Genomic DNA, 55,873 nt, shown 5'->3' with positions numbered 1-55,873 from the left:
GCTTCACCGCCGCCTCCAGCGGCAGGGTGGCCCTTTCCATCATGGCATTGAAGAGCGCGCCCTTGTCCATGAAGTGCCAATAAATTGCGCCGCGCGTCACCCCGGCCTTAGTTGCGATATGCTGCAATGTCGTTCTGGACACACCCTGTTCAGCAAACAATATCTCTGCTGCATCAAGAATACTGTCGCGGGTCGCGGCCGCTTCTTCCTTCGTCCTGCGCATTTTTTGAAGCCTACTCCTGAAAATGAGGGGTCTAAAACATTTTACATACAGTCGTGATAGTATATAAAACTATTTGCAAAAGCCAGAGTTGATCCCGTGCCAAGGAGAGGTGTTGTTTTCCTGCGCATGGGTCAATCTGTTTACTCTAGAAGGAAGCACACGTAATGCGCTCTGCCACCTCCTCCTCCTTGTCCCTGACCCGGATCGCCGCCGGCACCCTGGCTGCCCTGGTGCTGCTGTCCGCCTGCGGCAAAAAGGATGATGCTGCACCGGCCGCCGCCGGCGGCAAGATGCCCGCCCCGGAAGTCGGCGTCATCACCACCAGATTCGAACCGGTCGCCCTCGAGACCGAACTGCCGGCGCGCGCCGAGCCGGTCCGCACCGCCCAGGTCCGCGCCCGCGTCAATGGCGTCGTGCTCAAGCGCGTGTTCACCGAAGGCAGCGAGGTCAAGCAGGGCCAGTCGCTGTTCCAGATCGATCCCGACACCTACCAGGCGCAGCTTAACAGCGCCCAGGCCGAGCTGGCGCGCGCCCAGGCCAACCTGACCCAGGCCGCGGCCCAGGCCGAGCGCTACAAGCCGCTGGTCGAGGCCAACGCCATCAGCAAGCAGGAATACACGAACGCCGTCGCCGCCCAGAAACAGGGCGAGGCGGCCGTCGCCGCGGCCAGGGCCCAGCTGCGCGTGTCCCAGATCAACGTCGGCTACACCAGCGTCAACGCCCCGATCGCGGGCCGCATCGGCCGCGCCCTGGTCACCGAAGGCGCCCTGGTCTCGGCCACCGAAGCCACCCAGATGGCGCTGATCCAGCAGACCAACCCGATGTACCTGAACATCACCCAGTCGGCCGTCGAGCTGCAGCGCCTGCGCAAGCAGGCCGGCGCCAGCCGCGTCGCCGGCGGCCTGCCGGTCACGGTGCTGCTGGAAGACGGCTCCGAGCTGGGCGTGCGCGGCAAGCTGCTGTTCTCCGACGTGACGGTCGATCCGAGCAGCGGCCAGGTCACCCTGCGCGCCACCGTGCCGAACCCGGACAACGCCCTGCTGCCGGGCCAGTACGTGCGCGTGCGCCTGGCGCAGGCCGAGCTGCCGAACGGCATCGTGGTGCCGCAGCAGGCCGTCACCCGCGGCGGCGCCCAGGGCGATACCCTGATGGTGGTCGGCCCGGACAACAAGCCGGCCCAGCGCACCGTCAAGATCGGTTCGCAGCAAGGCCAGAACTGGATCGTCACCGACGGCCTGAAGGAAGGCGAGCGCGTGATGGTCGACGGCTTCCAGAAGGTGCAGATGATGCCGCCGGGCACCCCGGTCAAGCCGGTGCCGTGGAAACCGGCCACCGGCACCGCTCCAGGCGCCACGACCGCCGCCGCTCCGGCGCCGGCCAGCCGCTAAGCGCCGCAGCACAGAAACAGGACTACTCCAATGGCACGTTATTTTATTGACCGCCCTATTTTCGCCTGGGTGATCGCGCTGTTCATCATGGTGATCGGCGGCGTCTCCATCACCCAGCTGCCGATCGCGCAGTACCCGAACGTGGCGCCGCCCGCGATCGTGATCAACGCCGCCTACCCGGGCGCGTCGGCCCAGACCCTGGAAGACTCGGTCATCTCCGTCATCGAACGCGAGATGAACGGCTCGCCGGGCCTGATCTACATGGAATCGAGCAGCTCCGCCAACGGCAGCGGCTCGATCACCCTGACCTTCGAGTCCGGCACCAACCCGGACCTGGCCCAGGTGGACGTGCAGAACCGCCTGTCGCGCGCCACCCCGCGCCTGCCGCAGGCGGTGAACCAGCAGGGCGTGCGCGTCGACAAGGTGCGCGCCAACTTCCTGCTGTTCACCATCCTGTCGTCGGACGATCCGAAGTGGGACCCGATCGCGCTGGGCGACTACGCCTCGCGCACCGTGCTGCCTGAAATCCAGCGCATCAAGGGCGTCGGCACCGCGCAGCTGTTCGGCACCGAGCGCGCGATGCGCATCTGGATCGACCCGGCCAAGCTGGTGGGCTACCGCCTGTCGCCGGCCGACGTCAACAATGCGATCCGCACCCAGAACGCCCAGGTGGCCTCGGGCACCATCGGCGAACAGCCGCTCGCGGCCGGCCAGGAAATCTCGGCCACCGTGGTGGTCACCGGCCAGCTCAGCACCGTCGAACAGTTCGGCAACATCGCACTGCGCGCGAATCCGGACGGCTCGACCGTCCGCCTGAAGGACGTGGCCCGCATCGAGATCGGCGGCCAGGCCTACGCGACCTCGGCGCGCCTGAACGGCAAGCCCTCGACCGGTATCGGCGTGCAGCTGTCGCCGTCCGGTAACGCCCTCGAAACCGCGAAGCTGGTGCGCGCGCGCATGGAAGAACTGTCGAAGTACTTCCCGCCCGGCATGAAGTGGTCGATCCCGTTCGACAGCTCGAAGTTCATCCAGATCTCGATCGAACAGGTGGTGCATACCCTGGTCGAGGCGATCGTGCTGGTGTTCCTGGTGATGTACCTGTTCCTGCAGAACATCCGCTACACCCTGATCCCGACCATCGTGGTGCCGGTTGCACTGCTGGGCTCGCTCGGCACCCTGCTGGCGCTGGGCTTCTCGATCAACGTGCTGACCATGTTCGGCATGGTGCTGGTGATCGGTATCGTGGTCGACGACGCCATCATCGTGGTCGAGAACGTCGAGCGCATCATGAGCGAGGAAGGCCTGCCGCCGCTGCAGGCGACCCGCAAGGCGATGAGCCAGATCTCGGGCGCGATCATCGGCGTGACCGTGGTCCTGATGTCGGTGTTCGTGCCGCTGGCCTTCTTCGCCGGCGCGGTCGGCAACATCTACCGCCAGTTCGCGGCGGTGATGGTGTCCTCGATCGCCTTCTCGGCCTTCCTGGCGCTGACCCTGACCCCGGCGCTGTGCGCCCACCTGCTCAAGCCGGTGCAGGCCGGCCACCACCACGAGAAGCGCGGCTTCTTCGGCTGGTTCAACCGCCGCTTCACCAAGACCGCGGCCCGCTACGAAGGCTGGGTCGCGCGCCTGCTGCGCGGCTCGGGCCGGACGATGGTGGTGTTCGCGGTGGTCGTCGGCGCGGTCGCGCTGCTGTTCACCCGCATGCCGAATTCGTTCCTGCCGAACGAGGACCAGGGCTACGTGATCGCCAACTTCCAGCTGCCGCCGGGCGCCACGCTCGAGCGCACCAACCAGGTGATGCGCACGGCCGAAGAGTACATCATGAAGCAGCCGGAAGTGCAGGACATGGTCAGCGTGATGGGCTTCTCGTTCTCCGGTTCGGGCCAGAACATGGCGCTGGCCTTCATCCCGCTCAAGAGCTGGGACGAGCGCAAGGGCGAAGGCTCGAGCGCGCAGGGTCTGGCGGGCCGCATCACCGGCCACCTGGGCGGCATCCGCGACGCCTTCGTGTTCGCACTGAGCCCGCCGCCGATCCCGGAACTGGGCCGCGGCACCGGCTTCACCTTCCGCCTGCAGGACCGCGGCGGCAACGGCCACGATGCGCTGCTGGCGGCGCGCAACCAGCTGCTGGGCATGGCCGCGCAAAGCCCGATCCTGGCCGGCGTCCGTCCGGAAGGCCTGGAAGACGCGCCGCAGGTGAAGCTCGACATCGACCGCGACAAGGCGCAGGCGCTGGGCGTCACCTTCGACGCGATCAACACCGCGCTGTCGACCGCGCTCGGCTCGTCCTACGTGAACGACTTCCCGAACGCCGGCCGCCTGCAGCGCGTCGTGGTGCAGGCCGAGGCCAGCGCCCGCATGCAGCCGGACGACCTGCTGCGCCTCAACGCCCTGAATACCCAGGGCCAGCCGGTGCCGCTGTCCTCGTTCGCGACCACGCGCTGGGTCACCGGCCCGATGCAGACCATCCGCTACAACGGCTACCCGGCGATGAGCATCGCCGGCGACACCAAGCCGGGCTACTCGACCGGCGACGCGCTGGCCGAGATGGAGCGCCTGGCGGGCCAGCTGCCGCCCGGCTTCGCCTTCGAATGGACCGGCCAGTCGCGCGAGGAACTGCTGTCCGGTTCGACCATGGGCGTCCTGGTGATGTTCTCGATGCTGGCGATCTTCCTGGCGCTGGCGGCGCTGTATGAAAGCTGGTCGATCCCGGTATCGGTCCTGCTGGTGGTGCCGCTCGGCGTCCTGGGCGCCGTGCTGGCGGCCATGATGCGCGGCTACCCGAACGACGTGTACTTCAAGATCGGCCTGGTGACCATCATCGGCCTGGCGGCGAAGAACGCGGTGCTGATCATCGAGTTCGCGAAGGACCTGCAGGCGCAGGGCATGTCGCCGGTCGAGGCGGCGATCAAGGCGGCGCACCTGCGCTTCCGCCCGATCATCATGACCTCGCTGGCCTTCATCCTCGGCGTGCTGCCGCTGGTGATCGCGGGCGGCGCCGGCTCGGCGTCGCAGCGCGCCATCGGTACCGGCGTGATGGGCGGCATGATCACGGCGACCCTGCTGGGCGTGCTGTTCGTGCCGGTGTTCTTCGTCTTCATCCGCAAGCTGTTCAAGGGCAGCGAGCGCCAGCGCAAGAAGTACGCACACCAGGAAGAACCGGTCGTCGAGGACAAGAAAATATGATCGAATCAAACAACATGATCAAGCAACTCACACGCATCGCCACCCCGCTCGCGCTGTCGATGGCGCTGGCCGGCTGCATGTCGCTGGCGCCGAAGTACGAGCGTCCGCAGGCGCCGGTCGCCGGCAGCTTCCCCGAGCTGCCGCGCGCGGCCAGCGCACCAGGCGCCCCGGCGGCCAATGAAGCGCCGGCGAATATCGAATGGCAGCGCTTCTTCGCCGACGCGCGCCTGCGCCAGCTGATCGAGCTGTCGCTGGCCAACAACCGCGACCTGCGCATCGCCATCGCCAGCATCGAGCAGGCCCGCGCGCAGTACCGCGTGGCGCGCGCCGACCGCCTGCCGACCGTGTCGGCGGCCGTGACCGGCAACCGCCAGACCACCGGCGAGGACGAGCCGATCAACAGCGTCTACCAGGCCGGCCTGGCCGTGTCGGCGTTCGAGCTCGACCTGTTCGGCCGCGTGCGCAACCTGTCGCAGGCGGCGCTGGCGCAGTACCTGGCCACCGAGGAAGCGCGCAAGACCACCCAGATCAGCCTGATCGCCTCGGTCGCCAACGCCTACCTGCAGCTGCTGGCCGACGAGGAACTCCTGAAGATCACCCAGGACACCCTCAAGACCCGCGAGGAATCGGACAAGCTGGTCAAGCTGCGCTTCGACAATGGCGTGGCCTCGCGCCTGGAAGTGCAGCAGTCGGTCTCGCTGGTGGAAACCGCGCGCACCACGCTCGCCCAGCAGCAGCGCCTGCGCGCGCAGGACATCAACCTGCTGACCCTGCTGGTCGGCCAGCCGATCCCCGCCACGCTGGCGCCCGGCGCCACCCTGGCCACGACCGAGCTGCCCGAGCTGCCGGCCGGACTGCCGTCCGACCTGCTGGCCACCCGCCCGGACATCCGGTCGGCCGAGCAGCAGCTGATCGCGGCCAACGCCAACATCGGCGCGGCGCGCGCGAACTTCTTCCCGCGCATCACGCTGACCGGCAGCGCGGGCAGCGCCAGCACCGAGCTGTCCGGCCTGTTCGACAGCGGCTCCTTCGGCTGGACCTTCGCGCCGCAGGCGATCCTGCCGATCTTCGACTATGGCCGCAACACGGCGATCCTGGGCAGCGCCCGGGCGCAGCGCGACATCTCGGTGGCGCAGTACGAGCGCGCGATCCAGACCGCGTTCCGCGAAGTGGCGGATGCGCTGGCGGGCCAGGCGACCTTCAGCGAGCAGCTGCGCGCCCAGCGCGCGGTGGCGGAAGCCGAAGCCGACCGCTTCAACCTGTCCGACCTGCGCTACCGCAGCGGCGCGGCCAGCTACCTAGACCTGCTCGACGCCCAGCGTTCGCTGTTCCAGGCCCAGCAGGCCGCCGTCCAGGCCAACCTGCTGCGCCTGCAGAACCAGGTCACCCTGTACCGGGTGCTGGGCGGCGGCTGGACCGAGCCGACGCCGCCCGTCGCGGCGCGCTGACCGCCCTCCCCCGCCAGCAAAGCCGGGCTGTTCGCAGCCCGGCTTTTGTTGGTTCTGCACGGATGAGCGCATTCAGGGTCAGGTCTGTCATTCGGACACCGATCGAGCACCTTTGCTCTATCTCGAAATGCTGGTTTGTTTATCCCGAACTCGTCAATGCTCGGCTCGCATTGGTTACCGAAACCCGCGCATCACGGACCATGTCGGAACGAGGAAAAAAGTCGCGGCATACTTAAAACCGTTGTGAGATTTCGCAAGGGTTGCGCGTCCATGTCCGAATGACAGACCTGACCCTGAATGCCGCATTTCTTTGCTGCCGGCGCTTCCATCCTTGCCTGGCGCGCCGAGGTGGGCGATGCGGACAGGCGTGTGGTGGGCGATGGCGGCCTGTGTGATCATGCTGTTCTGGCGGTGATGCGCTGGCAAGCGGAAAACAGGGAGGCGACATGAAACTGCTGATCGTGGGTGCGACCGGACTGGTGGGCAGTCATCTCCTGCGGCTGGCCCTGGCCGACGGCCGCGTCGGGCACGTGGCGGCGCCGGCGCGCCGGCCTTTGGCGACCCATCCGAAACTGCAGGCGCCGCAGGTGGACTTCGACAGGCTTCCCCAGGATGCGCCCTGGTGGCAGGCCGACGCGACGATCTGCACGCTCGGCACCACCATCAAGGCGGCAGGCTCGCAGGAAGCGTTCAGGCGCGTCGACCACGACTATCCGCTGGCGGCGGCGCAACTGGCCAGGCGCCACGGCACGCCGGCCTTCGTACTGAATTCCGCCATCGGCGCCGACCCGGCGTCGCGCATCTTCTACAACCGCGTGAAGGGCGAACTGGAACGGGACCTGGCCGCGGTCGGCTTCGCCTCGCTCACCCATGTGCGGCCGGGCTTCATCGGCGGGCAGCGCCAGGAATCGCGTCCCGGCGAGCAGGCCATGGTGCTGGCGCTGCGGGTGCTCGGGCCGGTCCTGCCGCGGCGCTGGCGCATCAATCCGGCGCCCCGGATCGCCCAGGCGCTGCTCGAGGCCGCGATCCAGGCGCGGCCGGGCGTGCATGTCGTGGCGTCCGACGCACTGGCCTGAGCGGCGCGCCGGGGCCGGCATCCGGTCCCTCCTGCGGCCGGATGACACATGATCGCCTTCGCATCATGTCGTGTTAGCTCGGTGAATCGGGCTTCATCGCGCGGCAATTCAGCGCGTGCATATGCCAATTTTTCGACGAATATGCATGCAATTCGTTACAGTTACTTACCAAATGCGCATTGTTGGCAGGGTTGCCAATGCTATCTTCCGCTCCATCGCGACTCACTGATGAGCCGCGATACAGTCAAAACACGAAAAAGGAAGAGACGCATGAACAAGACGATGTTTGCACTGATCGCCGGACTTGCCGCTGCAGGCGCGGCCCAGGCCCAAGGCGGCGCCGCCCCGCAGGCCTATATCGGGATCGGCGCCTCGCAGGTCGATTACCTGGCCGAAGGCTCCAGGACCAACCCCAGGCTGTTCGCCGGCTACGAGTTCGACCGGAACTGGGGCGTCGAAGCCGGCTACACCTACCTGGACCGCCGCACCTGGCAGCGTTCGGACGCGACCCGCAGCATCCGCGGCTCCACCAAGGGCCATGACAGCTACGTGGCCGCCAGGTACAACGTGCCGCTGACCGAGCGCTTCTCGGCCTATGGCAAGCTGGGCCTGTCCCACAGCGGGCGCCAGTACGACAACGACACCGGCGCCTACCACAACGATACCGACACCGGGGCCTACGCTTCCGTGGGCGTGCAGTACAGGCTGACGCAGAACCTGGCGCTGAACGCCGAGTACGAGCGTTATGGCCGCGACAAGCCGAGCGGCGCCAAGGCCGACGCCTGGAGCGCGGGCGTGCGCATCGGTTTCTGAGCTCGGCGGCATACCCCGTGCAAAGGACCTCCGGGTCCTTTGTGCCTTGCAGGGGCAAGGTCGGTGTTGGCGCGCGGAATTGCTTGCCTTCCGAACGCGGTCTGTTCCCGGCTTGCTACACTGGGTGCATCGACAGCTTGCCGACCCAGCGCCGGCGTCGCCGACTGCCATGCGCAACTTCTTTCAATCACACTGGAAAGTCATTGTCGCGATCATCCTGGCGATCGTGCTGGCACTGACGACCGTGGAGACCGATTCCGCCCGTGCGGCCCCGCCGCTGACGGCGCGCCTGCACGCCCATGTCGCGGCGATCGCCGCCGAGCGGCACGACACGGCCATGCCGCGCGAGCCGGAGCAGGCTGCGCGCCATATCGAGGGCGCACTCGACGGATTCGGCTACACGGTGCGGCGCCAGGAATACGAGGCCGGCGGCCGCAGGGTGCGCAACGTCGAGGCCTCGCTCGCCAACCTGGCGCCGGGCGCGCGCCCCGAGCGCATCTTCATCATCGGTGCCCACTTCGATGCCACGCCGGGCGCGGGCGAGAACGGCAGCGGCGCCGCGGCCGTGCTCGAACTGGCGCGCCTGCTCAGGGACATGCGGCCGGGCCAGGGCACCGAGGTCAAGTTCGTCTTCTTCGTCAACGAGGAAGCGCCCTGGTTCCTGGGCGAGGACATGGGCGGCCTGCTGCCCGGGCGCACGGGGCAGCCGCCGCCGGAGCTGGAAGCGCGGTATCCGGACGCCGGCGACTTCATCGCCTTCGTGGGCACGCTGGAATCGTCCGCCCTGGTGCGCCAGGCCCTGGCCGCCTTCAAGGCCGGCGCGGACTTCCCGGCGCAGGGACTGGCGGCCCAGGCCCATGTGATGGGCGTGACCCTGTCCGGCCATGGCCCCGACGAGCGCCAGGGCTACCCTGCCCTGATGATCACGGACACGGCCTTCCTGCGCTACCCCTACCACCACACGGCCGGCGGCGCGCCGGAAAAGCCCGACTTCGACGGCATGTCGCGCGTGGTCCGGGGCCTGGCGCGCACCATCGCGGCGCTCGCGAGCCCGGTGCGCAGCTAGGGCCCCTCCTACAGGTCCAGCACGAGGACCGGCGTCTTCGACCTCGAACAGCAGGGCGTGAACTGGTCGTTGGCCGCCTGTTCCTCCTCGGTCAGGTACAGGTCGCGGTGATCCGGCGTCCCTTCCAGCACCCGCGTCAGGCAGGTCCCGCACACGCCTTCCTCGCACGAGTACGGAATGTCGATGCCCTGCTCGGCCAGCACCCCGAGCACCGTCTTGCCGGCGGGGACAGTCACCACCCTGCCGCTCGAGGCCAGCCTGACGTCGAAGGGCCGGTCGCCGCTGGTGTCCACCGCCGCGGCGCCGAAATACTCGACGTGCAGCCGCGCCGCCGGCCATCCTCGTGCTTTCGCGCTGTCCAGCACGTGTCCGATGAAGCCCTGCGGACCGCAGACATACAGGTGGGTCTCGAGGCCGGCGCCGGCGAGCAGCGCCGGCAGGTCGAGCTGCTGTCCGGCGTCGCCGCTGTCGTAGTGGAAGCGCACCTGGCCGGCGAAGCTTGACGCCCGGATGCGCTCCCTGAAGGCCGCGCGCTCCGGCGCGCGCGCGCTGTAGTGCATCTCGAAGTCCGCGCCCTTCGCCGCCAGGGCTTCGGCCATCGCCAGGATCGGCGTGACGCCGATGCCGCCGGCCAGCAGCAGCGTGCGCTTCGCCTCGACCAGCGGGAAGTGGTTCTTCGGCGCGCTGATGCGCAGGAACGAGCCGGTCTCGATGTGGTCGTGCATCGCCTGCGAACCGCCGCGCGAACCGGGGTCGCGCAGCACGCCGATCTGGTAACGGTGGGTTTCGCCGGGCGCATTGCAGAGCGAATACTGGCGCACGAGCTCGCCCCCGAGATGCACGTCGATGTGCGCGCCGGCCTCGAAGGGCGGCAGCGGCGCGCCGTCCAGGCGCACCAGTTCGTAGCTGCAGATGCCGTCGGCCTCGCAGGTCTTGCTCGCCACGCGGACGTCGATGCCGTTCATGCCGCCACCTCGCCGGCCTGCTCGCGCGCCAGCCACCCGTCGATGATGCGCCGCGACTGCACGCCGCCGGCATCGATGTTGAGCATCAGGAGCTTGCGTTCGGGGTGGCGCAGGATGTTCTGCTGCTGCAGTTCGAGCATCTCGCGGTCTTCGCTGAAGATGCGGCCCTGGCCTTCGCGGATCGCGCGCGTGAGTTCCTGGTCCTGCGGCTTGAAGTTGCGCGCCATGCCCCAGAAATACCAGTGCGAGGTCTCGGTCTCCGGGGTGATGAAGTCGACCACGATGCTCGACACCTTGACCTTCGGATCGGCATGGTAGCCGCCCTTGCCGGCGTGCGCGACGCCGACCTCGATCATCACGTGGCTGGGCGCGTTGAAACGGCAGATCTGCCAGCGGTCGACCGGGACGTCGTCGGCCAGGTCGTTGCCGCGCAGGGCGGCGCGCCAGAACGGCGGCGCGCCGATGTTTTCCATGAAGCGGCTGGTCACCACCTGCTCGCCCTCCACCCTGGTCGTGACCGGCGCCTCGTCGATCTCCTTCTGGCCGATGCTCGACGCATGCACATAGGTCTCGTGGGTCAGGTCCATCAGGTTGTCGACCATCAGGCGGTAATCGCAGTTGATGTGGTACAGGCCGCCGCCATAGGCCCACTCCGGATTGTCGGCCCATTCGAGGTGGTGGATGGCGGCCGGATCGGCCAGTTCCCTGTCGCCGGTCCAGACCCAGATGAAGCCGTAGCGCTCCTCGACCGGATAGCTGCGGATGCAGGGAAAGCCGCGCACGCGCTGTCCCGGCATGCCGATGGTCTTTCCTTCGCAGCCCATTTCCAGGCCGTGATAGCCGCACACCAGCTTGCCGTCGCGGACGAAGCCGAGCGAGAGCGGCGCGCCGCGGTGCGGACAGAAATCCTCGACCGCCGCGACCTTGCCCTCCTGGCCGCGGTAGAACACGATCTTCTCGCCGCAGATCTGGCGGCCCAGCGGCTTGCCCGCGATTTCGTCCGGGGTGCAGGCCACGTACCAGGCATTCTTGGGGAACATACACGTCTCCTTGGTTATAATTTTAAGATTCAGTACACTGAATGTGTGGAAAAGTATCACGCGTTTACCGGACGAAGTAAACTACGAGCCACGATTATTGTTGGTGCGCCGCACCAAAAGCGACAGGAAAGATGCCGACAAGAACCTTAGAAATGCGCGCACACGAGAGCCAGGGCGCGATGCTCGACCTGGTCCAGCACCCGGGCCACCTGCTGCGGCGCGCCCAGCAGATCTCGGTCTCGATGTTCTACGATGAAATGGGGAACGAGCTGACGCCGGTGCAGTACGCGATGCTGAGCCAGCTGGCCGGGCATCCGGGCATCGACCAGGTGTCGCTGGCCGGGCTGGCGGCGATCGATACCTCGACCGGGGCGACGGTGTGCGTCCGGCTGGAGGAAAAGGGTTTATTGGAGCGCAAGGTGATTCCGCACAACCGGCGCCAGCGCGCGCTGAGCATCACGGCCGAGGGGGAACGGCTGCTGCGTGACATGGAGCCGGGGGCGCAGCGGATACGCCAGCGGCTGCTGGCGCCGCTGAGCGAGGAGGAACAGGCGCTGTTCATGGGCTTGCTGTCCAGGCTGGTGCAGGAGAACAACGAGCAGAGCCGGGCGCCGCTGGCATTGCCGGGGGCGTCCGAGGCGAAACCTCAAGGGCTGTCTTGAACGCGTGGGCGGGAACCCGCCCGCCCACGGTTCCACCCGCCGGCCTCACTCGGCCAGGAACATCTCCTGCAAATCGTTCAGGAAACGCTGCCCCATCTCGGTCGGGCGGATCAGCTTGTGATCCCGGACCAGCAGGCCCCTGGCTTCGGCTTCGTTCAGCGCCCTGGTGATGGTGCTGATGCTCATGCCGGTGCGCTCGCCGAACAGGTTCGGGTCGAAGCCGCCGGTCAGGCGCAGCGCATTGAGCATGAACTCGAAACCCATGTCGGCGCGGCCGATCTCGTGCTCTTCCTGCACCGCGTTGCCGCGCCGCGCGGCCTCGATGAAGGAGCCCGGCTGCTTGTAGCGCGCCTGGCGCAGGATCCGGTGCGGGAACGAGATCTTCGAATGCGCGCCCGCGCCGATGCCGAGGTAGTCGCCGAACTGCCAGTAATTCAGGTTATGGCGCGCGCGGTGGCCCGCCCTGGCGTAGGCCGACACTTCGTAGTGCCCGTAGCCGGCGGCGGCGGTGGCCTGCGCGATCATGTCCTGCATGTCGGCGCTCAGGTCGTCGTCCGGCAGCTGCGCGGGCGGGTACTTGGCGAACACCGTGTTCGGTTCCATCGTCAGGTGGTACAGCGACAGGTGCGGCGGCGCGAACGACAGCGCGGTCTCGAGGTCGAGCCGCGCCTGTTCCAGGGTCTGCCCCGGCAGCGCGTACATCAGGTCGAGGTTGAAGTTGTCGAAGGTGGACTGCGCGATCTCGACCGCGCGCCGTGCCTCGTCGCCGTCATGGATGCGGCCGAGCGCCTCCAGGTGGGCCGGGTTGAAGCTCTGGATGCCGATCGACAGGCGGTTCACGCCGCTGTCGCGGTAGGACTTGAAGCGTTCGGCCTCGAAGGTGCCGGGGTTGGCTTCCATCGTGATCTCGGCGTCGAGGTCGAGCGGCAGCAGGGTGCGCACGTCCGACAGCAGGCGGTCCAGTCCCGCGGCCGACATCAGGCTGGGAGTGCCGCCGCCGATGAAGACGGTGTGGATCTTGCGGCCCCAGATCAGCGGCAGCGACTGTTCCAGGTCGAGGCGCACCGCGTCCAGGTATTCCTGCTCGGGCGCCTCGCCCTTCGCTTCGTGCGAATTGAAGTCGCAATACGGGCACTTGCGCACGCACCACGGCCAGTGGATGTAGAGCGACAGCGGCGGCAGCGCGGCCAGGTTCAGGGCGCCCGGCTGCAGGTATTGCAGCGCGGCGCTGGCGGGCGAACGCGGCTCGCTGGGCGCGGGGCCGGCGACTTTAATCGGGATCATGTGAGTTTTTCGACCAGTGCGCGCAAGGCCTGGCCACGGTGCGACAACGCATTCTTTTGCTGCGGGTCGAGTTCGGCCGTGGTCTTGCCGAGCGAGGGAATGAGGAAATGCGGATCGTAGCCGAAGCCGTTGGCGCCGCGCGGTTCCGCGATGATCTCGCCGTTCCAGCGGCCGTCGGCGATGACCGGCTGCGGATCGTCGGCGTGGCGCACGTAGACCAGCACGCAATAATAGTAGGACGACTTGTCGGCGTGGCCGGCCAGGTCCGCGACCAGCTTTTCATTGTTGCGGGCATCCGACTTCGGCTCGCCGGCATAGCGCGCCGAGTAGACGCCGGGGGCGCCGCCGAGCGCATTGACGCACACGCCCGAATCGTCGGCCAGGGCCGGCAAGCCGGTCAGGCGCGAGGCGTGGCGGGCCTTGGCCAGGGCGTTCTCGACGAAGGTTCCGAACGGTTCTTCCGCTTCCGGCACGTTGAACTCGCCCTGCGGGTGCAGTTCGAAACCGATGGGTTCGAGCAGCTGGGCGAATTCCTTCAGTTTGCCGGCGTTGTTGGAGGCAAGGATCAGGCGTTGGGTCATGGTGTGGGGGTGTGGGTGGTGCGGAGGCGGTATTTTACCGGTTTGGGCGGCGCTGCGCCCGGAAGCGGCGCGTGGCTGGCGCTGCCGGTTTGCAGGCAAACCGGCAGCGCCGACGCTCGCCTCAGGCGCTGGCGAGACCCAGGGCCTGCTTCTGCAGGCGCACCAGGTCCGCAATGCCCAGCTGCGCCAGGTCCAGCAGGCGGTTCATCCCTTCCCGGTCGAAGGCCGCCCCTTCCGCCGTGCCCTGCACTTCGATGAAGTGCCCCTGCTCGGTCATCACCACGTTCATGTCGGTATCGCAATCCGAATCCTCGACATAGTCCAGGTCCAGCACCGGCATGCCCCGGTACACGCCCACCGAGACCGCCGCCACGAAGTGCCGTACCGGCAGCGCGGCCACCAGGCCCCGCCCCACCAGCGCGCTGAAGGCGTCATGGGCCGCCACCATCGCCCCGGTGATCGAGGCCGTGCGCGTGCCGCCGTCGGCCTGGATCACGTCGCAGTCCAGGTGCAGGGTGCGCTCGCCGAACGCCTCCAGGTCGAAGGCCGCGCGCAGCGAGCGGCCGATCAGGCGCTGGATTTCCTGGGTGCGGCCGGTCTGCTTGCCGCGCGCCGCCTCGCGGTCCATGCGCGTATGCGTCGAACGCGGCAGCATGCCGTATTCGGCGGTCAGCCAGCCCTGCCCCTTCCCCTTCAGGAAAGGCGGCACCTTCTCTTCGATGCTGGCGGTGCAGATCACCTTGGTGTCGCCGAACTCGATCAGGACCGAGCCCTCGGCATGCCGGGTGTACTGGCGGGTGATGCGGACCGGACGCAACTGGTCGACCGCGCGCCCGCTCGGGCGGTGTTCAAATGTCATGAGGTTTTCTCGCTTCTTTCTTATTTGAGTAACTGGGATGATTTCTCGATCGCTTCGCGGATCTCGGCGATCGCCTTTTCGATCTCGTCTTCGTCGAACGCATCGGTCGCCGAAGGGACCGGCTGCCCGGCCGTGATGGTCGAGCTGACCTCGTCCTCCGGCAGCGCCTGGGTCGAGATCACGTTGTCCATGCCTGCGCCGCCAGGCGCATCCGCGCCCTGCCAGGCAATCGCCAGCGCCGTCGTGTTGTCGGCGCGCGCGCCGCCGATCGCGGCCGCCATCTGCACCATGTCGGGCACCGCCTGCACCACGGTGGCGGTCGAGAGCCGGTGCACGATCTCGGTCTCGGGCAGCATGGTCCACAAACCGTCCGAACACAGCATCAGCACGTCGCCCGGTTCCAGGCTGGCCTGGCGCGACAGCTCGACCTTCGGCTCGCTCGAGGCGCCCAGGCAGTTGTACAGCTTGTTGCGGTCCGGATGGGTGTTGCGTTCCGACGGATCGGCGCGCCCCTTCTCGATCAGGTATTCGATGTGCGAATGGTCGCGCGTGCGCGCCAGGACCTGGTTGCGCCGCACCCAGTACAGGCGCGAATCGCCCACGTGCGCCCACATCGCGCAGTTATGCTGGACCAGGCAGGCCACGATCGTGGTGCGCGGCGCCTCGGGCAGCTTGTGCGTTGCGGCATAGGCGACGATGTCCCAGTGCGCCTGCTGCAGCGCTTCCTCGAGGAAGCGCTCGGGCTTCTTGACATAGGGACGCGCCTGCATGCGGAACATCATCGAGATGGTCTGCAGCGCGATGGTGGCGGCCAGCTCGCCGCGCGCGTGGCCGCCCATGCCGTCGGCCAGCACCAGCAGCAGCGCGTCGCGCGTGAAGCTGTAGCCCATCCGGTCCTGGTTGACCTTGCGCCCGCCGATATGGCTTTGCTGGTAGACGGAGAACTGCATGGCTCAGGTCCGCGCCTTCGGAAGCCCAAGCCCCTTGACGCGGCCGACCAGGCCGCGCCAGCCGGACGGCTTGCCCGCTTCGGCCAGCGGCGGCGCCGGCGCAGCCGGGACGGCCTGCAGCACCTTCTGCAGCGCGAACACGCTCTGCGGACGCGCCAGCGGATCGGGCTCCAGGCAGGCGCGCACCATCTCGACCAGTTCGCGCGAATAGCGTCCGTCGAGCGCAGCCAGCTGGGCCGCCACCTTGTCCTCGAGGCGGCGCGCGTCGGCCGGCTGCGGCGTCGAGCAGGTCATGCAGGCGAACATCGCGGCGCCGATGCTGTAGATGTCGGTCCACGGCCCCAGCGCCATGCCCTTGGCATACAGCTCGGGCGCGGCGAAGCCGGGCGTGTACATCGGCGCCAGCATCGGCGCATCGCTGTTGATCGTCTGCCGCGCCGCGCCGAAATCGAGCAGCAGCGGCGAGCCGTCGGTGCGCAGGTAGATGTTGGCGGGCTTGAGGTCGAGGTGCAGCAGCTTGTTCGCATGGACTTCGCGCAGGCCGCTGCAGACGCCGTTGAACACCTGGCGCACGAAGTTCTCGCCCGGGCGGCCATCCCTGGCGGCCGCGCGCGCGATGTGCTCCTGCAGCGTATGGCCCGATTCATAGGCCATCACCATATAGACCGTCTCATGGGCGCGGAAGAAGTTCACCACCCGCACCACGTTCGGATGGACGATGCGCGCCAGCGCCCTGCCCTCTTCGAAGAAGCACTTCAGGCCGATACGGAACACCGGCAGGTTGGGCCGCGAGACCACCGGCACCAGCTCGCCGGGCGGGCGCAGGGCCAGTGCGCTGGGCAGGTATTCCTTGATGGCGACCGCATTCCCGTCGCTGTCATATGCCAGATAAACAATACTGAACCCACCGGACGCAATTTTCTTTACAATGCGGTATCCGGCAATTTCCAGCCCTTCGGGCAGGGGAGCGTTATTCTGTGCGGCCATCCAAGTGGTTTCCCTTGCTTAACAGGGCGATTGTGTGGATAAATGTCGGCTTTGTAAAGAATAAAAACCGGGGATCCCATTGAGCATTTCAAGCATGACTGGTTATGCGGTCGCCACCAGCGAAGGCGCTGCCGGCACCCTCACGATCGAGATCAAGAGCGTCAACTCGCGCTTCCTCGACCTTCAGTTCCGCATCAATGACGACCTGCGCGCCCTAGAACCCGAGCTGCGTTCGGCCATCATGGCCGCGATCACGCGCGGCAAGGTGGAAGTGCGGCTGTCGTTCGGACGCAAGACCGCCGGCAGTTCGCAGGTGCTCAACCAGGAACTGCTGTCCGACCTCGTGCGCCTGCAGGCCGAAGTGACGCGTCACTTCGCCTCCGCGACCCAGATGAGCGTTGCCGAACTGCTGCGCTGGCCCGGCGTGATCGAGGAATCGAGCGTGGGCCAGGAATCGCTCCAGGCCGATGTCGCCGCCCTCACCGCGAAGACCATCGCCGCCTTCGTCGACAGCCGCAGGCGCGAAGGCGCGGCGCTCGAAACGATGCTGCTGTCGCGCATCGACTCGATGGAAGCGATCGTCAAGCGCATCACGCCCCTGATCCCGCAAGTCATCTCCCAGTTCCAGCAGAAGGCTGTCGAGCGCATGCAGGATGCATTGGGCCTGGCCGGCCACGGCAACCCGTCGACGCTCACGCGCCAGGAAGTCCTCGAGCGCATCCGCCAGGAAGTCACGCTGTACGGCATCCGCATCGACGTCTCCGAAGAACTGTCGCGCCTGTCAGCGCACCTGAACGAAACCCGCCACATCCTGAAGAAGGGCGGCCAGGTCGGCAAGCGCCTCGACTTCATGATGCAGGAACTGAACCGCGAAGCGAACACGCTCGGCGCCAAGGCCTCGGTCAAGGAACTGGCCGACGCCTCGATGGAACTGAAGCTGCTCATCGAGCAGATGCGCGAGCAGGTGCAGAACCTCGAATAACCCGGCGTCTGCGAGACAGCAGACGTTCGTCGGACGCGTGGGCGGGGGACCCACCCACCCTACGGATCGCCGGCATTTCCGGTTCTGTAGGGTGGGCGGGTTTCCCGCCCACGCGTTCAGCGTTAACATGACTCACCGATCAAGTAAAAAGAAGGAAACAACCATGCTCCCAACCGCCTTCTCCGGCAGCCTGTTCATCGTCGCCGCGCCCTCCGGCGCCGGCAAGTCGACCCTGGTGAATGCCCTGCTGGCCCAGGAACCGGGCATCAAGCTGTCGATCTCGACCACCACCCGCGCGCCCCGTCCGGGCGAGAAGGACGGCCGCGAATACTACTTCACGACGGCCGAGGACTTCGTCAACCGCGCCGAGCGCGGCGAGTTCCTGGAGTGGGCGGAAGTGCACGGCAACTACTACGGCACCAGCCGCCTGACCGTGGAACAGGAAATGAAGACCGGCACCGACATCCTGCTGGAAATCGACTGGCAGGGCGCGCGCCAGGTCAAGAAGCAGTTCCCGGACGCCGCCGGCATCTTCATCTTGCCGCCGTCGATCGAGGCGCTGGAGGAGCGCCTGCACAAGCGCGGCACCGACGAGCCGCACATCATCACCCGCCGCCTGCTGGCGGCCGGGGGCGAGATGGCTCACGCTCCGGAGTTCGAATATGCTATCATCAACGAAGAGTTCAACGTCGCCCTGGCCGAATTAGGGGCGATTGTCAAAGCGACACGTTGCCGCTTCGCCCAACAGGCCGCCCGCAACGCTGCGCTGTTTGCCCAGCTGGGAATCCACGCGCACCAATCACCATCCTGAGCGATCGCGCCTTTCGGCCCGCCGCATCATCGTCTATTTAGGAGCAAACATGGCCCGTATCACCATCGAAGATTGCCTGAAAAATATCCCGAACCGCTTCCAGCTGACCCTGGCCGCTACCTATCGCGCCCGTCAATTGCTGCAAGGCCACACTCCTAAGGTCGAAGCCAAGGACAAGCCGACCGTCGTCGCCCTGCGCGAAATCGCGGCCGGCAAGGTCGGCATCGAGATGCTGAAGAAGGTCCCGATGTAAGGCCCCCCGGGGTTGCCTGGCTGCGTCAGCCCGTTATTCTGTTATTCTGCTTTCGTTATTACATTGCGGCTGATCGACTAGCGTATGAACCTGCCTTTCCCGGAACCGACTCATCCAGGCAACCCCACCACCCGGGCCAAACGGCCTGATTCCCGCCCGCAGGACCCCGTCGAGGCCCCCGCTCCGGGCGTGGCTTCGGTGACGCAGCTGATCAACAAGCTGTCGGATTACCTCACCCCCGCAGAACTCAAGAAGGTCAAGGAAGCCTACCGCTTCTCCGACGAGATGCACCTGGGCCAGGTCCGCAAGTCGGGCGAGCCCTATATTTCCCACCCGATCGCCGTCGCCGAGATCTGCGCCGACTGGAAGCTCGACGCCCAGGCCATCATGGCGGCGCTGCTGCACGACGTGATCGAGGACCAGGACGTCAAGAAGGACGAGCTGATCGAGCGCTTCGGCGCCCAGGTCGCCAACCTGGTGGACGGCCTGTCGAAGCTGGAAAAGATCGAGTTCCAGAGCCTGGTCGAGGCGCAGGCGGAAAACTTCCGCAAGATGCTGCTGGCCATGGCCTCGGACGTGCGCGTGATCCTGATCAAGCTGGCCGACCGCCTGCACAACATGCGCACCCTGGGCGTGATGACCGCCGCCAAGAAGCGCCGCATCGCCGGCGAGACGATGGAAGTCTATGTGCCGATCGCGCATCGCCTCGGCCTGAACAACATCTACCGCGAGCTGCAGGACCTGTCCTTCTCGCACCTGTACCCGCTGCGCTACCGCACCCTGTCGAAGGCGATCAAGGCGGCGCGCGGCAACCGCCGCGAAGTGGTCAAGAAGATCCTCGAGGCGGTCAAGGCCCAGCTGGCCGCGGCCGGCCTGCAGGCCGAAGTCTACGGCCGCGAAAAGACCCTGTACGGCATCTATAAAAAGATGCGCAACAAGCACCTGTCGTTCTCGCAGGTGCTGGACGTGTACGGCTTCCGCGTGGTGATGGACACCGTGCCGAGCTGTTACGTGGCCCTCGGCACCCTGCACGCGCTGTACAAGCCGATGCCGGGCAAGTTCAAGGACTACATCGCGATCCGCAAGATCAACGGCTACCAGTCGCTGCACACCACCCTGATCGGCCCCTACGGCACCCCGGTCGAATTCCAGATCCGCACCCAGGAAATGCACCGCACCGCGGAAAGCGGCGTGGCGGCGCACTGGCTGTACAAGACGGGCGACTCGAACATGTCGGACCTGCAGCAGCGCACCCATGCGTGGCTGCAGTCGCTGCTCGACATCCAGCAGCAGACCGGCGACTCGGCCGAATTCCTCGAGCACGTGAAGGTCGACCTGTTCCCGGATTCGGTCTACGTGTTCACGCCGAAGTCGAAGATCATCGCGCTGCCGCGCGGCGCCACCGCGCTCGACTTCGCCTACTCGATCCACACCGGCATCGGCGACCATACGGTGGCGGTCAAGATCAACAACGAGGAACAGCCGCTGCGCACCGAGCTGCACAATGGCGACATCGTCGAGATCGTCACCGATCCGGAATCGCGCCCGAGCCCGACCTGGCTGAGCTTTGTCCGCACCGGCAAGGCGCGCTCGGCGATCCGCCACTACCTGCGCACGGTGAACCTGAACGAGTCGGTCGATCTGGGCCAGGAACTGCTGGCCCAGGCGCTGGCGCTGCGCAACATCAAGGCCGAGCTGGCCCCGGCCACGATCGAGAAGCTGCTGGCCGAGTCCTCGGCCAAGTCGATGGAAGAGCTGTACGCCGACATCGGCATCGGCAAGCGCATGCCGGCGCTGGTGGCGCGCCACATCTTCGGCCTGATGGAAGGCGACCCCGATCTGACGATGTCGACCCAGCCGATGCCGGCCAGCGACATCGCGCCGGTCACGATCTACGGCAGCGAAGGCGTGGCGGTCCAGCTGGCGCCGTGCTGCCTGCCGATCCCGGGCGACGCGATCATCGGCCAGCTGCGGCGCGACCAGGGCCTGATCGTGCACACCTGCGAGTGCCTGCCGGCCAAGCGCGTGCGCGCCAAGGAACCGGACCGCTGGATCGCGGTGCAGTGGGGCACGGAGCTGAACCGCCGCTTCGACTGCCGCATCCGCCTCCTGATCAACAACGAAAAGGGCATCCTCGCCCGCGTGGCCGCCGAGATCGGCGAGTCCGACGCCAACATCACCTATGTGGGCATGGACGAGGACGACGAACACATGATGACCCAGCTGCGCTTCACGATCCAGATCCAGGATCGGGTGCACCTCGCGCAGTTGATCCGCAACCTGCGCAGGGTGGCGGGCGTCAACCGGGTCGAGCGCGAGCGCTCGTAGATCATCCGGGCCGGCCTTGCGGCTGATGCCGTTCAGCCAAGGCGGTAGGGTGGGCGGATTCTCCGCCCACGCGTCCAGCCAAAATGTGCGTTGCCACAGCGCGCCTGTGAATTGAACGCGTGGGCGGACTTCAGTCCACTGGGCTGATGTCCCCACCCACCCTGCCTTCTTGTCAGCCGCCCAGCTGGGCGCGCTGGCGCTCTTCCTGGGCGCGCAGTTCGGGCGTCATCAGCTCGCCGAAGTCTTCCATTTCGAAGATCTGGCGGATCTCGATATCCGCTTCGCCGCTCTCATGGGGCATCGGAACCCGCTTGACCCACTCGATCGCTTCCTCGCGCGAAGCCACGCGCCAGATCCAGAAACCGCAGACCAGCCCGTTCGTGTCCGCGAACGGTCCCTCTTCGACCCGCACCCCGCCATCCTTCGAGAAATGCACGCGCGCGCCGCGCGAGGACGGGTGCAGGCCCTCGCCCGCCTGCATCACGCCGGCCTTGATCAGTTCGTCGTTGAAACGGCCCATGTCGGCCAGCAGCTGCTCGCTCGGCATGTGGCCGGCTTCGGTGTTCTTGTCGGCTTTCAGCAAAATCATGAAACGCATCGCATCCTCCAGTCGTGGTGTAGTTGAAAGGCGGCGGCCCGGCAACAGCCGGCGCCGTTCATCCTACGACGAATGCGGAGGCCGGGAATCGACAGGGGAGGTAAACATTTTTCGCGTGTCGGGTGACAACGCCAGGATACTGTCGAACGCCGCACACGCCCCCGCGCACGCCTCGGCGATTTCGGCCGGCGTGCGCACCTCGCCGCGCAGCGCCTGCATCACCGTGCGCCAGCGCGGCCCCGGCCCACCCGGCTCGCCGCGCAGGTAGCGCAGCGGATGCGGCGCCAGCCGCTCGGCCAGGCGCCCGTACAGCACCGCCCCGCCCAGCTGCGAGCCCTCGATGACATAGCACACGCCCCAGCGGTAAGCGGCGCTCGCGCCTTCCGGCCACACCTGCGCCGCAAGCGGCGCGCAGGCGGCCGGCATGCCGGCCTCGAGCAGGTCGGCCTCGATCAGGGACAGCCGCGCCACCGGCGCCAGGACCGCCTGCGGCCCGTCGCCGTAGCCGGCCAGCCAGGCCTGCAGGGGCGCCAGCCAGTCGCGCACCAGGCGCAGGTGGGAAGCATACTCGGCAAGGCCGGGCGCGGCGCCCGCCAGCGGAAGGCCGTGGTCCAGCCGCTCGTGCCGCGAGGCCGTGGCTGCGCGCAGCGCGGCCAGCACATCGGCGTCGCGCGCGATTTCTTGGTAAGGGTTCATGGGGGACCTGGAAGACGGCAAGCCGCCATCTTACCAGCCCGGCCCGTTCAGTCGGCGTGCGGCTCCGGATACTCGACCGAGAGAATCTCGAGCTCGTCCACGCCGAGCGGCGTCTGCAGGGTGATGAGCTCGCCCTCGCGCGCCTTGGTCAGCGCGCGCGCCACCGGCGACACCCAGCTGATCTTGCCCTTCAGCGGGTCGAGCTCGTCGATGCCGACGATGGTCACCGTGTGCTCTTCGCCCGCCTTGTTGACGTAGGCGACGGTGGCGCCGAAGAAGACCTGGTCGTTGCCATGATGAACGCTGGGATCGACGACGAAGGCCGAATCCATGCGCTTGGTCAGGAAGCGGATGCGGCGGTCGATCTCGCGCAGGCGGCGCTTGCCATAGATGTAGTCGCCGTTCTCGGAACGGTCGCCATTCGACGCCGCCCAGTGCACCACGCGCACCACCTCGGGCCGGTCGACATCGATCAGCTGGAGCAGTTCGTCCTTGATGCGCTGGTAGCCGGCGGGCGTGATGTAGTTCTTGGCCCCCGCAGGGATCGCCTGGGCCAGCGCCAACGCCTCGTCGTCGTCCTCGTTGTCGGACTCTTTAACAAATGCCTTGTTCATAAGGCTTATTGTACGGCACTCGCCCCGGATCGCCCTGCGTTCGCCCGCATTTACCGTATCATGCGCTCATGAGACGCGCATCCTCATCCCGAAGCCGGCTGCTCGCGCCCCTGGTCCAGCTGGCGGCGCTGGTCATGCTCGCCGAAGCCTGGACCTGGGACGTCGGCGCCCGCTTCGCAGCCGCGCTCGCCGCCTGGCCGCCGCTGCGCCGCCTCGAAGCCCGGGTGCGCACCCTGCCCCCGTACGCGGCCCTGTGCGCCTTCGTGCTGCCGGGCCTGCTGCTCTTCCCGGTCAAGTTGCTGGCCATCATCGCTATTGCCCATGGTCACGCCCTGTCGGGCATCGCCGGCTTCGTCGCCGCCAAGCTCGGCGGCGCCGTGGTGGTGGCGCGCATCTATATGCTGACCCTGCCCGTCCTGCTGACCCTGGGCTGGTTCGCGCGCTGGCACGGCGGCTTCGTCGCCCTCAAGGACCGGCTGCTGGCCGCGCTCAGGGCAAGCGCTTTCTACCGCCGCGCGCGGCGCCTCGTGGCCCTGTGGCGCCACAGTGCGCGCAGGCTGCTGCGGCGCCTGCGCCCGGCGCCGGGCCGCTCCAGCCACCTGCTGCGCGTGCTGCGCCGTTTCAACGCCCAGTGGCGCGCGCGCCGCCAGAAAACCACGGAAACCGAACCCCCATGAGCTCACCCTCCTCCCTCGACGCCGGGATGCAGCCGGCGGCGTCCGAGATCTACCTGGTCTTCCAGTTCATCCAGTACCGGGACGGACGCACCGCCTTCCCCTACCTGAGCAATGGCTGCCAGGCCCTGCTCGGGCTGCCGGCGCCGGACCTGCAGCGCGACGCCGCCCGCTTCGGGCAGCTGATCCTGCCCGAGGACCGCAAGGGCTTCCTCGAGGCGATGCAGGCCTCGCGCGCGGCGCTGTCGAGCTGGAACTGGGAGGGCCGGATCCGCATCGACGCCTGGAACGACGTCAAGTGGATCAACCTGCGCGCCAGCCCCCACGCCCTGCCGGACGGCGCGGTGCAGTGGGACGGCATCATGACCAACATCAGCGCCAGCCGCAAGGAACAGGACGAGGTGCGCCGCTCGCGCGCCAGCCTGGCCGAGCTGACCGCGCACATCGAACGGGCCAAGGAGCAGGAGCGCGCCCGCATCGCGCGCGAGATCCACGACGACCTCGGCGGCAACCTGACCGCCATCAAGATGGCGCTGGCCATGCTGTCCGAGCGCCTGCCCGCCGGCCAGCCCGAGCTCGCCGAGAAGGCCGCCTATGTCGACGACCTGGTCGACCGCACCATCGAGGCGGTGCACCGCATCTCGCTCGACCTGCGCCCGACCATGCTCGACCTGGGCCTGGTCGCGGCGCTCGAATGGCAGGCGCGCGAATTCGAGAAGCAGATGGGCATCGCCGTCATCATGCGCTGCGCCGACCAGGACATCGAACTCGACCCCGACCACGCCACCGCCCTGTTCCGGATTTTCCAGGAGGCGCTGACCAACATCGCCAAGCACGCCTATGCCACCCGGGTGACGATCTCGCTGCGGCGCCAGCGCCAGCACCTGACCCTGAGCATCTGCGACAACGGCCGCGGCCTCGATCCGGCCGACCGCCTCAAGCCGAATTCCTTCGGCCTGCGCGGCATGAGCGAACGCGCGGCCGCGCTGGGCGGTACGCTGAACTTGTCGGAAGCGCCTGGAGGTGGCACGATGGTAACAATCAAGATCCGGCTGACTGCCCAGGCAGCCAGCACCGCCGCATAACAGAATGACAGATAAAGCAACTATCCGGGTGTTCATCGCCGATGACCACGCCATCGTCCGTGAAGGGCTCAAGCAGATCCTGGCCGAGCAGCGCGACATCATCGTCGCCGGCGAAGCCGAGAACGGACTCGACGCCGTCAAGCTGGCGGGCAAGGCGCGCTGCCATGTGATGCTCCTCGATATCTCGCTGCCCGACCGCAACGGCATCGACGTGCTCAAGCAGATCAAGAAGGACCGCCCCGAGCTGGCGGTGCTGATGCTGTCCATGCACCGCGAGGACCAGTACGCGATCCGCTCGCTCAAGGCCGGCGCCTCCGGCTACCTGACCAAGCAGAGCGCCCCGCGCGAGCTGGTGACGGCGATCCGGCTGGTGGCCTCGGGCCAGAAGTACGTCAGCGCGGCGCTGGCCCAGACCCTGGCCAGCCAGATCGGCGAGAACCACGAGGCCGCGGCGCACGAGACCCTGTCCGACCGCGAATACCAGACCCTGACCATGATCGCCTCCGGCATGACGGTCAGCGAGATCGCCCGCGAACTGTCGCTGTCGGTCAAGACGGTCAGCGAATACCGCTCGCGCCTGCTGGTCAAGATGAAGCTCAAGACCAGCGCCGAACTGACCCATTACGCGATCCGCAACCAGCTGGTCGACTGACCCCCTCCTCTTGTGCGGCTGTTGCGCTCAGGCGAAAAGCGGTACTTTGTTACCGTTTTTCAATTGATGATAAGCAAAAAAGATGCTTATCATTATGGGTCTGTCTTTGCGTCAATACCTCCATGCCGAACCTGCCGTCCCCCTCGCCCGCCGCGTCCGGCCTGAACCCCGCCGACATCGCGCGCGAAGCCTTCCGCCGCCTTGCCACCCGCCGCATCGCCCCGACCCCGGACGCCTACCGCGCCATCTATGACGAGATCGCCGGCATTCCGCCGGCGCCTGCCGCGGCGCCCGACAACGGCGCCGGCGAGGTGCTGGCCGGCTTCGCCCGCCGCCTGGCCGACACGCCGGGCGAGGTGTCCGAATACGGCCGCCGCATGCAGCGCGCGCTGAGGAGCGGCGACTGGAACGGCTTTAACCAGATACTCGGGCAATTGTCGGAACGTCATCTGCGCCGCAACACGCCGGTGCTCGCGCTCGGGAACGAAGAGCCGGATACCCGCCTCCTGCGCGACATGCTGGCGCGCACGCTGTCGTTCGCCGTGGCCTCGCTGCTGGACGGCAGCCCGGAACTGGTGCTTGAATCCGAAGCGCTGGGCGCTGCGGTGAAGCAGGCTGTCGGCGAAGCCGAGCTGCAGGACATCGCGGGCCGCCTGAAGCAGCTGTGCTTCCAGATCGAGCTGCGCGGCGGCGACGGCGCGGAACAGCAGCAACTGCTGCTGCGCCTGTTCCGCCTGCTGCTCGACAACGTCAGCGAACTGCTGGACGACGACAACTGGCTGCGCGGCCAGATCGCCGCCGTGCAGGACCTGATCTCCGGTCCGCTCGACGCCAGGGCGCTGGAAGACGCGACGCGCAGTTTGAAAGACGTGATCGTCAGGCAGGGCCACCTGAAGCACGGCATTTCCGACGTCCGGCTGACGATGAAGAACATGATGATCACCTTCATCGACCGGCTCGGCTCGGTGGCCGCCTCGACCGGCGACTACCACGCCAAGCTGGGCGGCTTCTCGGAACGCATCGGCCGCGCCACCGACGTCAAGGAACTCGACGCCCTGCTGGACGAAGTGCTGCGCGAGACGCGCCAGGCCCAGGACGAGGCGCTGGCCGCGCGCGACCGCATGGTCGCGGCGCACCGCGAGGCCCAGGGCGCCGAGCAGCGCATCCGCGAGCTGGAGGCGGAACTCCAGCACATGAGCGAACTGGTGCGCGAAGACCAGCTGACCGGCAGCCTGAACCGGCGCGGCCTGGACGACGTGTTCGAGCGCGAGAGCGCGCGCGCCGACCGCCGCGGCACGCCGCTGTGCGTGGCCCTGCTCGACCTGGACAATTTCAAGCGCCTGAACGACACCTATGGCCACCTGGCCGGCGACGCCGCGCTCAAGCACCTGGTCAAGGTGGTGCGCGACACCCTGCGCTCGATGGACGTGATCGCCCGCTTCGGCGGCGAGGAATTCCTGATCCTGCTGCCCGAGACCAATGTCGAGGCAGCCTCCGCCGCGATGGTGCGGGTGCAGCGCGAGCTGACCCGGCACTTCTTCCTGCACGATAACGAGAAGATGCTGATCACGTTCTCGTGCGGGGTGGCGCTGCGCCTGCCGAACGAGGACCAGGCATCGTTGACGGCGCGCGCCGACCGCGCCATGTACCAGGCCAAGAACAGCGGCAAGAACCGGGTGGTGGTGGCGGACTCGCCCTGATCGGGCTTGCGGCGCGCAGTCCCCCCTTGTCGTTTCGACATCAATCTACCCGGTCTTCAGTCCTTGCGGGCTGCTTCCCCATCCATCCGCCCCCAGCCAGGGCGTCGATAAAAAATATTTTTTAGCCCTAAAGTCCTGGTTTCTTGCGCCGTCTAGAAGCGGCCTGCGCCGGAACTCAAGGAAAAAAAGTCGACATATCTTCGTGCAGGCCCCTAAAGTTTTTCCCCAGAAACACGTTACCAGCATCAACAGCGGTTTGATCGTCACGGAACAGCGTGGCGGACCAAAGTGAACAGGGCAAGGTCGCCCGCCCCGAAATAGCAGCACAGTCTGGAGAAACACCATGGCATCCGTCATCAATACCAACGTCGCATCCCTGAATTCGCAGCGTAACCTGTCGGCTTCGCAAGCCACCCTGAACACCTCGATCCAGCGCCTGTCGTCGGGCCTGCGCATCAACAGCGCCAAGGACGACGCAGCCGGCCTGGCGATTTCGGATCGCATGAGTTCGCAGATCAGGGGCATGACCCAGGCAACCCGCAACGCCAACGACGGCGTGTCGATGGCGCAAACCGCTGAAGGCGCACTGTCGAGCTCGGGCGACGTCCTGCAGCGTATCCGCGAACTGGCAGTGCAATCGTCGAACTCGTCGAACTCGGCCAGCGACCGCAAGGCACTGCAGACCGAAGTCACCCAGCTGACCTCGGAACTGAACCGTATCGCCGGCACCACCGAATTCAACGGCCAGAAGCTGATGGACGGCTCGATGGGCACCGCCAGCTTCCAGGTCGGCGCCAACGCTGGCCAGCTGATCTCGATGACCGGCTCGAACTTCACCACCTCGACCTACGGCAACAACCGCCTGGACGCAAGCGCCCTGGAAGCCGCCGTCGGCGCCACGAACGGCGTTACCGCGGGCACCATGACCATCAATGGTGCGGAAGGCTCGAAAGACGTCGACGTTAACCTCGACGATACGGCCAAGACCACCGCGGCAGCCATCAACAAGCTCAGCGGCGAAACCGGCGTCACGGCAAGCGCCAAGACCGACGCCCTGGTCACCGCTACGGCCAACAAGTCGTACACCTTCGAGCTGACCTCGGACAACTCGACCGCCGTGACGGTCTCGTTCTCGGTCGGTGCGGCCGATGCAAACGGCTATGCCGGCGCCATCAGCGCGTTCAATGCCCAGTCGGCCAAGACCGGCGTCACCGCCTCGTATGATGCGGAAAACGGCGGCCTCAAGCTGACCAACGCCGAAGGCAACGACATCAAGCTGGCGAACAAGTCGACCGATGCGACCGCGCTTGCAACCCTGGGCAACTACGACAAGGACGGCGTCAAACTCGGCGCCGGTGTGGCCACCGAAGGTGCGACCGGCGCCACTGCCATGGGCCGCATCATCCTGGACTCGGAGCAGAGCTTCTCGGTGGTCGACGGCAGCGGCTTCGACCTCGACGCCGGCGCCACCACCGGCTCGTCCGAACTGAAGTCGGTCGCCGACCTCGACGTCAGCACCTTCGAAGGCGCCCAGCTGGCCATCAAGGTTGCCGACGCGGCCCTGGGTTCGGTCAACACCAAGCGCGCGGAATACGGCGCACTGCAGTCGCGCTTCGAAACCGCGATTTCGAACCTGGCATCCTCGACCGAGAACCTGTCGGCATCGCGCAGCCGCATCGTCGACACCGACTTCGCTTCGGAAACCGCGAAAATGACCCGCGGCCAGATCCTGCAGCAAGCCGGCACCTCGATGCTGGCCCAGGCGAACTCGCTGCCGAACGGCGTCCTGTCGCTGCTGCGTGGCTAATCCTTAGCACAACAACTTGCGCTGTAAGCAATTCCCCGGCTGAAGAAATTCAGCCGGGGAATTTTTACTAGGGAAGTCAACATGAACATCCAACCAAGTCATTCGCCGCTCACGCCGAAGCTCGACGAGCGCGCGGCGCCGGTGGCGGGGCAATCAGGCGTGCCGGCCAGTACCGCGCGTACCGAGCCCCCCGCTTCGCCCCCCTCGCGCGAGGACGTATCGACTGCGGTCAAGAAGCTCAACGAAGCCATGCCGGCTTCGTCCCAGAGCCTGGAATTCTCGATCGACGACGACAGCAAGGAAATCGTCGTCAAGCTGATCGACCAGGACACCAAGGAAGTGGTGCGCCAGATCCCGTCCGAGGAAGCGCTCCAGATCGCGAAATCGATCGACAAGATGCAGGGATTGCTGATCCGGCAAACCGCCTGAGCTCCCTGTCTGGTCCCGCAGCGCCGTCTCCCGGGAGGAAGACGGCGCTGCCTGTCCTTGTTTCCCGCATCTTGGCCTACTCTTCCGTGAAAAAAGAAATGGCCCGTTTTTCCTGCTCTTAAGTACCGATTACTTCTGTCGATAATGACTTACATTATCGCTTTCACGGGAGAAACAATTGGGACTCAGTTCATCTGGTATCGGCTCGGGACTTGACGTTGACGCCCTCGTCGCCAAATTGATGCAGGCCGAGTCCGCCGGGCCGCTCGCAAGCCTACAATACAAGCAGCAACAGCTGGCACGACGACTGGAGGCGTTCAACAAGGTGAGCGCGTCGGTCGGCAGCTTCCAGGGCGTCCTCACCTCGCTCAACAACCCGTCCACCTTCCGTGCACTGAGCGCAAGCTCGTCGAACAAGGACATCCTGACCGGCTCGGCCGGCAGCGGCGCCGTACCGGGGAAATACAAGGTCAACGTCACCCAGCTGGCCCAGGCCCAGAGCCTGAAGACCGGCGGCAATGCCAGCGTGACGTCCACCATCGGCAGCGGCGCTCCCACGACCCTGACTTTCCAGTTCGGCACCGTCACCGGAGGCAACTTCGGCGTGAACGGCAGTGCGCTGGGTGCAGCGGTCGCCGCCAACGGCATCGGCAACGGCGCGCTGACGATCAACGGCATCGCGATCACGACCGGAACGGCCACCCGCAGCGCCAGCCAGCTGGCCGACGCCATCAATGCGCAAAGCGACAAGACCGGCGTGATTGCCAAGGCCGGCAGCACCGCGACCGCGGACAACCTGTTCGCCGGATTCGGCGCGGTCAACGTCGCTGCGGGCGCCAGCTATGCGCTGTCGGTCGGCGGCGTCCAGCTCGGCGCGCAGACCGATTCCTCCTCGCCGGTGACGGCCGCCTCGATCGACGCCACCCTCGGCAATGCCGGCACCAAGGCGGCCCTGGCCGCCGCCAACATCACCGTTTCCGGCACCGCGGCCGACGGCACCCTGAAGTTCACCGCCGCCGACGGCTCGAATATCGTCGTCACCGAAACCGTCAGCGGCAACGTCATGGGCGGTATCGGCCGCAACAGCGCCACCCCGAACACAGGCTCCAGCCTGACCGCCACCGCCGGCCTGACCCTGACGTCGAAGGATGGCGACCAGATCCTCATCGGCGGCAACAATCCCGCCTCGGCTGGTTTTACCGCCGGCAACGTCGGCAGCCATATCGGTTCCGGTTTCACCCTGAACGGCGGCCAGGCCAGCGGCAGCGTCACCCTGAAGGCCGGCGACCAGTCGCTGCAGGGCATCCGCGACGCGATCAACAAGGCCAACATGGGCGTCACCGCGACCATCGTCTCGGATGGCAGTTCCAAGCCCTACCACCTGGTGCTGACCTCGAACAAGACCGGCGAAAGCTCGGCGATGAAGATCACGGTCGACGGCGTCGACGGCCAGCAGGGCGATCCGGCGATCGCCGACCTGCTGTCCTACGATCCCGCCGGCACACAGAAACTGACCCAGACCAGCGGCGCCCAAAGCACCCTGGTGAACATGAACGGCATCGAGATCAAGAGCGACACCACCAGCGTCAAGGATGCGATCCAGGGCGTCACGATGGACGTGAGCGGCGTGGGCAGCACGACCCTGACCGTGACCAAGGACACCGCACCGATTTCCACGGCGGTAAACGACTTCGTCAAGGCCTACAACGAACTGAACAAGACGATCAACGGTCTTACCGCCTACAACGCCGAGACCAAGAGCGGCGCCATCCTGCAGGGCGACGCCAGCGTCCGCTCGATCCAGAGCCAGCTGCGCAGGCAGATCAGCTCGGCGCTGGAGAGCTCGGGCGGCAAGTTGACCTCGCTGAGCCAGGTCGGCATCACGTTCCAGAGAGACGGCAGCCTGGCCGTGGATTCCACCAAGCTCAACAAGGCAATCGACGAGAACTTCGCCGATATCGGCGGCCTGTTTGCCGCGATGGGTTCGACCACCGACGGCCTGGTCAGCTTCGACAAGTCGACCAAGGCGACCAAGCCGGGTAACTATGCGATCAATGTCACCAGCATGGCGACGCAAGGCAAGCTGACCAGTGCGGCCCCGCTGGGCGGATCGACGACCATCGCCGCCAACACGACCTGGAACATCACGCTCAACCAGACCGATCCGGTGACCGAGAGCAAGACGCAAAAGATCGCGATTCCGGCCGGTACCTACACCAAGACCGAACTGGCCTCGATGCTGCGCGCCGCCATCAATGGCAACGCGACCTTCGCCGGCGCCGGCGATACCGTCGAGACTTCGGTCGACGACCTCGGCAACCTGTCTATCTCGTCGAGCAAGTACGGATCGACCTCGAGCCTGTCGATCAGCGGCGCCAGCGGCACGGCGGTGAGCGACCTGTTCGGCAGCGCCAGCCCGGTGAAGGGTAGCGACGTGGTCGGCACCATCGGCGGCGTCGCCGCGATCGGCAACGGCCAGTCCCTGACCGCGGCGCCGGGTTCCGCGGCCGAAGGGATCCAGGTGTCGATCAAGGGCGGTGCGGCCGGCGAGCGCGGCACCGTCAGCTTCTCGCAGGGACATGCCTTCCAGCTGACCAACCTGGCAGCCACCTTCATCGGCAAGGACAGCCTGCTGTCCAGCAAGACCAATGGCCTGAACAGCAACATCAGCGAGGTCAAGAAGAAGGAATCCACCTTCAACGAACGCATGACCGTCCTCGAAAAACGCTATCGCGCACAGTTCACCGCGCTCGACGTCGCCCTGTCGTCGATGCAGTCGACCTCTGCCTACCTGACCCAGCAGCTTGCCGCCCTGTCGGCAAACACCTAATCTAGCAATACTGGAGAACACCATGTTCGGAAGCATGAAACGCGGCGTCAACGCCTATGCGAATGTCGGTCTCGAAACCGGCGTCGCGGCCGCTTCGCCCCATAAACTGATCATCATGCTGTACGACGGCGCGATGGTCGCGCTGCTGAGCGCGATCAGCAATATGAAGTCGAGCAACGTGGCCGCCAAGGGCGCCGCGATCTCGAAGGCGATCACGATCATCGACAACGGCCTGCGCGCCTCGCTCGACAAGAATGCGGGCGGCGACATCGCCCACAACCTCGACGCCCTGTACGACTACATGAGCCGCCGCCTGCTGCAGGCGAACATCAAGAACGATGTCGCGGGCATCGAGGAAGTCCATGGCCTGCTGTCGGACCTGCGCGAAGCCTGGCTCAGCATCGGCGAGAAGTCCGGGCAGCCGGTTCCCCAAGCCGCCCCGGCGATGCCGAAGACCCCGACCCTGGTGAACGCATGATGAAGATGACCGGACAGGAAGTTGTTTCCGTATATGAGACCATGGTCGGGATCACCGACCAGATGCTCGACGCCGCCACCGCCAACGACTGGGATCGCATGGTCGAGCTGGAACAGGCCTGCGCCGACTGCGTGCGCCGCCTGAAGGAAAACGAAGACGCCCAGCCGCTCGCCGGCCAGGAGCGCCTGCGCAAGGTCAACGCGATCCGCCGCATGCTCGACGCCGATCGCCAGATCCGCGACCTGACCACGCCGTGGATGGCGCGCCTGTCGGCCCTGATCAGCAACACCACGACCGAACGCCGCGTCGCGCGCGCCTACGGCGTCTAGCCCGGACCGGGCTGACCCATGCTGCCGCGCGAGCTCGTATCAGCCGTCACGCGCGCCGCGCCGTTCCAGGGGGCCGAGCAGCTCGCCGACCCGCGCCAGCAGGCCTTCCAGCGCGCGCTCGCGCCCCTGCTCGGCAAGGCGGTCCACGGCCAGGTGCTGGCCCGCCTCACCGACGGCAGCTTCGTCGTCAAGGTCGCCGACATCGCGGCCCGCATGCAGCTGCCCCCGGGCGCCCAGGTCGGCGCCGACGTGCCCCTGACCCTGGTGTCGCTGCAGCCGCGCGCCACCTTCCAGGTCGGCGGCCAGGCCACTCCCGCCTTCAGCGAAGCCGGCCCGCCGCTGCCGGACGGCGCCGATCCCGGCAAGGCGCCCCTCGCCTACCGCGAAGGCGGGTCGGCGCAGCAGCTCGGGGCGGCCGGACGCGCGCAGGCGCTGCTGGCGCAGAGCGCGGCGGCGGGCGCCGGGGTCCTGCTGGCCGGGGCCGAAGCCCGGCACACCACCCTCAGCCCTGCCGGCAAGGCGATCGGCGGCGTGCTCGCCGCCGCCCTGAAGGCGGATGCCCCCCTGGGCTCCCTGGTCGGCCGCGCGCCCGTGGTCGGCGCGCCCGGCGCGGATGCCGGCGCGATCGCGGCCGGGCTCCAGCAAACACTTGTCAAGAGCGGCTTGTTCTACGAATCGCATGTGGCCGAATGGGCCCAGGGCGGACGCCCGCTGGCCGAGCTGGCGGCCGAGCCGCAGCAGCAGGCGGCGCGCGAAGGCGCGCGGCCGGTGGCCCTGGACCCCGCCACCGCACAGTTCATCAGCCTGCAGCTGGCCACCCAGGAACAGGCCCAGCTGACGTGGCAGGGCCAGCTGTGGCCGGGCCAGCCGATGGAATGGGATGTGCAGCGCGAGGCCGGCGGCGACACGAAGCAGGAAGACGGCCAGCCCGCCTGGCTCAGCCGCCTGCGCCTGCGCTTCCCGGCACTGGGCGAACTCGAGGCGAACATCAGCCTGGCCGGCGACACCCTCCAGCTGCGCTTATCGACCGGCAGCCACGCCAGCGCGAGCCAGCTGCGCCGCCACGCGCCGCAGCTGGAGGAGGCGCTCGGCGCGGCCGGCACCCGCCTGGCCAGCTTCGACGTGCGCGCCGCCAGGGATGGCGATGCCTGGGAATGAAGGCAAGCGGCGCCAGAGCGCCGTGGCGCTGGCCTATGGCGGCGACGATGCCGCGCCCAGGGTGGTGGCCAAGGGCCAGGGCCTGGTGGCGGAGCAGATCATGCGCCGCGCCGGGGAAGCCGGCGTCTTCGTGCACGAATCGAAGGAACTGGTGGCCCTGCTGATGCAGGTCGACCTCGACCGCGAGATTCCGCCCGCCCTCTACCGCGTGATTGCGGAACTGTTGGCATGGTTATATCATATTGAGTCGGCTCAACAACATGGAGAGGTCCCGCCCGCTCCGCCCGATCCGACCGCACACCTCGATAAAAATACAGCGGCAAGAACGGAAAACAGCAATGAATGAAGCAGAACTGGAAAACTGGCACGACTACGAGGTGGGATCGCGGCGCGAGATCGTTTCCCTGCTGCGCCAGATCGGCGAGAAGAACCAGCTGATCCGCATGCTCGTCAAGGGCGAGACCGATGTCTGCGTCACCTCGATCCTCGAAGTCGACGACGACGGCGACAGCTTCGTGCTCGACCGCTCGATCGACCGCGCCCAGAACGATCGCATCATCGCCGCCGGGCGCGTGATGTGCGAAACCTCGCTCGACAAGATCCGCATCCTGTTCGCCGCCGAAGGCCTGGGCGAGACCAGCTACCGGGGCGGCGCCGCGCTGCGCGCCGACATCCCCGCCACCCTGATCCGCCTGCAGCGGCGCGAGTTCTACCGCATGCCCACTCCGGTGAGCAACCCGGTGCGCGCCCTGGTCCCGGTGTCGCCGGCGGCCGGCGGCGGCATGGGCGTGTTCCCGCTGCACGACATCAGCGTGGGCGGCATCTCCATCCTCGACAACAAGCTCCAGCTCGGCACGACGATCGGCGAGGTCTATGAAAACTGCCGCATCGAACTGCCCGAGATCGGTCCCATCACGACCTCGCTGCAGGTCCGCAATTCGCTGGACATGACGCTGCTGAACAACAAGACCAACCGCCGCCTGGGCTGCCAGTTCGTCGACATCTCGCGCGGCGCCCTGGCCGGCGTGCAGCGCTACATCACCAAGCTCGAACGCGAGCGCAACGCGCGCCTGGCCGGCCTGGCCTGAGCAGGCAGCATGCCGGCGCACGCCGGCACATCGTCTCAGCGCTCGGCCAGGTGTTCGTAGACGAACGACTTGATCAACAGCATGGTCGCCGCATCGTTGGCGCTATCGAATTCGATCCCGTAGCGCATCTGCTGCGACAGCTTGCCCTTGATGCTGCGAATCACGCACAAGACCGTCAGGAGGTGATTCTGGCCACCGATCTTGAGACGGAAAGCAGCTTTCATCTTGGAACCGATTTGTCCCAGTACGAAATTGGTGGCGATCGCGCAGCCACTCCCGGAGAGGTTGATGATCACCGCCGGGATCGTATGATCGTCCTCCACCGTCAGGACGGCCGGAATACGGGAATCGACCCGCAGCGCCTGGCGGAAGGGCTTGGTCACCACATCCTGCGGGTAACGCAGGAAGATGTGCGGGCTCGGCAGGGAAGCGTAGCGCATCAGCGCGGTCTTGAAGAGGCACAGGTTGCGGCCGAAGATGACCTGCACCGCCATCGGCAAGCCTTCGAAATCGTTCCAGACCTGCCCGTTCCCCAGCCTCAGCGGCGGCGCGGAAACGATCAGGGTCTGCATCGGAATGCGGCCGATGAATTCGACCTGTTCGCTGCGCTGTTCGAAGTCGCCCGGCAGCTTGAAGCTCAGCGTCGTTCCTTCGGCGTTGTGCTTCAGGTGCGTGATCGGGTCACGCTGTGTCCGGGCCATCGCCTCCTCGCCGTCGACGAGGGTCGCGGCGATGCTGCGGTCGCCGGGCAAGGACGCACGCACCGGTCGTTTTTCCAGCAAGCGATTGCGGATGTCCTGGCTCTCCACCAGGTATCCCGCAGGCGCCAGCAATTCTCCCGAGCGCAAATAGATCGGCCACGGAAGCACGGCCCCGATGTGCACCTCTTGTTCGGAGAGATAAATAAATTTGGGCATGTGATCACCGGATTGACTTGCCGCCAAATCCTAAAGAACATCCCCGTCCTTGGCCGCAGTGCAAGGATATTCGCATACGCAATGATCTAAAGCAATAGACATTAATATGTGTATTGACATCGTGCCTGTCTTGTATCGAATTGGCCGTGCGGAAAACCAACAGTAGACGATTTAGCAATAATAGATATCTCATCTACTTATATTTGCGCTACACTGGCAGGAACTCACTTGCTGTTGACCAATGCCAACTCGCTCGTCGAATACCCACTTCTTCTTCACTGCCTTCGCCCACTCCGCGGTCGGCATGGCGCTGGTAGGCCTGCATGGCAACTGGCTCGAAGTCAATCCGGCACTCTGCCGCATCCTCGGCTATTCGCGCGGCGAACTGCTGGGCAAGACCTTCCAGGACATCACCCACCCCGCCGACGTCGAGGGCGACCTGTGGCTGGCGAACAAGGTCCTGGCCGGCGAGATCGAATCGTATAACCTGGAAAAGCGCTACCGCCATGGCGACGGCCACACGGTCTGGGGCCTGCTGACGGTCTCGCTCGGCCGCGACGACGAAGGCCGACCCGACTGCTTCATCGCGCAGGTGATCGACATCACCGCCCAGAAGAACGCGGTCGAGGACCGCGAAGCCTTCTTCACGCTGTCGCCCGACCTGCTGGCCATCGCCAACACCCAGGGTTACTTCCTGCAGGTGAACCCGGCCTGGACCGAGGTGCTGGGCTGGGCGCCCGAGGAACTGACGTCGCGGCCGTACTCCGACCTGGTGCACCCCGACGACGTCGCGCGCACCCGCGAGGCCATCGAAGCGGCGCGCGCGGCCGGCATCTCCACGGGTTTTCGCAACCGCTACCGGCACGCGGCGGGCGGCTACCGCTGGTTCGAATGGAGTTCGCGCGCGGACGGCCACGGGCTGCTGTACTGCTCGGTGCGCGACGTCACCACCCAGATCGAGAACGAGGAACGGCTGCGCAGCCAGGAAGAAAAGATCCGGCTCCTGATCGACAACGCCAACGACGCCTTCCTCGCGATGACCCAGGACGGCATCATCACCGAATGGAACAAGCAGGCCGAAACCACCTTCGGCTGGTCGGCCCGGGAAGCGATCGGCCGGCCGATGGTCGACCTGCTGCCGCCGGAGCGCCTGCGCCAGGGCCACCTGGACGGCGTGGCGAGGTTCCTGGCCAGCGGCCAGGAGGGCGCGACGAAACGGGTCGAAGTGCCGGCGCTGCGCAAGGATGGACAGGAAATCCTGGTCGAATTCACGGTCGGCACCATGCAGCACCGGGGCGAGCGCTACTTCCACGCCTTCCTGCGCGATGTGTCGGAACAGCGCCGGATGAGCGAGCAGATGCATTACCAGGCCACCCACGATTTCCTCACCCGCCTGCCGAACCGCTATGAATTCATGGGAAGGCTGCAGCGCGCCATCGAGGGGGTGCAGCGCGAGAGCGATCGTCCGCTGGTGCTGCTGTTCATCGACCTGGACGGTTTCAAGGCGGTCAACGACCTGTGCGGGCACGAGGCGGGCGACGCCGTGCTGATCGAATTCGGCCAGCGCCTGGGCCACTCGGTGCGGCGCACCGACCTGGTCGCGCGCCTGGCGGGCGACGAGTTCGTGGTCATGCTCGACCACGTGAGCAATGCCCGCATCGACGCCGACCAGGTGGCGCAGAAGATCCTGAGCGCCGCCGCCCAGCCCTATGCGGTGGTGGCCGGCCGCACCGAGGTCGGCGCCAGCATCGGCGTGGCCTTCCACGCCGAAGGCGACAGCGCCGACGCCCTGCTGTCGCGCGCCGACATCGCCATGTACATGGCCAAGAACGCGGGCAAGAACCGCGCCGCCATGTTCACCGACGGCCAGTGGCTGATCCGCGCGGCGTCCTGCTGAGACAGGTTCTCGACTCAGGCGATATTCAGTCCGCCGTCGACCGCCAGCACCTGGCCGGTGACCCAGCCGCCGTCGCGCGAGGCCAGCGCCACCAGCATCCCGGCCACGTCGTCCGGCACGCCGCGCCGTCCCAGCGGGATGCTGCGCGTTTCCTGTTCCTTGACGGCGGCGATCTGCTGGTCCGACAGTCCCATGCGCTCGGCCAGGAAGTCGGTCTCGGTCGGCCCGGCCGCGATGGCGTTGACGCGAATGCCGTCGGCGGCCAGCTCCAGCGCCCAGCAGCGCGTCATGTGCTCGAGCGCGGCCTTGCTGGCGCCATAGTGAGACAGCATGGCGCCGGCCTTGTGGCCGAAGGTCGAGGATACGTTGACGATCGCGCCGCGGGTCGCGCGCAGGTGCGGCAGCGCCGCGCTGGCCAGCAGCGACGGGCCGACCACGTTGACATCGAAGATGCGGCGGATCCGCGCGGCGTCGGCGTCGGGCAGCGGCAGGATCGCGCCGGCGCCGGCATTGTTGACCAGCACGTCCAGCCTGCCCCAGCGTTCGATCACGGCGGCGACGGTGCGCGCCGCGTCTTCCGGCGCGCCGGCGTCGGCGACCAGCCAGTCGATGCCGTCATGGCGCGCGGCCAGTTCGCGCAGCGGCGCTTCGCGGCGCCCGGTCACGACCACGCGCGCTCCGGCGCGGGCGAAGCGCAGCGCGGCGGCCTGGCCGATGCCGGCGCCGCCGCCGGTGATCAGGACGACTTGTCCGGTGAAATCTTGATTCATGCTTTCCTCACTCGATGGTTGACGGGGAGGCGTGACGCCCGAAATGCGCGATCCGGCTGCGCAGCCGCTCCCGGCGCTCGCTCAGCACCCCGATCAGGGCGTCGAGCTCGTCCAGCTTGCGCCGGTGCAGGGCCAGTCCGGCGGCGCAGCTGCCGGCGTCGTAGCCGCCGCGCAGGCAGTCCATCATGCCGGCGATCTGGCGGGTGCTGAAACCGCAGTCGAGCAGGTCGCGGATCCAGAGCACCTGCTCCTGCGTGGCGGGATCGAACTCGCGGTAGCCGTTGGGGCAGCGCCGCGACACGATCAGGCCCTGCGCTTCGTAATGGCGCAGGATCCGCGTGCTGACCGCCGTGGCCTGCGCTAAGGCGCCTATGCGCATGCGTCACTCCTTTTCATCGATTGTCGCGGCTTGACGCTAGTGGCAATGTCAAGCCTGTGCGAAGAAGACGAGCGGCGCGGGCCGGATGTGACATCGGGCGGCGCGGCGCCGCCGTTTACCTGGCGGCTGCGACGGCCTCGAGGATCACCTTCGCCACGTCGGCGGGACGCGACTGCTGCGGCACGTGGCTGGCGTCCAGTTCGACCGTGCGGGCGCCGATCTTCTTCGCCAGGGCGCGCTGCAGGCCCGGGTCGATCATGCGGTCCCTGGCGGCGGCGATGTACCACGACGGCCTGGTCTTCCAGGCCGCGCCGCCGACCTTCTCGCCGAAGGCGCTGGCGCGGATCGGTCCCTGGGTCGCGGCCATCACTGCCGCCTGGGCGGCCGGCACGTCCTGGGCGAAGTCCTCGCGCATCACGTCGTCCGGCAGGCTGATGAAGCCGTCCTTGCCCGGAGCCAGCTTGGCGGCGCCCGGCGCCACCGGGTAGCCCTTGCCCACCTCCATGGTCGACTGGCCCGCGTCCGGCGCGAACGCGGCGACGTACACCAGGCTGGCCACCTTGTCGTGCTGGCCGGCCTCGGTGATCACGGTGCCGCCCCACGAGTGGCCGACCAGGACCACCTTGCCGGTCTGGCTGTCGATCACGCGGCGCGCGGCGTCGACGTCGTCCTTCAGCGAGGTCAGCGGATTCTGGATCGCGGTCACCTTCACGCCCTTCGCCTGCAGCAGCGGGATCACCCGGGCCCAGTCGGAGCCGTCGGCGAAGGCGCCGTGGACGATCACGACCGAGGGCTGGGCGGCCGGTGCGGCGTGGGCGGCGCCGGCGGCGAGTGTGGCAACTGCGGCCGCGACGGCCAGGGAACGCAGGGTGGTCTTCAGTGCGGACATGGGGTTCTCCTTCATGCTTGGTTGGTGTGAAGGAAGTATAGGAAGGGGCTTGCCAGACGGGTATCGGTCGATCGACCGACCCCGCGGGCCTGTGTTGCGGACAGGGGCAAAAAAATGCGCGCGCCGCGGGGCACGCGCAAAGTCCGCGCAAGCGCGCGCGGACATGGAGGACGGTTCGGTCGCGCGGCCGCCGCTCAGGCGCGCGCGAAGGCGAGGATGTCTTCGTTCACCTTGTCCTTGTGGGTGTCGGTCAGGCCGTGGGGCGCGCCGGGATATTCGATGTACTTGGCTTTCGGGAGCAGCTTGGCCGAGGCCCGTCCGCCCACGTCGACCGGCACCACCTGGTCGTCGGCGCCGTGGATGATCAGGGTCGGCTTGTCGAATTTCTTCAGGTCGCTGCGGAAGTCGGTGGCGGAGAACGCCTCGATCGAGTCATAGGTGTTCTTGGCGCCGCCCATCAGGCCCTGCATGGTCCAGGACTGGATCAGTCCCTGCGACGGCTTGGCGCCCGGGCGATTGAAGCCGAAGAACGGACCGCTCGGCACGTCGATGAACAGCTGGGCGCGGTTCGCCACGTGGGCGGCGCGGATGCCGTCGAACACGTCGCGCGGCAGGCCGCCCGGATTGTCCGCGGTCTTGAGCATCAGCGGCGGCACCGCCGCCACCAGCCCGATCTTCGCGACCCGCGCGGTGCCATGGCGGCCGATGTAGCGCGCCACCTCCCCGCCTCCGGTCGAGAAACCGATCAGGAAGATGTTCTTCAGGTCCAGCATCTCGATCAGCTGGGCCAGGTCATCGGCGTAATGGTCCATGTCGTTGCCCGACCATGGCTGGCTGGAGCGGCCGTGGCCGCGGCGGTCGTGGGCGATGGCGCGGAAGCCGTTGTTCGCCACGTGGAACATCTGGGATTCCCAGCTGTCCGAACTGAGCGGCCAGCCGTGGCAGAACACGATCGGCTGGCCCTTGCCCCAGTCCTTGTAGTAGATCTGCACGCCATCGCGGGTGGTGAAGGTGCTGGCGGTGCGGTTGGTCGCGCCCTTGGCGCTGGCGGCGACCGCCTCGCCCGTGAGGCTCGCCATCGGCAGCGCGAGGGCGGCGCCGGCGCCTCCCAGCATGGCGGCGCGGCGCGGCAGGCTGACATCTTGCGGGTGTTGTTTCGACATGATCATTCCTTGGTTGTTGTGTTATCGGTCCTGCGAAGGTGGCCGGCGCACGGCCGGCCCTTTCGCGGAAACGGCGCCCGAAGCAGTACCTACTGTACTTCCGGCCCCCGGCTGGGGCTATTCCGCCTGTGGCAGTGTCCCGCATCCCACCAAAGTGCTAGCGCCCGGCTCTTTCCTTTGGCAGGGATCGGAAAAAATCGCAGGAGTCTTGATGCCGCGTGTCACATCCCGGCATCCAGGGTCGTCTTATCGGCATGCAGGACGCAACCAGCGCCCTCCCCCACCTGAAAGGAACACATCATGTCCGCACGTATCCCCCTGTTCACCCTGGCGCCGGCCAACCTGAAAGCCCTGGTCAACCTGTCGACGGTCAACAAGAAGGGCGCGCTCGGCGAGCGCCTGGTCGAACTCATCCACCTGCGCGTTTCGCAAGTCAACGGTTGCGGCATGTGCGTCGACATGCACTGGCGCGACCTGGTCAAGCAGGGCGCCGATCCGCGCCACCTGAATGCACTCTCCGCCTGGCGCGAAGCGCCGTTCTTCAGCGAGCGCGAACGCGCCGCGCTGGCCTGGGCCGACGCCGTCAACGCGCTGCCGCAGCGCGACGATACCGACGCCGCCTGGCCGGCCCTGCGCGAGCACTTCAGCGACGCCGAGATTGCCGAACTTGGCTATACTATCGCCGCCATCCGGGGCTGGAACGCGATCAACCTGAGCCTGCGCAACCAGATCCCGGAGCAGCCTGCCCCGGGCATGTAATTGCCGAAGCGCGCCGCGGTGCGGCGCGCCATCCCCTGAGAATGTGAGGAAACCCATGCCCAAGTCCATCAAGCTGCGCGCCGCGGTGCCCTGATGGAGGCAGGACCGCAGGTGCATTCCACTTCCTTGCCGCCTTCCTTTTCCGACCTGCACGGCCACGACACGGTCACCCTGGACCAGGCCATGCAGGCGCTCGCCATCGTCGGCGATCTCAGCATGGGCCAGCCGATCGACCAGTCGGAACGGGGCGCCCGCCTGGCGCTGCGCATCGCGCGCGCCGCCGGCGCCGACGCCGCCACCTGCCAGCATGCGCGCATGGTGGCGCAGCTGCGCTGGTCGGGCTGCACCGCCAACGCGGCCGGCTTCGCCGAGCTGCTGGGCGACGACGTCGGCGGCCGCAATGCGATGCTGACCCATACCCTGTCGCCCGGCATGGCGCGGCGCCTGGACAACATCGCGCCGCTGGCCCAGGTGCATTGCGAGGTCTCGGGCGACATCGCGGCCATGATGGGCCTGCCGGCCGCGGTCGAGCTGGGGCTGCGCCACGTGTTCGAGCAATACGGCGGCGGCGGGATTCCGCTCGGCCTGCGCGGGCCGGAGATTCCCGAACTGGTGTTCTACGTGACCCTGGCTGGCGACTTCGAGATCCTGGCGCGCGCCCACGGCGTCGACGCCGCCCTCGGCATGATCGCCGGGATGGCCGACGCCAAGTATCCGGCCGCGCTGGTGCGCCTGCTGCCGGAGCATGCGCGCGCCTGGCTGGACGAACTCGAGCACGATGCCGGGGAAGCCGGGGAAGCCGATGCGCCCTCCTTCCTGCCGGTCTCGGTCCCGCTGACCCTGGTGGCCGACATGATCGAACTGAAGCTGCCCTGGCTGGCCGGCTATTCGCGCCGCGTGGCCGCGCTGGCCCAGCAGGCGGCGGCCCTGGCCGGCCTGCCCGAGGTGCAGCAGCGCAGCCTGGCGCGCGCCGCCCTGCTGCACGGCATCGGCCGCGCGGCCGTGTCGAATACGGTGTGGGAACGTCGCGGCAAGCTCAGTGCGGCCGACTGGGAAGCGGTGCGCCTGGTGCCCTACTGGACCGCGCGCGCGGGGGCGCGCATCGCGGGCCTGGGCGCGGACGCCGCGCTGGCCTCGCACGTGTACGAGCGGCTGGACGGCAGCGGCTATTTCCGCAGCCTCGGCCCGGACACGCTCGGCCTGCCCCAGCGCCTGCTGGCCGCCGCCGCGGCCTTCGTGGCGCTGCGCTCGCCGCGCCCGTGGCGCGCGGCCCACGACCACGGCGCCGCCAGCGCCCTGCTGGAGGCCCAGGTGACGGGCGGGCGCTTCGACCGCGCGGCGGTGGCCGCGGTGGCCGCGGCGGCGGCCGGCGCCCAGCCGGCCCCGGTGCGTGCGCGCACGACCCTGTCGGCGCGCGAGATCGAGGTGCTGCAGAGGATCAGCGTAGGCGAGAGCAACAAGGAAGCGGCGCGCGCCATGCGGATCAGCCCGAGCACGGTGCGCACCCACGTCGAGAGCATCTTCCGCAAGCTGGAGTGCTCGACGCGGGCGGCCGCCACGCTGAAGGCGCTGACCCTCGGCCTGATCTAGGTCAGCCCGGCTGCGCCAGCAGCGTCCGGATCACCTCCTCGGTCTCCTTGTAGGCGCCTTCGCCGAAGTGCTGGTACACGACGCGGCCCTTCTTGTCGATCAGGTAGACCGCCGGCCAGTACTGGTTCTGGTAGGCCTGCCAGGTCGCATAGCGGTTGTCCTGGGCCACCGGGTAGGTGATGCCGAAGCGGGCGATGGCGGCCTTCACGTTCTCGGTCGAGCGTTCGAAGGCGTATTCCGGGGTGTGCACGCCGACCACGACCAGGCCCTGGTCCTTGTAGCGCGCATGCCAGGCCTTCACGTAGGGCATCGTGCGGATGCAGTTGATGCAGGTGTAGGTCCAGAAGTCGACCAGCACCACCTTGCCGCGCAGGTCCTGCTGCTTCAGCGGGGCGCTGTTGAGCCAGTTGTTGATGCCGGTGAATTCCGGCGCCGCGCCGTAGTCCTTCAGCGGCGCCGCCTGGGCCAGGCCGGCGACGGCCGCGCCGGCGATGACCAGGGTCTTGATGGTGTTCATAAGGTTCATGATGCTGTCCTTTCAGGGTCAGAATGGGGCGCCGCTCAGCCAGGCGGCCACGCGGACGTCGTAGTGGAAATACATGGCGATCGCGGTAGCCAGCACCAGCGCGCCGAAGCCGCGCTGCACCAGCGGCGCGGTCAGCCAGCGCAGGCGGCCGGCAGCCGCCCGGCCGCCATGGGCGATCAGGAGCATCGGCAGCGCGGCGCCGGCCGCATACAGGGCCAGCAGGATGGCGGCGCGGTCCAGGTCGCGCGACTGCGCCACCAGGGCCAGGATCGAGGCCAGCACCGGGCCCGCGCACGGCGTCCACACCGCGCCCAGGGTCAGGCCGAGCAGGAAGCCGCCGGCGTTGCCGGGGCGCGCCTGCGACACGGCGCCGCCGGCCGCCGGCATCAGGGCCATCGCGGCCGCCGCCAGGCGGTCGTACAGCGCGGGCCACAGGCGCAGCACGCCGGTGGCGCCCAGCATGGCCAGCGCGATGGTGCGCACGCTGTCCTGCAGCACGTCGGCGCCGGAGGCCAGCGCCAGCAGCAGGCCCGCGCTCGAGAAGGCCAGGACGAAGCCGGCGATCACGAACAGGGGCCGCGCGCGCCCGCCTTCGGTGACCTTGGTGCCGAGCAGCAGCGGCAGCATCGGCAACACACAGGGGGAAGCGATGGTGAGTACGCCGGCCAGCACGGCCAGCGGGGCTTCGAACGGTGTGGACATGGTCTGATTCCTTGGGGTTTGTTATCGGATGGCGCCATTTGACCCGCCTGGTGTGTCTGGCGAATGTCAGCATCGCCACGCCGGCGTAAGCGCATGTGTCGCGCCATGGGACGGATACACAAGGACACAATCGCGCCGTAAAGTTGGGCTATAACGTCGGCTCGAACCCGCTGGAGAACGCCATGTCACCCTCTTCGTTTGGCCTTTCGCACCTCATGCAGGCACTGGGCCGCCTGTCGCCGCGCACCCTGTCCGGGCGCCTGGTGGCGCTGCTGGTGGGCGCCCTGGTGCTGGCCCACGCGCTGAGCTTCGTGGTGATCATGTCCGAGCGGCGCGACGCCACCACCGGCCTGATGCTGAACTTCATGGAGCAGGACCTGGCCACCTCGGTCGCCCTGCTCGACCGCCTGCCGGCCGCCGAGCGCGCCGACTGGCTGGGCCAGCTGGAGCGGCGCAGCTACCGGCTGGTGCTGGCGCCGCCGGCGCCGGGCAGCGCGCCGGCCGGCGGCCTGCCGGCCATGCTGGTGGCCTCGATCGAACAGGCGCTCGGCAGCCACTACGCCCTGCGCGCCAGCGCGGTGCGCACGCCCGGCGGGCCGCTGCAGGTGGCGCTGCAGCTGCGCGACGGCATGCCGCTGACGATCGAGCTGCGCCCGCGCGGCCTGCCGCTCTCCAGCTGGCTGGTGCCGGCCCTGCTGCTCCAGCTGGTGCTGCTGGCGCTGCTGTGCTGGCTGAGCGTGCGCCTCGCCACCCGCCCGCTGGCGCGCCTGGCGGCGGCGGCCGACGCCTTCGGTCCCGCACTGCGCGCCGCCCAGCTGCCGGAACACGGGCCGCTCGAAGTGGCGCGCGCCGCCACCGCCTTCAACGCCATGCAGCGCCGCATCGCCGCCCACACCGCGGAACGCATGCAGATCCTGGCGGCGGTGTCGCACGACCTGCAGACGCCGATCACGCGCATGCGCCTGGCGGTCGACCTGCTCGGCGACGACGAGCCCACCCGCGAACGGCTGGAGCGCAACCTGATCGAGATGGAGGGCATGGTGCGCGAGGGACTGGACTACGCGCGCAGCATGCACGGCACCGCGGAAACCCCGCTGGCGCTGAGCCTGGACGACGTGCTGGGCACCCTGGGCGACGACTACGCGGCCGCCGGCAAGCCCGTGACGGTCGGGCCGCGCCGCGGCCTGGTGGTGCGCGCCGCCCCGCAGGCGCTGCGCCGGGTGCTGACCAACGTGGTCGACAACGCGCTGCGCTACGGCGGCAGCGCCGAGGTGGACGCGCAGGCGCTGCCCGACGGCGGGATCGCGGTCACGGTGCGCGACGACGGCCCGGGCATTCCGGAAGACCAGCTGGAAGCGGTGTTCGCGCCCTTCCACCGGGTCGAGGGCTCGCGCAGCCGCGACAGCGGCGGCACCGGCCTGGGACTGGCGATCGCGCGCCAGCTGAGCGAGGCCATGGGCGCCTCGCTCAGCCTGCACAACCGCCCCGAAGGCGGCCTGGAAGCGCGTCTGCGCCTGTCGCCCGCGGCGAAGGAGGCGGCGCATGGCGCCTGAACGCCGCCTGCCCGGGCAGGCATGCGGCGCGGCGCGGAGCCGGCTTCACCCCAAGGAGGGAAGCCAGGCGCATCCCGGCTGGGCCATGACGAACCAAATTGTGACTTTTTGCCTGAGCCAAGGGGTGAGTTTCTTGTGCGCACTATATTTACAGTACAGCCTGCGTGCATAATCGCCGCTCAAGAAGGAGACGTTTCGATGCAAGACTTCGCGGCCCGCGACTACCTGTCATTTGACGCTGCCAGCCCGGTTCCCCTGTACCGGCAAATCTACGCCCGGGTGCGCGAGGCGGTCGATACCGGCGTACTGCGGCCGGGCGACCGTATCCCGGCCACGCGCGTGCTGGCCCAGGAACTCGGCCTGGCGCGCGGCACCGTGGCGGCCGCCTATGCGCTGCTGTCGGCGGAAGGCTACCTCGAGGTGCGCGGCGCGGCCGGCTCGGTGATCGCCGCACGCCACGCCTCGACGCCGCGCGCCCCGATGACGCCGCGGGTGCGCCCGCTGCCGCTCGACGTCGGCGGCGCGATCGCGCCCCTGCCCTTCCAGCTGGGACTGCCGGCCCTGGACGCCTTCCCGCGCAAGGTGTGGGCGCGCATGGCCGCGCGCGCCGCGCGCTCCCTGCAGACCCGCCACCTGGTCAAGGATTCGGCGTTCGGCGCCTCCAGCCTGCGCACCGCGATCGCCAGCTACCTGCAGCTGTCGCGCGGGATCGACTGCATGCCTTGCCAGGTATTCATCACGTCCGGCTACCGCGACGCGCTCGGGCTGGTCGCGCGCGCGCTGCTGGCGCCGGGCGAGCGCGCCTGGACCGAGGATCCCGGCTTTCCGCCGACCCGCCAGGTGCTGAAGGGACTGGGCTTCGGACCGGTGCCGGTGCCGGTCGACGAGCACGGGATCGACATCGCGCGCGGCGCGGCGCTGGCCCCGGACGCGCGCATGGCGGTGGTGACGCCGGCGCACCAGAGCCCGCTGACCATCACGATGAGCCCGGCACGCCGCCAGGCGCTGCTCGACTGGGCCCAGGCCACCGGCGCCTGGGTCGTCGAGGACGACTACGACGGCGAATTCCGCTACACCGGACGGCCGCTGCCGGCCCTGGCCAGCATGGACCGGGGCGAACGGGTCGTGTACTGCGGCAGCTTCAGCAAGGTGATGTTCCCGGCCCTGCGCCTGTCCTACGTGGTGGTGCCGACCTCGCTGGTCGAGCGCTTCGAGGACGCGGCCAGCCTGGTCAGCAACGGCAGCCCGGCGCTGACCCAGGGCATCGTGTGCGATTTCATGCAGGACGGCCACTTCGTGCGCCATATCCAGGCCATGCGCCGGCTGTACGCCGAGCGCCGCGACTACACCGCGCGCGCGCTCGCCGCGGCCCTGGGCAGCCGCGCCGAGATCGCGCCGCAGGCCGGCGGGCTGCACCTGGTGGCCCGGGTGGCGCCGGGGGCCGACCGCGCCATGGCCGAGCGCCTGCGCGAGCACGGCCTGGCGCCGATGGCGCTGGCCGATTTCTATGCCGGTCCACCCGAGCGTGGCGCATTGCTGTTAAGCTTTACCAATGTCACCAGCCCGGCCCAGGCCGGGGAACTGGCGCGTCGCGTGGCGCAGGCGCTCGACATGCAGGCGCCCTACGACTGACCTGGCGGGAAACGAGCGATGGAACAAGCCGACCATATCCTGATCGTCGACGACGACCGCGAAATCCGCGAACTGCTGGTCAGCTACCTGGAACGCAACGGCGTGCACGCCACCGCCGTCGGCAACGGGCGCCAGATGCGCGACGTGCTCGACAATCATCCGGTGGACCTGGTGGTGCTCGACCTGATGCTGCCCGGCGAGGATGGACTGGCCCTGTGCCGCGACCTGCGCGCCGGGCCGCACAAGCGCATCCCGGTGCTGATGCTGACCGCGCGCTCGGACGAAGCCGACCGCATCCTCGGCCTCGAGATGGGCGCCGACGACTACCTCGCCAAGCCGTTCGCGGCGCGCGAATTGCTGGCGCGGGTGCGCGCCGTGCTGCGCCGCGCGCGCATGCTGCCGCCCAACATGGAATTGACGGAACAGGCCACCGTGCTCTCGTTCGGCGACTGGCGCCTGGACACGGTGGCGCGCCACCTGCTCGACACCGAGGACACCGTGGTCGCGCTGACCGGCGCCGAATACCGGCTGCTGCGCGCCTTCCTCGACCATCCGCAGCGCGTGCTCACGCGCGACCAGCTGCTCCAGCTGACCCAGGGGCGCGACGCCGACATCTTCGACCGTTCGATCGACCTGCTGGTCAGCCGCCTGCGCCAGCGCCTGCGCGACGATGCGCGCGAGCCGCGCTACATCAAGACGCTGCGCTACGAAGGCTATGTGTTTTCCTGCGCCGTGACGGCGCGCTGAAGGAAGCGGAAGGCTGGAGCGGGCACGCGCCCGCCAGGCCGGAGGCACGGCGGGACCGCTGGTCCTGGCCGCTGCGGCGGTGCTCCGGCGCGGTCGAACCGCCGCGCCGGTCTCCCGACAACTGGTTCCGGCCGCCGCACCGGCAAGGCCGGAGCGGCGCCGGTTTCCCGGCTTCAGGAATAGGTGGCGGGATGGACGCCGCTGCCCGGGCGGATCAGGCCGCGCTGGGTGGCGACCACCACCGCATGGGTGCGCGCGGTCGCGTCCAGCTTGCTCATCACGCCCTTGACGTGGGTCTTCACGGTGCCGACCCCGATGCCCAGCTTGCGCGCGATCGACTTGTTGCAGCAGCCCTGGGCCAGCAGCTGGAGCACGTCGGTTTCGCGGCCGGTCAGGGTTTCGCGGCTCAGGCTATCGGCCACGCTGCGGGTGACCGATTCGCTCAGGTAGCGCTGGCCCTGGGACAGCGCGGTCACGGCTTTCTGCAGCTCGTCCGGGCTGCACGACTGCAGCACATAGCCGTGCACCCCGGCATCCATGGCGATGCGCACTTCCCACTCCTTGTCGAGCTGGGTGACGATCAGCACGCCCGGATGGCGGAAGGCATCCGGCACCGGCTGGCGGGCCAGCGCGATGCCGGAATCATAGTCGGCGACCAGCACGCGCGCGACACGCTGCGCTTCCGGCTGGGACAGATGGGTGGTGACTCGCAATTCGGGCCGTTCGGCTAGGATGGCATGCAGTCCGGCAGTCATCACCGGATCGGCGTGCATGATATGGACGGCGGATTGAATCGTTTGCATGGTCTACTCCTGAATTGACGGCGTCGGGCTTGTTACCCGCTCATCATCTTGAAACCGCGGACCCGCCCCGGCAAGTTAAGACATGTAAAAAATGCGGCTGCGCCGCCGCCGGCCGCCCCAGGGTGAATGCGTTATACTTGGCCGACCATGCGCCTGACCTCTTTCACCGACTACACGCTGCGTACCCTCCTGCACCTGGGCAGCAACCGGGGTCGCCTCGTGACGATCCAGGAAATCGCGGACCTGCACAATATCTCGAAGAACCACCTGATGAAGGTGGTCAACGAGCTTGCGCGCAACGGCGTGATCGAGACCATCCGCGGCCGCAACGGCGGCTTCCGCCTGGCTCATGAGCCCGAGGACATCAACATCGGCGCCGTGGTGCGCATGAGCGAGAGCGACTTCTACATGGCCGAGTGCTTCGACCCGGCCGGCTCGCCCTGCGGCCTGGTCAAGTCCTGCCGCCTGAAGGGCGTCCTCGGCGACGCCACGAGCGCCTACCTCGCCGAACTCGACCGCCACACCCTGGCCTCGCTGCTGCCGGAACCGGCGCCGCGCGACCTGCCCGTCACCGTCACCCTGCACCGCAAGAAGGCCGCGTAGTGTGGGCGGCTTTGCTGCCCACGCATGATAGTTGCAAGCGAGATCATCGAGCCCGATATCCGGGCCGATAACCATCACCGCGTGGACAGCAAGCTGTCCACCCTACGTCAAGCAGACATATGGCTCCCGGCCTCGATGGCCGGATAGAACTCGGCATCCTCGCGGCGGATGCGCTCGTACACCGTCCTGAGCACGCGGTTGGCGTCGGCCCGGAACTGTTCCGGCGCGGCCGCCAGGCGGCTGGCCAGGTTCCAGCGCCCCGCGAATTCCATGTAGTCGGCCACGATGCCGCGCATCTCGTTCTGGTACGCCTGGCTCATGCGCGCCAGGCGCGCCCCGCCCCTGGCCAGCGCCGGATACAGCACGCTGTCCTCCACCGCCAGGTGCAGCTTGATCACGCCGCTCATCGCGACGATCCGGGCCGCGATCTCGTCCGCGTTCCCGGCAATGCCAGCCTGGGTGCTGGCGCGCAGGCCGGCGATGGCGTCGAGGATGCTTGTTTTAAGGCAAAGGCCATGGAAGCGTGGACGGTGGGCGCTCAATCCGGCAAGGCGGCGATGATCCGCTCCGCGACCGCGCGAGAGGTGGTGTTCGGGGTCAGGTCTGTCATTCGGACATGGACGCACAACCCTTGCGAAATCTCAGAATGGCTTTAAGCATGCCGAGACTTTTCCCCTCTTCCCGACGTTCTCCGTGATGCGCGGGTTTCGGTGACAGATACGAGCCGCGCATTGACGGGTTTGGAATAAACAAACCAGTATTTTGAGAGAGAGCAAAGGTGCTCGCTCGGTGTCCGAATGACAGACCTGACCCTGAATGCCAAATGAGGAGGGTCGATGGCCGCTGCGCTGCGATCAGTCGGGCAAGGCGGCGATGATGCGGTCCGCGACCGCGCGCAGCCGCTCGGGGTCGGCGGGAACGGCGGAATGCGGTTTCAGCGCCTCGGCCTGGTGACGCGGGACCACGTGAAAATGGACATGGGGGACGGTCTGCCCTGCTGCGCGTCCATTGAACTGGGCAATCATGATACCCGGCGGCTGCAGCGCGGCTTTCACCGCCGTCGCCAGGCGCCGCGCGGTGCGGATGCACGCCGCGGCGCTCTCGTCGGACAGTTCCATGATTTCGACGGCCCCTTCCTTCGGCAGGATGAGCACATGGCCCTCGGCCTGGGGCATGATGTCCATGATCGCCACGGTCAGCTCATCCTCATACAGCCGGATGGAAGGCAATTCGCCGCGCAGGATCCTGGCAAACGGGTTCTGGGAATCGTAGGTCATCGTTCGTCCTCATGGTTGTGACTGCATGATGGATTCTAGCGTCCCGCGCGGCCGGGTCGATGGCGGCGGCGCGCGGGCCGGCAAGCCCGCGCGCGGTACTGCCTAGAACCCGTAGGTGGCGCGGGCGTAGATGAAGCGGCCCGAGCGTCCGAACGGCGCGTAGTTCGAGAACGGCGTGTTGCCGGTCGTGTTCAGCGCCGGCGGCAGGGTTTCCGGATACTGGTCGAACACGTTGTCCGCGCCCAGCGCCAGGCTCAGCTTCGAGCTCAGCGCGAAGCGCGCCTCGATGTCGACCAGGGTCTTGGCGCCGTGCTCGTAGTCGAAGGCCGCCGTGGTGCCAGGCGTCAGCACCTTGCCGTAGCGGGTGGCGCGCAAGGTGGCGCCCCACTGTCCCAGCTTCCAGTTCAGGTTGGCGCTGATCTTGTTCCTCGGCTGGCCTTTCTCCAGCGCCAGCACGTTCAGGCGGTCGAACAGGATCGGCGCCGGATTCAGCGCCGCCAGCTGGGCCGTCTGTGGCACCTTGGTCACTTCGGTCTCGGTGAAGTTGCCGGCCAGGGTGACGTCGAAGCGGCCCGCCGCGCCCGCGTTGTACGGCCAGTTGATCACCACGTCGACACCCTTGGTGGTGGTGTCGACGCCGTTGATGAAGAAGCGCCCGCCGCCCACGCCGACGAAGCCCTGCGACGCGATGTAGTTGCGCACGTTGGCCTGGGTCAGGTTCTCGGACAGGATGATGCGGTCGTCGATGTCGATCCGGTAGGCGTCGACGGTGACGTTGACCGCGCCCAGGCGCATCACCGCGCCGAGCGAGTAGTTGATCGACTCTTCGGCGTCGAGCGGCGTGGCGCCGAGGGCGACGGCCACCGGATCGCTCGGCTTGAAGGTGGTGATCTCGAACGGCACGCCGTTGATGAAGTTGGTCGAGGTCGCGGTGAAGTTCTGCTGCTGCGGCGAAGGCGCGCGGAAGCCGTTCTGGACCGCGCCACGCAGCGCGAAGGCCGGGGTGAAGTCATAGCGCGCGGACAGCTTGCCGGCCAGGCTGTTGCCGAAGTCGGAATAGCGCTCGGCGCGCACCGCGGCCGAGGCCAGCAGCTGCGGCGTGATGTTCGCTTCGACGTCGACGAAGGCGCCAACCGCGTTGCGGCTGGTGTCGACTTCGTTGGCGGGACGGAAGCCCGGGAATACCTGGGCGCCCGGCGCGGCCGGCGTGCCGTTGGCCAGCACCTGGCCGCCGTAGCGGTAGGAATCGGGTTCGCCGGCGAACAGCTCGTAGCCTTCGCGGCGCGCTTCCGCGCCGACCGCCACGTTGAGCGGCGACGCCAGGCCGACCTCGAACTGGCGCACGCCGGTCAGGTTGAACACGGTCTGGTCGTACGAGAAGCCGCCGGCGTCGAACACGGTCTTGCTGGTCGGGCCGATCGAGCGGTTCAGCGTGTTCTGGATCTCGAATTCCATCTTGTTCTTGCCGTAGCCGAGCGAGGCGTCCATGTCCCACTCGCCCAGGCGCCAGGTGACGCCGCCGGTGAGGGCGAAGTCGTTCACGGTCGGGGCGATGATCGGCAGGAAGCCGTCCGGATAGATCGAGATGATGTTGCGCACGTCCTGGGCCGGACGGAAGAAGCCGCCCGAACGCGCGTCGCGGTTCTGGTAGCTGGCCCAGCCGTAGACCTTGACGCCGCCGCCCAGGTCGTTGCCGGCGTTCGCGAACAGGGTGGCCTGTTCCGTCTCCGGCTCGCCATACCAGGCGTTGAAGCGGTTGATCGTGTTCTCGCGCGGGTCGAAGGCGCCGTTCACGCGCGGGTACTGCTGGCGCATGTCGTAGCCGCTGCGTTCGGTGCGGTGCTGGTCGCGGTATTCGGCGGCCAGGGTCAGGTAGCCGGTCTCGCCCAGGGCCAGGCCCTTCCAGACGCTGACGGTCGCGGTCTGGCCGTCGGTGCGCTCGCGCGAAGACGGCGCGCTCCAGGTGGCGCCGACGGGCGCCACGTCGTTCCACAGCTCGTATTCGGTCTTGCGCGCGCCATAGGTGACGCTGGCCTCGCCGCCCGTGCGGTCGGTGCGCAGGCGCAGGTTGACCACGCCGGAGATCGCGTCCGAGCCGTACTGGGCGGCGGCGCCGTCGCGCAGCACTTCGATGCTCTTCACGATGGCGGTCGGGATGGTGTTCAGGTCGACCGCGGCCGAGCCGCGTCCGACCGAACCGTTGACGTTGACCAGCGAGGAGGCGTGGCGGCGCTTCGAGTTGACCAGCACCAGGGTCTGGTCGGGCGCCATGCCGCGCAGGGTGGCGGGACGGATGGTGTCGGTGCCGTCGGTGATCGCGGGACGCGGGAAGTTCAGCGAGGGCAGCGCGACCGACAGCGCCTGGTTCATCTCGGTGGTGCCGGCGTTCTTCAGGGTCTCGGACGAGATGATGTCGACCGGGGCCGCGGTATCGAGCGCGGTGCGGTTGGCCACCCGGGTGCCGGTCACCACGACGGTGGCGGCGGCGCTTTCCGGTGCGGCCGCCGCTTCCTGTGCCTGGGCAGTCCCTGCGAACAGCGATGCGATCGCGAGGGCCATGGCGGTTCGTTGCGTCACTCTTTTCTGCATCTTCGTTTTTCCTCTTGTTGTTGTTGGCGCCAGCCGCCCCGGAGTTTCCAGGGCGACAATAGCAAATTAATACTGCTGGGCACGATTGGAGATGTCAATTCATAATGAATTGCTTGCAGGATATTTACAACAATGATGACAACGTCAGGCTGGCGTAAGCTGCGCAGCCTACGCGCGGGCGACGCCGCCGTCAGCGGCCCAGGCTGAGCCCGCGTCCGCGCCGGAACAGCTGCCAGGCCAGCGACACCAGGACCAGCGTCGCCAGCGCCAGCAGGATGGCCGCGAGCGGCGTGGCCAGGGCCGGCAGCTTGTCCGACAGGCCCAGCCTGGCGGCGACGCCGCCCGTGACCAGCGCGGCGATGCCGTAGCCGGCCACCCGGTCGGCGCCGGGATGGAAATCGGCGTAGCGGCGCCCGGGAGTGAAGTGGGTGAACGCCGCCACCTTGCGCATCTCGCTCCGGACCTGCTCGAGCTGGCCGATGCCGGCCACCGCGTTGAGGACCAGGACGCCGTCCCGCCCCAGCACCCGGACGCTGTAGTTGAGCCCATTCACCGGCGCCCCTTCGGTATGCAATTCCTTGGCCCAGTAGAGCTTGTGCCCGGCCGCATCGTAGTACGGGCGCTCGGCCCAGCCGACCAGGGTCATGGCCGGATAGCCCTGCTTCCTGCGCACCCGGTTTTCCTGCGCCATGCTTTCCTTGATCGCTTCCAGCAGCATGGCGTAGTCGATGCCGGCGGCATCGCCTTCCAGGACGTGGCCGCCCGGGTCGTAGGTGATCACGACGCCCCAGCCGCCGGCGCCCAGCGGGCTGGCGCCGGAGGGAACGATCATGCCCAGGGTGCGCAATCCTGGCGGATTGCCCCAGCCCTGCTCCAGCAGGCGCGCGGTGTCGGCAGGCGCCAGGTAGCGGAAGGAAGCGGGCAGGTCGAGCGTCGCCACGGCGCCCGGCAAGGTGATGCCGCCGCGCTGGAACCTGAGCGAAGCCAGCAACTCCTCCGCCGCCTGCCCGGACGCCACCGGTTGCACGCCGGTCTGGGCGCACGCCAGCCCGAAGCTCAGGCACAGCAGGAGCGCGGCGACTAGTCTTTGCATAGAGGTTTCCGGTTCAAGGGAAAGCCATCTTACACAACGGAAATGCAATATTACTCACTCTTTGTCACACTTCCCCCAAAGGAGACACAATGTTGCGTTAATGAATGCAAAGGCACTCTCGCCGGGAAGTCCGGGTGGCCCGGCGGCGCATGCCGTCAGGGTCCGGTCACGGTAATGGCGGGCGCCGTATAGCCCTGGAAGGTCAGCGTGTAGGTAAAACTGGTCACCCTGGGAGTGCCCAGCAACACCTTGGTCCAGTTCCCGTTGGGGCAGACAGCCAGGTTTTCGAAAGCCTGGTTCGAAGGGACATTCTGCGCACTGAAGGCGGCCACCACCAGTGTTCCGTTCCTGAGCTCGGTCGTGTCGTCGGGGGCCGGCGTCGAGCTCGTGGATTGCGTCTTCACCTCGACGATCTGGCCCCCACGGTTCCTGCACTGCACAGTCGCTGAATAACTCACTGTCAGCCTCACATCCGCATCATTGTTGCCGACGCCGGCGATCTGGGTTCCGGTGCAGCTTACGACCAGGTTAGTCACGGTGCAGACCGGCTCACCGGCGTTCTGGCGGTAGTGCGCGCCGCTTGGCGCCCTGTCTTCAAAAACGGTGATGCTCCACGCCGCCGGCGCTGTCAAAGCCGCAGCCAGAGAAAGCGAGATGGTTCTTACATTAAGGAAGCGCTGAATAAATAAGGTTTCCTTCGCGCCGGTGCGACAAACCGGTGCCGGCAGAGACGAGCGCCGAAATCAGCTATTTTTTGCGTCTATTCGACGCTGCCGAGCAGGTTTCGGCGTGTCGCGGCACGCGTTTCCCCATTCAGGACGGAGTTCGGGCGCGAGCGCTCCCAAAGGTACGGCCGGCAAGCACCAGATTGGCAAAGGCAAACAAGGTGAACAGCTGTGCAGTGTTCTTCGCCAGCCCGCGGTACCGTGTCTTCCGATGACGGA

Annotated in this window: 55 protein-coding genes and 2 pseudogenes (1 of these 57 cut by a window edge); 31 read left to right on the top strand and 26 right to left on the bottom strand. The window is 67.5% G+C overall.

Features of this window, described 5'->3' with window-relative positions:
- Together H162_RS0107180 and H162_RS35715 are read right to left on the bottom strand one after the other, a co-directional pair.
- Nucleotides 1-70, bottom strand: the 5' end (the start) of a protein-coding gene (locus H162_RS0107180; RefSeq protein WP_020652778.1) for a TetR family transcriptional regulator C-terminal domain-containing protein. The gene continues 392 nt to the left of window position 1, outside the view; only the first 70 of its 462 coding nucleotides appear in the window; its start codon is at nt 68-70; its stop codon lies off the left edge, out of view.
- Nucleotides 71-100: 30 nt separating this feature from the next.
- Nucleotides 101-223, bottom strand: a pseudogene (locus H162_RS35715) (TetR family transcriptional regulator); the annotation flags it as partial.
- Between the two features lie 164 nt (nt 224-387).
- Between H162_RS35715 and H162_RS0107175 the strand changes: the two are divergent.
- From H162_RS0107175 to H162_RS30310, 7 genes are all read left to right on the top strand, one after another.
- Nucleotides 388-1,611 (top strand): efflux RND transporter periplasmic adaptor subunit, encoded by a 1,224-nt coding sequence (locus H162_RS0107175; RefSeq protein ID WP_040786721.1) that lies wholly within the window; start codon nt 388-390, stop codon nt 1,609-1,611.
- Between the two features lie 30 nt (nt 1,612-1,641).
- Nucleotides 1,642-4,797, top strand: coding sequence for an efflux RND transporter permease subunit (locus H162_RS0107170; RefSeq protein ID WP_040786718.1), 3,156 nt, complete (start codon nt 1,642-1,644; stop codon nt 4,795-4,797).
- Between the two features lie 14 nt (nt 4,798-4,811).
- Nucleotides 4,812-6,245 (top strand): efflux transporter outer membrane subunit, encoded by a 1,434-nt coding sequence (locus H162_RS0107165; RefSeq protein WP_026354343.1) that lies wholly within the window; start codon nt 4,812-4,814, stop codon nt 6,243-6,245.
- A gap of 297 nt (nt 6,246-6,542) precedes the next feature.
- Nucleotides 6,543-6,695 (top strand): hypothetical protein, encoded by a 153-nt coding sequence (locus H162_RS33930; RefSeq protein ID WP_156885501.1) that lies wholly within the window; start codon nt 6,543-6,545, stop codon nt 6,693-6,695.
- The gene (locus H162_RS0107155; protein WP_020652774.1) at nt 6,692-7,321 is read left to right on the top strand and encodes a Rossmann-fold NAD(P)-binding domain-containing protein; all 630 of its coding nucleotides are present in this window, start codon (nt 6,692-6,694) and stop codon (nt 7,319-7,321) included. Before H162_RS33930 ends, H162_RS0107155 begins: the two co-directional genes overlap by 4 nt.
- Nucleotides 7,322-7,591: 270 nt before the next feature.
- Nucleotides 7,592-8,134, top strand: coding sequence for a porin family protein (locus H162_RS0107150; RefSeq protein WP_020652773.1), 543 nt, complete (start codon nt 7,592-7,594; stop codon nt 8,132-8,134).
- 169 nt (nt 8,135-8,303) lie between these two features.
- Nucleotides 8,304-9,200 (top strand): M28 family peptidase, encoded by an 897-nt coding sequence (locus H162_RS30310; protein ID WP_020652772.1) that lies wholly within the window; start codon nt 8,304-8,306, stop codon nt 9,198-9,200.
- Nucleotides 9,201-9,208: 8 nt separating this feature from the next.
- Here the strand turns inward: H162_RS30310 and H162_RS0107140 are convergent, their stop codons facing one another.
- Nucleotides 9,209-10,165 carry a PDR/VanB family oxidoreductase gene (locus tag H162_RS0107140; RefSeq protein WP_020652771.1) on the bottom strand — a complete coding sequence of 319 codons (957 nt, stop codon included), beginning with the start codon at nt 10,163-10,165 and terminating at the stop codon, nt 9,209-9,211.
- A complete protein-coding gene (locus H162_RS0107135) occupies nt 10,162-11,205 on the bottom strand; it encodes an aromatic ring-hydroxylating dioxygenase subunit alpha (RefSeq protein WP_020652770.1) in 1,044 nt (347 codons plus the stop codon). The genes H162_RS0107140 and H162_RS0107135 overlap by 4 nt, the downstream gene beginning before the upstream one ends.
- 152 nt (nt 11,206-11,357) lie before the next feature.
- Between H162_RS0107135 and H162_RS0107130 the strand changes: the two genes are divergently transcribed.
- On the top strand, nt 11,358-11,867 hold the full coding sequence (locus H162_RS0107130; RefSeq protein ID WP_020652769.1) for a MarR family winged helix-turn-helix transcriptional regulator: 510 nt from the start codon (nt 11,358-11,360) through the stop codon (nt 11,865-11,867).
- A gap of 45 nt (nt 11,868-11,912) precedes the next feature.
- Here H162_RS0107130 and hemW read toward each other — a convergent pair whose 3' ends face one another.
- From hemW to H162_RS0107105, 5 genes are all read right to left on the bottom strand, one after another.
- Complete coding sequence (hemW, locus tag H162_RS0107125; protein ID WP_020652768.1) at nt 11,913-13,151, bottom strand: radical SAM family heme chaperone HemW; 1,239 nt, start codon at nt 13,149-13,151, stop codon at nt 11,913-11,915.
- A complete protein-coding gene (rdgB, locus tag H162_RS0107120) occupies nt 13,148-13,732 on the bottom strand; it encodes an RdgB/HAM1 family non-canonical purine NTP pyrophosphatase (protein ID WP_020652767.1) in 585 nt (194 codons plus the stop codon). The genes hemW and rdgB overlap by 4 nt, the downstream gene beginning before the upstream one ends.
- Nucleotides 13,733-13,853: 121 nt before the next feature.
- Complete coding sequence (rph, locus tag H162_RS0107115) at nt 13,854-14,591, bottom strand: ribonuclease PH (protein WP_020652766.1); 738 nt, start codon at nt 14,589-14,591, stop codon at nt 13,854-13,856.
- Nucleotides 14,592-14,611: 20 nt separating this feature from the next.
- On the bottom strand, nt 14,612-15,541 hold the full coding sequence (locus H162_RS0107110) for a PP2C family protein-serine/threonine phosphatase (protein WP_020652765.1): 930 nt from the start codon (nt 15,539-15,541) through the stop codon (nt 14,612-14,614).
- Between the two features lie 3 nt (nt 15,542-15,544).
- On the bottom strand, nt 15,545-16,528 hold the full coding sequence (locus H162_RS0107105; protein ID WP_020652764.1) for a serine/threonine protein kinase: 984 nt from the start codon (nt 16,526-16,528) through the stop codon (nt 15,545-15,547).
- A gap of 94 nt (nt 16,529-16,622) precedes the next feature.
- Between H162_RS0107105 and H162_RS0107100 the strand changes: the two genes are divergently transcribed.
- The 4 genes from H162_RS0107100 to H162_RS0107085 all read left to right on the top strand — a co-directional run bounded on the left by H162_RS0107100 (nt 16,623) and on the right by H162_RS0107085 (nt 20,902).
- Nucleotides 16,623-17,510: a YicC/YloC family endoribonuclease gene (locus H162_RS0107100; protein ID WP_020652763.1), complete on the top strand. Its 888-nt coding sequence runs from the start codon at nt 16,623-16,625 to the stop codon at nt 17,508-17,510.
- Between the two features lie 163 nt (nt 17,511-17,673).
- A complete protein-coding gene (gene gmk, locus H162_RS0107095) occupies nt 17,674-18,321 on the top strand; it encodes a guanylate kinase (protein WP_020652762.1) in 648 nt (215 codons plus the stop codon).
- A gap of 49 nt (nt 18,322-18,370) precedes the next feature.
- Nucleotides 18,371-18,574: a DNA-directed RNA polymerase subunit omega gene (gene rpoZ / locus H162_RS0107090; RefSeq protein WP_019922806.1), complete on the top strand. Its 204-nt coding sequence runs from the start codon at nt 18,371-18,373 to the stop codon at nt 18,572-18,574.
- An 84-nt stretch (nt 18,575-18,658) separates the two neighbouring features.
- A complete protein-coding gene (locus H162_RS0107085; RefSeq protein WP_026354342.1) occupies nt 18,659-20,902 on the top strand; it encodes a RelA/SpoT family protein in 2,244 nt (747 codons plus the stop codon).
- Nucleotides 20,903-21,074: 172 nt separating this feature from the next.
- Here H162_RS0107085 and H162_RS0107080 read toward each other — a convergent pair whose 3' ends face one another.
- The 3 genes from H162_RS0107080 to greB form a co-directional block, all read right to left on the bottom strand.
- Complete coding sequence (locus tag H162_RS0107080) at nt 21,075-21,500, bottom strand: YciI family protein (protein WP_020652760.1); 426 nt, start codon at nt 21,498-21,500, stop codon at nt 21,075-21,077.
- Nucleotides 21,501-21,563: 63 nt separating this feature from the next.
- A complete protein-coding gene (locus tag H162_RS0107075; protein WP_020652759.1) occupies nt 21,564-22,196 on the bottom strand; it encodes a biliverdin-producing heme oxygenase in 633 nt (210 codons plus the stop codon).
- Nucleotides 22,197-22,243: 47 nt separating this feature from the next.
- Nucleotides 22,244-22,810, bottom strand: coding sequence for a transcription elongation factor GreB (gene greB / locus H162_RS0107070; RefSeq protein ID WP_020652758.1), 567 nt, complete (start codon nt 22,808-22,810; stop codon nt 22,244-22,246).
- 68 nt (nt 22,811-22,878) lie between these two features.
- On the opposite strand from greB, the gene H162_RS0107065 reads away from it, so the two are divergent.
- The 12 genes from H162_RS0107065 (at nt 22,879) to H162_RS0107010 (ending at nt 35,040) form a co-directional block, all read left to right on the top strand.
- Nucleotides 22,879-23,487, top strand: coding sequence for a hypothetical protein (locus H162_RS0107065; protein WP_026354341.1), 609 nt, complete (start codon nt 22,879-22,881; stop codon nt 23,485-23,487).
- Entirely contained in the window at nt 23,484-24,569 is a 1,086-nt protein-coding gene (locus H162_RS0107060; protein ID WP_026354340.1) for a sensor histidine kinase, read from the top strand. Before H162_RS0107065 ends, H162_RS0107060 begins: the two co-directional genes overlap by 4 nt.
- A gap of 4 nt (nt 24,570-24,573) precedes the next feature.
- Nucleotides 24,574-25,221: a response regulator gene (locus H162_RS0107055; protein ID WP_026354339.1), complete on the top strand. Its 648-nt coding sequence runs from the start codon at nt 24,574-24,576 to the stop codon at nt 25,219-25,221.
- 122 nt (nt 25,222-25,343) lie between these two features.
- Nucleotides 25,344-26,921, top strand: a complete 1,578-nt coding sequence (locus H162_RS0107050; RefSeq protein WP_020652754.1) for a GGDEF domain-containing protein — start codon at nt 25,344-25,346, stop codon at nt 26,919-26,921.
- Nucleotides 26,922-27,264: 343 nt separating this feature from the next.
- Nucleotides 27,265-28,728, top strand: coding sequence for a flagellin N-terminal helical domain-containing protein (locus H162_RS0107045; RefSeq protein ID WP_020652753.1), 1,464 nt, complete (start codon nt 27,265-27,267; stop codon nt 28,726-28,728).
- An 81-nt stretch (nt 28,729-28,809) separates the two neighbouring features.
- Entirely contained in the window at nt 28,810-29,157 is a 348-nt protein-coding gene (locus H162_RS0107040) for a flagellar protein FlaG (RefSeq protein WP_020652752.1), read from the top strand.
- A gap of 178 nt (nt 29,158-29,335) precedes the next feature.
- Nucleotides 29,336-31,987, top strand: coding sequence for a flagellar filament capping protein FliD (fliD, locus tag H162_RS0107035; RefSeq protein ID WP_026354338.1), 2,652 nt, complete (start codon nt 29,336-29,338; stop codon nt 31,985-31,987).
- 22 nt (nt 31,988-32,009) lie between these two features.
- The gene (gene fliS / locus H162_RS0107030) at nt 32,010-32,465 is read left to right on the top strand and encodes a flagellar export chaperone FliS (RefSeq protein WP_020652750.1); all 456 of its coding nucleotides are present in this window, start codon (nt 32,010-32,012) and stop codon (nt 32,463-32,465) included.
- Nucleotides 32,465-32,794: a flagellar protein FliT gene (locus tag H162_RS0107025; protein ID WP_026354337.1), complete on the top strand. Its 330-nt coding sequence runs from the start codon at nt 32,465-32,467 to the stop codon at nt 32,792-32,794. Before fliS ends, H162_RS0107025 begins: the two co-directional genes overlap by 1 nt.
- 18 nt (nt 32,795-32,812) lie before the next feature.
- Nucleotides 32,813-33,952 (top strand): flagellar hook-length control protein FliK, encoded by a 1,140-nt coding sequence (gene fliK / locus H162_RS0107020; RefSeq protein ID WP_020652748.1) that lies wholly within the window; start codon nt 32,813-32,815, stop codon nt 33,950-33,952.
- Entirely contained in the window at nt 33,939-34,298 is a 360-nt protein-coding gene (locus tag H162_RS0107015; protein WP_040786761.1) for an EscU/YscU/HrcU family type III secretion system export apparatus switch protein, read from the top strand. Before fliK ends, H162_RS0107015 begins: the two co-directional genes overlap by 14 nt.
- Complete coding sequence (locus H162_RS0107010; protein WP_020652746.1) at nt 34,291-35,040, top strand: flagellar brake protein; 750 nt, start codon at nt 34,291-34,293, stop codon at nt 35,038-35,040. The genes H162_RS0107015 and H162_RS0107010 overlap by 8 nt, the downstream gene beginning before the upstream one ends.
- Before the next feature lie 35 nt (nt 35,041-35,075).
- On the opposite strand, the gene H162_RS0107005 is transcribed toward H162_RS0107010, so the two are convergent.
- A complete protein-coding gene (locus H162_RS0107005) occupies nt 35,076-35,984 on the bottom strand; it encodes a PilZ domain-containing protein (protein ID WP_156885500.1) in 909 nt (302 codons plus the stop codon).
- 214 nt (nt 35,985-36,198) lie between these two features.
- Between H162_RS0107005 and H162_RS32560 the strand changes: the two genes are divergently transcribed.
- The gene (locus tag H162_RS32560) at nt 36,199-37,854 is read left to right on the top strand and encodes a PAS domain S-box protein (protein ID WP_020652744.1); all 1,656 of its coding nucleotides are present in this window, start codon (nt 36,199-36,201) and stop codon (nt 37,852-37,854) included.
- Nucleotides 37,855-37,868: 14 nt separating this feature from the next.
- On the opposite strand, the gene H162_RS0106995 is transcribed toward H162_RS32560, so the two are convergent.
- The 4 genes from H162_RS0106995 to H162_RS0106980 form a co-directional block, all read right to left on the bottom strand.
- A complete protein-coding gene (locus tag H162_RS0106995) occupies nt 37,869-38,624 on the bottom strand; it encodes an SDR family NAD(P)-dependent oxidoreductase (protein ID WP_020652743.1) in 756 nt (251 codons plus the stop codon).
- A 7-nt stretch (nt 38,625-38,631) separates the two neighbouring features.
- Nucleotides 38,632-39,003: a MerR family transcriptional regulator gene (locus H162_RS30300; RefSeq protein WP_020652742.1), complete on the bottom strand. Its 372-nt coding sequence runs from the start codon at nt 39,001-39,003 to the stop codon at nt 38,632-38,634.
- Between the two features lie 115 nt (nt 39,004-39,118).
- Entirely contained in the window at nt 39,119-39,892 is a 774-nt protein-coding gene (locus H162_RS0106985) for an alpha/beta fold hydrolase (RefSeq protein WP_020652741.1), read from the bottom strand.
- Nucleotides 39,893-40,086: 194 nt separating this feature from the next.
- Nucleotides 40,087-41,055 (bottom strand): alpha/beta fold hydrolase, encoded by a 969-nt coding sequence (locus H162_RS0106980; protein WP_020652740.1) that lies wholly within the window; start codon nt 41,053-41,055, stop codon nt 40,087-40,089.
- Nucleotides 41,056-41,355: 300 nt separating this feature from the next.
- Here H162_RS0106980 and H162_RS0106975 point away from each other — a divergent pair, with 300 nt between their 5' ends.
- Together H162_RS0106975 and H162_RS0106970 are read left to right on the top strand one after the other, a co-directional pair.
- Nucleotides 41,356-41,814 (top strand): carboxymuconolactone decarboxylase family protein, encoded by a 459-nt coding sequence (locus H162_RS0106975; protein WP_020652739.1) that lies wholly within the window; start codon nt 41,356-41,358, stop codon nt 41,812-41,814.
- A 93-nt stretch (nt 41,815-41,907) separates the two neighbouring features.
- Nucleotides 41,908-43,404 (top strand): HD domain-containing phosphohydrolase, encoded by a 1,497-nt coding sequence (locus H162_RS0106970; RefSeq protein WP_084676951.1) that lies wholly within the window; start codon nt 41,908-41,910, stop codon nt 43,402-43,404.
- A 1-nt stretch (nt 43,405) separates the two neighbouring features.
- Here H162_RS0106970 and H162_RS0106965 read toward each other — a convergent pair whose 3' ends face one another.
- Nucleotides 43,406-43,921 (bottom strand): thioredoxin family protein, encoded by a 516-nt coding sequence (locus H162_RS0106965; RefSeq protein WP_020652737.1) that lies wholly within the window; start codon nt 43,919-43,921, stop codon nt 43,406-43,408.
- Between the two features lie 27 nt (nt 43,922-43,948).
- A complete protein-coding gene (locus H162_RS0106960) occupies nt 43,949-44,632 on the bottom strand; it encodes a cytochrome c biogenesis CcdA family protein (protein WP_020652736.1) in 684 nt (227 codons plus the stop codon).
- A gap of 182 nt (nt 44,633-44,814) precedes the next feature.
- Between H162_RS0106960 and H162_RS30295 the strand changes: the two genes are divergently transcribed.
- The 3 genes from H162_RS30295 (at nt 44,815) to H162_RS0106945 (ending at nt 48,564) form a co-directional block, all read left to right on the top strand.
- Entirely contained in the window at nt 44,815-46,185 is a 1,371-nt protein-coding gene (locus tag H162_RS30295; RefSeq protein WP_229451969.1) for a sensor histidine kinase, read from the top strand.
- Nucleotides 46,186-46,383: 198 nt separating this feature from the next.
- Nucleotides 46,384-47,817: a MocR-like pyridoxine biosynthesis transcription factor PdxR gene (pdxR, locus tag H162_RS0106950; RefSeq protein WP_020652734.1), complete on the top strand. Its 1,434-nt coding sequence runs from the start codon at nt 46,384-46,386 to the stop codon at nt 47,815-47,817.
- Between the two features lie 18 nt (nt 47,818-47,835).
- Nucleotides 47,836-48,564 (top strand): response regulator, encoded by a 729-nt coding sequence (locus H162_RS0106945; RefSeq protein WP_020652733.1) that lies wholly within the window; start codon nt 47,836-47,838, stop codon nt 48,562-48,564.
- Nucleotides 48,565-48,737: 173 nt separating this feature from the next.
- Here the strand turns inward: H162_RS0106945 and H162_RS0106940 are convergent, their stop codons facing one another.
- Entirely contained in the window at nt 48,738-49,367 is a 630-nt protein-coding gene (locus H162_RS0106940) for a response regulator transcription factor (protein WP_026354336.1), read from the bottom strand.
- A 147-nt stretch (nt 49,368-49,514) separates the two neighbouring features.
- Here H162_RS0106940 and H162_RS0106935 point away from each other — a divergent pair, with 147 nt between their 5' ends.
- A complete protein-coding gene (locus tag H162_RS0106935) occupies nt 49,515-49,970 on the top strand; it encodes an RrF2 family transcriptional regulator (RefSeq protein WP_020652731.1) in 456 nt (151 codons plus the stop codon).
- Nucleotides 49,971-50,077: 107 nt separating this feature from the next.
- On the opposite strand, the gene H162_RS0106930 is transcribed toward H162_RS0106935, so the two are convergent.
- The 6 genes and pseudogenes from H162_RS0106930 to H162_RS33925 form a co-directional block, all read right to left on the bottom strand.
- Nucleotides 50,078-50,512, bottom strand: a complete 435-nt coding sequence (locus H162_RS0106930; protein WP_020652730.1) for a hemerythrin domain-containing protein — start codon at nt 50,510-50,512, stop codon at nt 50,078-50,080.
- 312 nt (nt 50,513-50,824) lie between these two features.
- Complete coding sequence (locus tag H162_RS0106925; protein ID WP_020652729.1) at nt 50,825-51,247, bottom strand: HIT family protein; 423 nt, start codon at nt 51,245-51,247, stop codon at nt 50,825-50,827.
- 102 nt (nt 51,248-51,349) lie between these two features.
- Nucleotides 51,350-53,824, bottom strand: a complete 2,475-nt coding sequence (locus H162_RS0106920) for a TonB-dependent receptor plug domain-containing protein (RefSeq protein ID WP_229451968.1) — start codon at nt 53,822-53,824, stop codon at nt 51,350-51,352.
- A gap of 202 nt (nt 53,825-54,026) precedes the next feature.
- The gene (locus H162_RS0106915) at nt 54,027-54,929 is read right to left on the bottom strand and encodes a DUF2167 domain-containing protein (protein WP_020652727.1); all 903 of its coding nucleotides are present in this window, start codon (nt 54,927-54,929) and stop codon (nt 54,027-54,029) included.
- Between the two features lie 155 nt (nt 54,930-55,084).
- The gene (locus H162_RS0106910; RefSeq protein ID WP_020652726.1) at nt 55,085-55,561 is read right to left on the bottom strand and encodes a hypothetical protein; all 477 of its coding nucleotides are present in this window, start codon (nt 55,559-55,561) and stop codon (nt 55,085-55,087) included.
- A gap of 181 nt (nt 55,562-55,742) precedes the next feature.
- Nucleotides 55,743-55,873 (bottom strand): annotated as a pseudogene (locus H162_RS33925) (IS5/IS1182 family transposase); the annotation flags it as partial.

The organism is Massilia niastensis DSM 21313 (assembly GCF_000382345.1).
GTDB classification, from domain to species: domain Bacteria; phylum Pseudomonadota; class Gammaproteobacteria; order Burkholderiales; family Burkholderiaceae_D; genus Telluria; species Telluria niastensis.
The sequence above is the reverse complement of the archived record's forward strand: the minus strand, read 5'-3'. Positions and strand labels throughout refer to the sequence as shown.

Coding starts and splice junctions, on each gene's coding strand:
- H162_RS0107175 (WP_040786721.1), top strand. CDS start 388: ATGCGCTCTGCCACCTCCTCCTCCTTGTCCCTGACCCGGATCGCCGCC.
- H162_RS0107170 (WP_040786718.1), top strand. CDS start 1,642: ATGGCACGTTATTTTATTGACCGCCCTATTTTCGCCTGGGTGATCGCG.
- H162_RS0107165 (WP_026354343.1), top strand. CDS start 4,812: ATGATCAAGCAACTCACACGCATCGCCACCCCGCTCGCGCTGTCGATG.
- H162_RS33930 (WP_156885501.1), top strand. CDS start 6,543: ATGCCGCATTTCTTTGCTGCCGGCGCTTCCATCCTTGCCTGGCGCGCC.
- H162_RS0107155 (WP_020652774.1), top strand. CDS start 6,692: ATGAAACTGCTGATCGTGGGTGCGACCGGACTGGTGGGCAGTCATCTC.
- H162_RS0107150 (WP_020652773.1), top strand. CDS start 7,592: ATGAACAAGACGATGTTTGCACTGATCGCCGGACTTGCCGCTGCAGGC.
- H162_RS30310 (WP_020652772.1), top strand. CDS start 8,304: ATGCGCAACTTCTTTCAATCACACTGGAAAGTCATTGTCGCGATCATC.
- H162_RS0107140 (WP_020652771.1), bottom strand. CDS start 10,165: ATGAACGGCATCGACGTCCGCGTGGCGAGCAAGACCTGCGAGGCCGAC.
- H162_RS0107135 (WP_020652770.1), bottom strand. CDS start 11,205: ATGTTCCCCAAGAATGCCTGGTACGTGGCCTGCACCCCGGACGAAATC.
- H162_RS0107130 (WP_020652769.1), top strand. CDS start 11,358: ATGCGCGCACACGAGAGCCAGGGCGCGATGCTCGACCTGGTCCAGCAC.
- hemW (WP_020652768.1), bottom strand. CDS start 13,151: ATGATCCCGATTAAAGTCGCCGGCCCCGCGCCCAGCGAGCCGCGTTCG.
- rdgB (WP_020652767.1), bottom strand. CDS start 13,732: ATGACCCAACGCCTGATCCTTGCCTCCAACAACGCCGGCAAACTGAAG.
- rph (WP_020652766.1), bottom strand. CDS start 14,591: ATGACATTTGAACACCGCCCGAGCGGGCGCGCGGTCGACCAGTTGCGT.
- H162_RS0107110 (WP_020652765.1), bottom strand. CDS start 15,541: ATGCAGTTCTCCGTCTACCAGCAAAGCCATATCGGCGGGCGCAAGGTC.
- H162_RS0107105 (WP_020652764.1), bottom strand. CDS start 16,528: ATGGCCGCACAGAATAACGCTCCCCTGCCCGAAGGGCTGGAAATTGCC.
- H162_RS0107100 (WP_020652763.1), top strand. CDS start 16,623: ATGACTGGTTATGCGGTCGCCACCAGCGAAGGCGCTGCCGGCACCCTC.
- gmk (WP_020652762.1), top strand. CDS start 17,674: ATGCTCCCAACCGCCTTCTCCGGCAGCCTGTTCATCGTCGCCGCGCCC.
- rpoZ (WP_019922806.1), top strand. CDS start 18,371: ATGGCCCGTATCACCATCGAAGATTGCCTGAAAAATATCCCGAACCGC.
- H162_RS0107085 (WP_026354342.1), top strand. CDS start 18,659: ATGAACCTGCCTTTCCCGGAACCGACTCATCCAGGCAACCCCACCACC.
- H162_RS0107080 (WP_020652760.1), bottom strand. CDS start 21,500: ATGCGTTTCATGATTTTGCTGAAAGCCGACAAGAACACCGAAGCCGGC.
- H162_RS0107075 (WP_020652759.1), bottom strand. CDS start 22,196: ATGAACCCTTACCAAGAAATCGCGCGCGACGCCGATGTGCTGGCCGCG.
- greB (WP_020652758.1), bottom strand. CDS start 22,810: ATGAACAAGGCATTTGTTAAAGAGTCCGACAACGAGGACGACGACGAG.
- H162_RS0107065 (WP_026354341.1), top strand. CDS start 22,879: ATGAGACGCGCATCCTCATCCCGAAGCCGGCTGCTCGCGCCCCTGGTC.
- H162_RS0107060 (WP_026354340.1), top strand. CDS start 23,484: ATGAGCTCACCCTCCTCCCTCGACGCCGGGATGCAGCCGGCGGCGTCC.
- H162_RS0107055 (WP_026354339.1), top strand. CDS start 24,574: ATGACAGATAAAGCAACTATCCGGGTGTTCATCGCCGATGACCACGCC.
- H162_RS0107050 (WP_020652754.1), top strand. CDS start 25,344: ATGCCGAACCTGCCGTCCCCCTCGCCCGCCGCGTCCGGCCTGAACCCC.
- H162_RS0107045 (WP_020652753.1), top strand. CDS start 27,265: ATGGCATCCGTCATCAATACCAACGTCGCATCCCTGAATTCGCAGCGT.
- H162_RS0107040 (WP_020652752.1), top strand. CDS start 28,810: ATGAACATCCAACCAAGTCATTCGCCGCTCACGCCGAAGCTCGACGAG.
- fliS (WP_020652750.1), top strand. CDS start 32,010: ATGTTCGGAAGCATGAAACGCGGCGTCAACGCCTATGCGAATGTCGGT.
- H162_RS0107025 (WP_026354337.1), top strand. CDS start 32,465: ATGAAGATGACCGGACAGGAAGTTGTTTCCGTATATGAGACCATGGTC.
- fliK (WP_020652748.1), top strand. CDS start 32,813: ATGCTGCCGCGCGAGCTCGTATCAGCCGTCACGCGCGCCGCGCCGTTC.
- H162_RS0107015 (WP_040786761.1), top strand. CDS start 33,939: ATGCCTGGGAATGAAGGCAAGCGGCGCCAGAGCGCCGTGGCGCTGGCC.
- H162_RS0107010 (WP_020652746.1), top strand. CDS start 34,291: ATGAATGAAGCAGAACTGGAAAACTGGCACGACTACGAGGTGGGATCG.
- H162_RS32560 (WP_020652744.1), top strand. CDS start 36,199: ATGCCAACTCGCTCGTCGAATACCCACTTCTTCTTCACTGCCTTCGCC.
- H162_RS0106995 (WP_020652743.1), bottom strand. CDS start 38,624: ATGAATCAAGATTTCACCGGACAAGTCGTCCTGATCACCGGCGGCGGC.
- H162_RS30300 (WP_020652742.1), bottom strand. CDS start 39,003: ATGCGCATAGGCGCCTTAGCGCAGGCCACGGCGGTCAGCACGCGGATC.
- H162_RS0106985 (WP_020652741.1), bottom strand. CDS start 39,892: ATGTCCGCACTGAAGACCACCCTGCGTTCCCTGGCCGTCGCGGCCGCA.
- H162_RS0106980 (WP_020652740.1), bottom strand. CDS start 41,055: ATGTCGAAACAACACCCGCAAGATGTCAGCCTGCCGCGCCGCGCCGCC.
- H162_RS0106975 (WP_020652739.1), top strand. CDS start 41,356: ATGTCCGCACGTATCCCCCTGTTCACCCTGGCGCCGGCCAACCTGAAA.
- H162_RS0106970 (WP_084676951.1), top strand. CDS start 41,908: ATGGAGGCAGGACCGCAGGTGCATTCCACTTCCTTGCCGCCTTCCTTT.
- H162_RS0106965 (WP_020652737.1), bottom strand. CDS start 43,921: ATGAACACCATCAAGACCCTGGTCATCGCCGGCGCGGCCGTCGCCGGC.
- H162_RS0106960 (WP_020652736.1), bottom strand. CDS start 44,632: ATGTCCACACCGTTCGAAGCCCCGCTGGCCGTGCTGGCCGGCGTACTC.
- H162_RS30295 (WP_229451969.1), top strand. CDS start 44,815: ATGTCACCCTCTTCGTTTGGCCTTTCGCACCTCATGCAGGCACTGGGC.
- pdxR (WP_020652734.1), top strand. CDS start 46,384: ATGCAAGACTTCGCGGCCCGCGACTACCTGTCATTTGACGCTGCCAGC.
- H162_RS0106945 (WP_020652733.1), top strand. CDS start 47,836: ATGGAACAAGCCGACCATATCCTGATCGTCGACGACGACCGCGAAATC.
- H162_RS0106940 (WP_026354336.1), bottom strand. CDS start 49,367: ATGCAAACGATTCAATCCGCCGTCCATATCATGCACGCCGATCCGGTG.
- H162_RS0106935 (WP_020652731.1), top strand. CDS start 49,515: ATGCGCCTGACCTCTTTCACCGACTACACGCTGCGTACCCTCCTGCAC.
- H162_RS0106925 (WP_020652729.1), bottom strand. CDS start 51,247: ATGACCTACGATTCCCAGAACCCGTTTGCCAGGATCCTGCGCGGCGAA.
- H162_RS0106915 (WP_020652727.1), bottom strand. CDS start 54,929: ATGCAAAGACTAGTCGCCGCGCTCCTGCTGTGCCTGAGCTTCGGGCTG.